Consider the following 51,918-nt stretch of genomic DNA (forward strand, 5'->3'; position numbering starts at 1 on the left):
GGCTATGTCGTCGACAAGGTCGAAGGCTTCACCATCGACGCCAATGGCGACGCCTATGTCGTCACCGACAATGACGGCGTCGACGATTCTTCGGGCGAAACCCTGTTCCTCCGCCTCGGCAACATCGCTGCCATCAACTGATCGCGCGGAAATTTAGCCGGTAAACGAAACGGCCGTGGCGAAAGCTGCGGCCGTTTTGTTTTATATTGGCTCAAAACGACAAAACCCGCCGGACAAGGTCCAGCGGGCTCGGAACCGGCGGGATGAACTATCCCAAACTAGCCGGCTCTGCTTTCAATCGACTTTAGATCGAGGTGCGGGCGATGCTTGCGATGTTGCCGCGGTTGATGCCCAGGTCGCCAAGCTGGCGATCGGTAAGACGGTTCAGTTCGCGGACGGTTTCGCTGTAGCGGCGCCAGTTACGGAAAGTGCGGATCGGGTTCATGGTAGCCTCCATTGTTTCGGTAACCTATAGATGGGAATGCCCTGATCCGACTTGAACAGACGCTTTTGCATGGCGGGAATGCATTTATTGCATTGCAACATAAATCTCTGGTAACAGGTCCCGACCCTAAACTCGGTTGCGGCCATTTTTATTTGCCTTGCACCAAAGAAAGGCCGGATTAACCATTAATCGTCACAAAGAACAGTGGTTTGGACGCTGACCGCGTCTTGAGTTTGGGTGGGTGGACGTGGCGAATAGTCTTTTGCTGCTGACTGAGGCAGTGCTTTATTTCGGTGTCATGGCCTGCCTGTTTCGCCTGCGCGCCCGCGTCGGCCTCGGTCTGTTCGTCTGCGCGCTCGGCGTCATGCATTTCCTCGAGACCTATCTCGCCAGCGTCTTTTACATCGAATTGCCCTTCGGCATGGTTTCGCCCGGCTCCACGGTGATGTTTTCCGGCAAGCTGGTGATGATCCTGCTTCTCTACATGAAGGAAGACGCCGCCACCGTCAGGCAGCCGATCTACGGCCTTCTCGTCGGCAATTTCCTGATGGTCGGCCTCGGCCTCATCCTGCGCCAGCATCAGGTGGTCGATCTCCCCAACGGGCAATCGCCCGACATCGGTTTCCTCGACGAGATGGGCTGGCTGATGGTCTGGGGCACGACGCTGCTCTATATCGACGCCATCGCCATCATCCTTCTCTACGAGCGGCTTGGGCGCAGCCTCGGCCAGCATCTGTTCGCGCGCATCGCCGCCAGCGTCTGCCTCGTGCTCACCTTCGACCAGATCGGCTTCTATTCCGTGCTGCACATCGTCACCGCCGCGCCGCCCTCGGTGCTGCTTGGCGGCTGGATCGCCAAGATGTGCGCCGGCCTCGTCTTCAGCGCCATGACGGTCGGCTATCTGCGCTGGTTCGAGCGGCCCAGCCTGCGGCCGCAGCGCGGCCTCACCGACGTCTTCGAGACGCTGACCTATCGCGAGCGCTACGAAAAGCTCGTCGAGTTCGCCGGCCGTGACAGCCTCACCGGCCTTCTTCACCGCGGCCGCTTCGAGACCATGGGCGAGCAGGCGGTGACGGTAAGCGTCAAGACCGGCACGCCTCTGACGCTGCTGATCGTCGACGTCGATCACTTCAAATCCATCAACGACCGCTTCGGCCATGCCGAGGGCGACCGCGTGCTGAAGTGGATCGCCGAGAACCTGACGGTTGCGGTGCGCGCGCAGGATCATGTCTTCCGCATCGGCGGCGAGGAGTTCGCCATACTGTGCCCGCTGCCGCATAATGTCGCCCGTCTGCTCGGCGAAAACATCCGCCAGTCGATCCGCGCTGCAAGCGAAACCGGTCCCGTCAGCCTCACCGTCAGCATCGGGGTTGCCACGGTCGATGTTGCCAGGGCGAGCCTCGCCGAACTCTTCGCCGCGGCCGACAAGCGCCTCTACATGGCCAAGGACGCCGGCCGCGACCGGGTGATGGGCGATGTTGCCGAAGAGGCAGCGCCGTCTGGGGCGGCGCGTGCGCCTTCGGCCGGGTCTGCGGCGGGGTAGGGGTGTCATTTTCGCGCTCTGCGCATATCCCCCCTCTCCGTCGCGCTTCGCGCGCCACCTCTCCCCCATTTCATGGGGGCGAGGAATCCAGGTCCTGAAGCGTCGTGGCCTAACAGAATCCAGGTTCCTCGCCCCATGAAATGGGGAGAGGTGGCTCGGCGAAGCCGAGACGGAGAGGGGGCCTTAGTCCAAACCAAAACGGCCGCGATTTTCATCGCGGCCGTTTGCATGTCTTCTGCCGATCTACGCCGACAGATTCTTGATCAGCGGCAGCTTGCGGATGGTCTTGCCGGTCGCCGCGCGCAGCGCATTGCCGACCGCCGGGCCGATCGGCGGCACGCCGGGTTCGCCGACGCCGGTCGGCGGCTCGGTCGAGGGCACGATGTGCACCTCGATGCGCGGCATCTGGTCGATGCGCAGCGGCGTGTAGGTGTCGTAGTTCTCCTGGTCGACCACGCCACCGGTCAGCGTCAGCTCTTCCTGCAGGATCGCGCCGAGCCCGAAGCCGATGCCGCCTTCCATCTGGGCGCGGATTTGGTCCGGGTTGATCGCGGTGCCGCAATCGACCGCGCAGACGACGCGGTCGACGGTGAAGTCGCTGCCGCCCTTGTAGGTGATCTCGACCACCTCGGCGACGAAGGTCGAGAAGCTTTCATGCAGCGCCACGCCACGGAAGCGGCCTTCCGGCAGCGGCTTGTCCCACTCGGCCTTCTCGGCGGCCAGTTTCAGCACGGCGGCATGGCGGGGATGATCGCCCAACATCGACAGGCGGAACTCGACCGGGTCGCGGTTGGCGGCGGCGGCGAGTTCGTCGATGAAGGTTTCCATGACATAGGCCGTGTGGGTCGAGCCGACCGAACGCCACCAGAGCACAGGGATGTTCACGTCCGTCGTCGTCAGCTCGATCTTCATGTTCGGGATCGCGTAGGGCAGGTTCGATGCGCCCTCGACCGAGGTGGCGTCGACGCCGTCCTTGATCATCGCGGCCATGGGCGAGCCACCCAGGATCGACTGGCCGACGATGTGGTCCTGCAGGGCGACGATCTTGCCGTCCTTGTCGAGCCCGGCCTTGATCGCATGGACATAGGCCGGACGGTAGCGCCCGCCGCGCATGTCGTTTTCGCGCGTCCACTGCACCTTCACCGGCTTGCCGGGGCCGAGCGCCTTTGCGGTTGCCACAGCCTCGACCACCAGGTCGGCGTCCGATACCGCGCGGCGGCCGAAGCTACCGCCGGTCTTCATCACATGCAGCTTCACCTTGTCGGGCGTCGTGCCGCCGACCTGCGCTGCGGCAGCCTGATAGATGTCGGGCATCTGGTGGCCGCCCCAGACATCGATGGTGCCGTCCTCATTGACGCGGGCGACTGCGTTGAGCGGCTCGATCGAGGCGTGGACAAGATAGGGGAACTCGTAATGCCCCTCGACCACCTTGGCCGCACTTGCCAATGCGCCTGCCGCGTCGCCGTCATTGCGGGCGGTGGCTTTTCCCGGGCCGTCGGCTGCCTTGTTGTATTCGGCCATGATCTCTGCGGTGCCGCGGTTCTCGGCCTTGGCCTCGTTCCACTTCACCTCGACCAGATCGCGGCCCTTCATCGCGGTCCACATATTGGTGCCGACCACGGCGATGCCGCGCGGCGTCTGCACCACGTCGACAACGCCGTCGAGCGCCTTGGCCTTGGCGGCGTCGAAGCTCTCGACCTCGGCGCCGAATTTCGGCGGATGGATCATCACGGCCGTCACCAGCCCGTCCATCTTCAGGTCGATCGTATAAGTCTGCGTGCCATTGGTCTTGCCGTGCGAATCGTAGCGCTTGAGGCTGTCGGAGCCGATCTGGGTCCATTTTTCGCGCGGCTTCAGTTCGACGTTGTCCGGGACGGGCAAGGCGCTTGCTGCCTGCGCCAGTTCGCCGAAGGTGGCGCGCTTGTCGGTGCCATGCGAGACGACACCGCCGGCAACCGTGATCTCACCTGCCGGCACGTTCCAGTTCTTGGCGGCGGCCGCAACCAGCATGGTCCGCGCGGCAGCGCCCGCCTTGCGGTAGCGCTCCCATGACGAGGTCATGGAGGTGGAGCCGCCGGTGCCCTGCATGAACCCGCCCCAGGCGAGGTTGCCGTAGAGCGCGGTATTGCCGGCGCCGCCGATGACATCGACCTGCGCCCAGTCGCCGTCGAGTTCTTCCATCACCAGCGTGGCGATGCCGAAATAGGAGCCTTGCCCCATCTCGAACTGCGAGGAGTGGATGATGACCTTGTTGTCGGGCGTGACCTCGACATAGGCCTGGAACGGATTGGCCGCTGCTGCGGCAGGAGCCGATTGCGCGAGTGCAGGATCGGCGGCGATCAGCCGGTAGCCGACGGCAAGCCCCGCGGCTGCCGCAGTGCCGATGAGGAACTGACGGCGTGTCGGCTGCACGGCTTCTTTCTTCATACGAAATTGCAACATGGTCATGCCTCCAGCCGGTGCGCGGCTTCGTGGATCGCGGCGCGGATGCGGTGATAGGTGGCGCAGCGGCAGAGATTGCCGCTCATCGCCGAATCGATGTCGTCGTCGGTGGGTTTCGGCGTCTCGGCCAGAAGGGCGGTTGCCGACATGATCTGGCCGGACTGGCAATAGCCGCATTGTGGCACGTCCATTTCGGCCCACACGGCCTGCACCGTCTCGCCGACCTTGCCGGAAACGCCTTCGATCGTGGTGATCGAGGCGCCTTCGATGTCGCTGACGCTGGTCTGGCACGAGCGCGTCGCCGTGCCGTCGATATGGACCGTGCAGGCGCCGCATTGGGCCATGCCGCAGCCGAATTTCGTTCCCGTCAGCCCGATGACGTCGCGGATCGCCCAGAGCAGAGGCATGTCCGGATCGACGTCGAGCGTTTTGGCCTCGCCATTGAGTGTGAAAGCGACCATGGCTTGCTCTCCTTGTGTTCTGAGCTGGCTAGCGCGTCGCACCTACGCCGGCAGAAAACCGGGCGTTATTCGAATTAGGCGCAACGCTCACATTATGACTGTGCCGGCATGGCAACAAGCGCCGAGCGCCCCAATCGCGAGATCGTGAAGCGAGGCCTCAAGTGACACGAAAAATGTGATCAGTATTGGCCGGAGCCGGTGCGCTATTGCCCGTTCACCAGGCGCAGGATGAGCTGGTGGACATTGCCGCCATCGCTCATTTCGACGCGGTCGAAATCGCGGCTGTGCTGACGCTGCGCCTGTGAAGCTGCCGCCAGCAGCTTCGTCAGCTCGACCCTGATCTTCTTGCAGCCGGGGTCGTCGGGTGCGGAAAAGCCGACGCTGAAGGCGACGATCTCCGTCACCATGTCCTTGATGCGCTGGCCATGCACCAGCTCGTGCCTGCGCAGGCCCTCGGCGAAGGCGTCCCAATGCTCCTTCATGGGGCTTGAGAGCTTTGCGGCCGGCTTGGGCAAGGTGTAGGTGATCACGAGATTGGGCTGCGCCGAGGCGAGCATGCAACTGCCGTCGCTTTGCGGGCGGTAATCCCGGCGCCAGGTCAGCTTGAAATTGGTGAGGGCAATGGTGCGTCCGACGCTGACCTTCGGGCCGTTCTGGCCGATGGATTCATAAAGCTCGGGCCCGGTCTTGCCCGTGACGGCGTAGGTCTGCACCTTTTCCAACGCCCGCCACTCCGCGTGGGCGACCACCGGCGCCGACAGGACGCAGGCCACCAACAGCCAGAACCGGACACTTGTCTTCACGCGAATCCCCGCCGCCGAACTTCGTTGGCGTCAGGCCTAACATATTGGGAATTGCGGGCAACAGCCTCATTCCGGCCGGCAAGGTCGCGATGACAGCTTCGGCCGGCTGAGACGGAAGACTATCTGAGATCGGCGGACGTCAATATGTGCCGGTTCTTGCGATCGCGGGCATAGGCCTTCTGTGCGGCCTCATAAACGGAGGTGCGGGCCTCGTCGAAAGCCGCAAGAAGCTCTCTTTCGGTCGCCGCTGCCGTTGGCGGGAAAAATGCGCCTGCTTCCATGAAGAAGGAAATCTCGGCCATGCCGTCATAGCCGCTGAAGCGGATGCGCCGGGCGGTGTCGTCATAGCTCCGGCTGCGGTTGGGGAATTGCAATGCCATGGCAATGAACCCTAAAGTAATCGGCTGTTTTCAACGAGCTGACGCATGCGGCGCAGCGTGCCGTCGCTGTCGGCTCTCTTACGTCTGGCTGCCGCGTCCTTTTCGTAACGCTTCCACTGCTCGGCCGACATTCTCTGTCCCGCCTCCGGCAGTTTCGTCAGAAACCGCGTCTTCATGACGGGCATCTTCACGACAGGTATCGCGTTCACATCAGGCATCGTTGTCTTTCTTTCGTTGAGGCGAAGCAGTCGAAGGGATCGGACTTTCGCGACGGTCACATCTTGTGCGGCTTGCGCATGAGATCGCTGGTGGCAGCCTTGACCTGTGAGCCGGGTGCCGTTTCCACCTTCGCCGTCACTTTTTCCTTCTTGGGCTTCCTGGCTTCGCGATTACTGCGTTGCTGTTTCGCCATGGCGAAAATCTCCTTTCATTGCACGGGCTCCTGCGAAACCGGAGCGGCTTCGCATGCCTCGATGCTGTCTTCCGTCGTCACGCGCTCATAACGCTCTTCGTCGTTGCGAATGCGGTATTGAGGCGAATTGTTTCTCTCCGGCAGGGTGCCGGTGATGCGGTAGACTTCCTCGGTCGTCGGTGACAGGCCAAACCTGCCCTTGAGGCGGACCAACTGGTCGACGGCGAAACGATGGTCAGACATGTCCGTGCCCGTTCTTTGTCAGCCGCATGCCAAGCGCATGCGGGGTAGCGAGCAGGTTTGTTCCTTGTCCTGGCGCAATGCAGCGTCCAATTCGCCGGGATCGATCGAAAGCCAAGCGGCCGGCCGAGGATATCGCCGGCTGACCCCGCAGCGCGAAAGGCGCCGAGAAGTGCACGATTGAATGCCTGGTGCGTGTCGAGGCCACTGGTCTGCCCTCGCAAAGAAAAACCCGCGCGGCGATCGTTATCGCCGGCTTACATCTATCGGAAATCTGGAAGAGATTGGCGCGCCGAAGATCTTTGCGCCCGCAAAAGCCAAACCTGGCCCAAAAAAACGATATAATTTTCTTAGTTGTCAATTGAGGTTTAATTGCGGCTTTACATGTTTGAATTTGATTTCGACTTTTTTGGATTTAAAAATATTTGTGAGTTTTCCATCAATATTTGACGGGAATATCACAAAACGAGCTTTTCGTCGGGTGGAAAAGTTTCCTGCGTTTCGGGGTGTTTTCGTTGATTTTTAGCCGACTGCGCCGGCCATCACTTTGAAAATGTTCCGGTTTCTTTCGAGCGTCTTGCCGGCTGGAGGAATCTTTTTCCCCACCCCAAACGACGCCCGCATAATCTTCGCGTCGCCCTCACGGGAACACGGGTCATGAACCGGATGAGCGTGGAGGGGACGGCGTCCGGGCTGGTGGCACTGCGGTGGTGCTGCTGGGTGATGAACCCCTAAGCCCGGGTCTTGAGCTACGGCTGGCCACGCGAATGTGGAGGCGACTGAGCGGGACAAGAGCGTCGGCGGGCGCATGGCAAGCGTCACATAAACATAAAAAGACAGGCGCAAGCCATGCGTCCGCTTTCCCACTTCATCCCGGCCTCGTTCGAGGTGCGGGCGTGTTCAACCATGCCTGGAGTTTCCCAACGGAGGATTTTTCGCATGACCGAATTTCCCAACATGCATCGCCGCGCCGCGCGCAAGAGGGCCGAGCCTCGTCCAGCCGTCATGATCGATGGCAAGCCAGCGCCGAAACCGCTGTCCGACGGGCTCGTGCTTGCCTGGAGCATTGCTGCTTCGCTGGAGGGTGCGCATTTCCGCTGCCAGCGGCGCGAGTGCCGCATCGCCGGGCGCTGTTGCTCGGCTTCAGGGGTGAGCAAGGGTGCGCTGTGCGATGTGCCTTTGCCGGCCAGCGCCGACAATCTGGTGATCGGCATGATCCTCTTCGCGCACAGGCTGGCGAACGGGAAGCGGTGAGGAGCGCCGGCGTCTTCTCCCCCCTCGAGGGGGAGATGGCGCAAAGCGCCAGAGGGGGTCGTTCATGCAGCACTCGGCGCAAAGGAAGGTCGAGCACTGCCGCAGCGACCCCACCCGGCCCTTCGGGCCACCCTCCCCTCAAGGGGGAGGGGACGCAGCGCTACCCCACATCCAGCACGATCTTGCCGATATGCTCGCCTTCCTCCATGCGCTCGTGAGCGCGCCAGGCGTCGGTCAGGGGGAATATCATGTCCATCACCGGGGCGACGCGGCGGCTGGCGAGAAGCGGCCAGACCTGCGCTTCCAGCCCGGCGGCGATCTGCGCCTTCACCTCGATCGGACGGGGCCGCATGGTCGAGCCGGTATGGGTAAGCCGCTTGACCATCAGCTTGGAGAAGTCGGTGCTCGCCACCGCTCCACCCTGCGTGGCGATCTGGACGATACGGCCTTCGATCGCGGCTGCGCTGTAATTGCGGGCGACGTAATCGCCGCCAACCATGTCGAGGATGACGTTTGCGCCGCGCCCTTCGGTCGCTTCCTTGACCGCCTCAACGAAATCCTCCTCGCGGTAGTTCACCGCGCGGTCGGCGCCGAGCTTCAGGCAGGCTTCGCATTTCTCGGCGCTGCCGGCGGTGGTGATGACATAGGCGCCGAAGGCCGAGGCGAGCTGGATCGCCGTCGTGCCGATGCCCGAGGAGCCGCCATGCACCAGCAGCGTCTCGCCGGCCTTCAGCCCGCCACGCTCGAACACATTGTGCCAGACGGTGAAGAAGGTTTCGGGCAGGGCGGCTGCTTCCGAGAAGGTGAAGCCGGCCGGCACCGGCAGTGTGTTGGTTTCGTGAACCTTGGCGTATTCGGCATAGCCGCCGCCGGGCGTCAGCGCGCAGACCCTGTCGCCGACGCGCCAGCGCGTCACGCCTTCGCCAAGGGCTGCCACTTCGCCCGCCACTTCGAGGCCCGGAAGATCGGAGGCGCCGGGCGGCGGCGGATAGGCGCCCTTGCGCTGCTGCACGTCGGGCCGGTTGACGCCGGCGGCCTTGACGCGGATCAGGATCTCGCCGGCTTCCGGCCTGGGTACGTCGCGCCTTTCGGCTTTCAGCACCAGCGGGCCGCCGGGCGTCGAAATCGCCACTGCCGTCATCTTGTCCGGAATTGCCGCCTTGCTTGCCATTTTTATCTCCCTTCCCACTGGTGTGGTGTCGGCCTACATTCTTGCCCGTCCTTATGGAGCGTGTCGCCACGACAGGCAAACAGCGATCGGGCGGCGAAAGGCTTCCAATTCGTCGCGACTGCCCTAAGCTCTTGTTCCGACGTCCTATCCCGCCGGCAAAATCCGGGCTTTCGGGATCGGACAACAAGGAGACGAGACCATGGCGATCTTCGAGGACGAGCCGAAAATACCCGCAAGCGCCCATGTCATCGGGCAGGATCTTTCGCTGCTGTCGGTGTCGGAACTGTCAGAGCGAATCAGTCTGCTCCAGGCCGAGATCGTGCGGCTGGAGGCCGAACTGAAGACGAAGGACGCCACCAAGAATGCAGCGGAGGCGCTGTTTCGGCTGAAATAGTCGAAAGATGTCGTAAGCGCGCCGTCGAAAAACCCGATTATCGGTATTTTCAGGCAGCGGAAACCAAAGCCGGGGAGACGCATGTTCGCAGCCTACAGACCGATTCTCTCGCTCCTGCGCGGCACGGCCTTTCTGCTGGCGGCCTCGGGACTTCACGGTCTGCTCCTGCCATTGCGCGGGCAGGAAGAAGGTTTTTCGACCGCTGCCCTCGGCCTGATGGGCACTGCCTGGGCTGGTGGTTTCGTCGCCGGCTGCTTCTTTGCGCCGCGGCTTGTGCGGCGGGCCGGGCATGTGCGGGCCTTCGGGGCGTTCGCCGCTTCGGGCGCGATCGTTGCGCTGCTCACCGGGCTGATGATCGACGAATATATCTGGATCCTGCTGCGCGCCTTCACCGGCTTCACCATGGCCGGCGCCTTCATGGTCATCGAAAGCTGGCTCAACGAAAAGGCCACCAACGAGAATCGCGGCACCGTCTTCGGCCTCTATATGATGGTCACCTACGCCTCGATCATGGCCGGCCAGATGATCGTCGCCTTCGGCGACGTCAAATCGGCCTCGCTGTTCATGGTCGCGGGCATTTTCTTCTGCCTGTCGCTGATCCCGACCGCCGTCTCGACAGCCTCGACGCCGCTGCCCTTGCAGGATGTGTCGCTCGATCTGAAGGGACTTTACGCCAATTCGCCGGTGTCCTGCGTCGGCTGTTTTCTCACCGGCGTCGCCAACGGCGCCTGGGGCACGCTGGGTGCCGTCTATGGCGCGCGCATCGGCATTTCCACGCCCGAGATCGCGCTGATGATGAGCCTTGTCGTGGTTGCCGGGGCGGCCATGCAGCTGCCGATGGGCCGCATCTCCGACAGAACCGACCGCCGTTTCGTGCTGGCGGCGGCCGCATTCATTTCGGCGATCGTCGGCGTGCTGACCTTCCTCACCGGGCCCCGCACGGGCGTGCTGGTCATCACCATGACGGCGGCCTATGGCGCGTTTGCCTACACGCTCTATTCGCTGGCGGTCGCGCATGCCAACGACCACGCCCGCCCGGAGGATTTCGTAAAAGTGTCTGGCGGGCTTCTGCTGCTCTACGGCTTCGGCACGATGATCGGCCCGATCATAGGTGCGGCGCTGATGGGCTATCTCAGCCCGGAAAGCCTGTTCCTAGCCACAGCGCTCGCGCATTTCTCGCTCGCCGGCTACACGCTGCTGCGCATCAGCCGCCGCGCGCCGGTGCCGGTGGAGGATCGCGAGGCCTTCAAGACGCTGCCGTCCGAGCGCGGCGTGACCCCGGAAGCCGGCCGGCTCGACCCGCGCACGCCGCCAGAACCGGCGGAATAACAAGGCGGTTGAGATTGGCGGCAGATTGCCGCACAAATAGGGAATGATCCTTTCCGATGCGTTCCTGGCCATTGCGGATCCCAACCGGCGCCACCTCCTGGAGGAGTTGCGGCGCGGTCCCAAGACGGTCGGCGAACTGGCGTCCGGATTGCCCGTCTCCCGCCCCGCCGTCTCCCAGCATCTGAAGGTCCTGCTCGACGCCGGCCTGGTCAACGCAACGGCCGAAGGCACAAGGCGGGTCTATGCCGTCAGCGCCGGCGGCTTCCTCCAGCTTAATGTCTGGCTCGATCAGTTCTGGGAAGCCTGACGCGGAGCCGTTGCTTCGGCCTGTGAATAACGGGTTGTGAATAGCGGGGAAATCTCAGCCCTGGATCCTCACCGGTCCAACAGCATTAAGCGTCTTTCGGAGGCTCCAAACAAACAGAGCGGCCGTGCTTCCATCTGGTCGCAGGCCGCTCCGTATTTCTGACAGGGTAAAAAAAACCTACTGACCCGGCGGCTAACCGCGCCGCCGGCGGAAGAACGCGCAGAGCGCGCGTCTATGCAAAACTGATTTTAGTGGGTGGTCGGGTTTGCCTTCAGTTTTTCAATCTCGTCCTTGAGTGCCAGCTTGCGCCGCTTCAGATTCACGATTTCGAGGTCGTCCACCGATGGATGGTTCAGCGCTGTGTCGATTTCGCGCTCGATGTCGCCGTGCTTCCGCTGCAACTCTTCAAGATGGTTGGCAAGAGACATGATTGGAGCTCCCTTTCATGGTTTCCTCGATTGCGCGCCACAGACGGTTCCTCCGCAGGTCCCGTACTGTGACGGCACGATGACAGTCTGCCACCAGATGATCTGGATGTCGAATGTGGCGTGGTAGCATTTCCTGAAAGATTGAAATGTGGTATGGGCTTCGCGCCGGGGGGAATTCCACGTCCGGCCTTGCCTCTGGGTGCTTTCGGGCACCCGAAATTTTGCAGACGGTGGACATGTCAGATCAGGAACAGACCGAGATTCGTCTCGAGTTTGCAAAGCTAAAGCAGGAGCACGCCGATTTCGACGCGGCGATCAACGCGATGATTGCGATGGCTTGTGATCCGCTGCAAATTCAGCGCATGAAAAAGAAGAAGCTGCTGCTGAAAGACCGGCTGTCGAAGCTGGAAGACAAAATGATTCCGGACATCATCGCCTAGCGGCAGCGCCGCCGCTTCTCGTCGCAAGACTTCTTGCGGGACGCCGTTCATTTCGCTAATCGGCTGGCAGCAATTTCTATCGTGCCTGTTTCCAGCAAAGCAGAGGCCAGAGATTTGAGCACAGCGCGCGCCGACGTCGCCATCATCATGGGAAGCCAGTCCGACTGGGCGACAATGCGTCACGCCGCCGAGACGCTGGAAGCGCTCGGCATTGCGCATGACACGCGCATCGTGTCGGCACACCGCACGCCGCAGCGGCTCTACGATTTCGCCAAGGGCGCCAAGGCCGAAGGCTTCAAGATCGTGATTGCAGGCGCTGGGGGTGCCGCGCATCTTCCTGGCATGACGGCAGCTTTGACATCGCTGCCGGTATTCGGCGTGCCGGTCGAATCGAAGGCGCTGTCGGGGCAGGATTCGCTTCTGTCGATCGTGCAGATGCCGGCCGGCATACCGGTCGGAACCTTGGCCATCGGCAAGTCCGGCGCAGTCAACGCAGCCTTGCTGGCTGCCGCTGTGCTTGCCCTTTTTGATGAAAAGCTCGCAGAGCGCCTGGATGCCTGGCGCGCCGAGCAGACCGCCAAGGTCGCGGACCATCCCATGGACGACGCATGAGCGAACCTCTGCCCGCCGGCTCGACGATCGGCATCATCGGCGGCGGCCAGCTCGGTCGCATGCTGGCGATGGCTGCCGCCCGCCTCGGCTATCGCACGGTGATCCTCGAACCGCAGGCCGATTGTCCGGCATCGCAGGTGGCCAACAGCCAGATCGTTGCTGCCTATGACGATAGTGCCGCCCTTGCCGAACTTGCCCGCGCAAGTGCGGTCGTGACCTATGAGTTCGAAAACGTGCCGGTGTCCGCCGCCGAGCTTCTTGCGCGTTCGGTGCCGGTCTATCCGCCGGCCCGCGCCCTCGAGGTCTCGCAGGACCGCGTGGTGGAGAAAAGCTTTCTCAACGGCATCGGCATTCCAACCGCCGACTTTCGCGCCATCGACAGTGACGAAGACCTTGGCGCGGCGCTCGAAGCCTTCGGCGGTGCCGGCGTGTTGAAGACCCGCCGCATGGGCTATGACGGCAAGGGCCAGCGCCTGTTCCGCAACACCCCGCCGGCTGGCGCCGACGGCGCTTATACCGCCATGGGCGGAGTGCCGCTGATCCTGGAAGCCTTCGTGAGTTTCGACCGCGAGATTTCCGTTATTGCGGCGCGCGGCCGTGACGGGGCGCTTTCGGCCTATGACCCCGCCGAGAACGTCCACAGCAGCGGCATCCTGCACAGCTCGACCGTGCCGGCGACGATCTCGGCGCAGACCGCCCGGAGTGCCACCGAAGCCGCCTTCGCCATTCTCGAGGCGCTCGACTATGTCGGGGTCATCGGCGTCGAATTCTTCGTGCTTCCCAATGGCTCGCTGCTCGTCAACGAGATCGCGCCGCGCGTCCACAATTCGGGCCACTGGACGGAAGCTGCCTGCGCCAACTCGCAGTTCGAGCAGCATATCCGTGCGATCGCCGGGCTGCCGCTCGGCGCGGCCACGCGACATTCGGATTGCGTGATGGAAAATCTCATCGGCGACGAGGTCGAGCGCGCTGAGAGCCTGCTCGCCGAGCCGGAAGTGGTTCTGCATCTCTACGGCAAAGCGGAAGCCCGCCCTGGCCGGAAGATGGGTCATTTCACCCGGCTGAAGCGCTAATTTGACGGACAAGTGGCTGCCGGAGGTTGACATCGGCAAACACTCTCGTCTAAGAGCCAGCTACAAATTTGAGGCGCGCTGTTGGCGCGCTTTTTGATTAGGCCTTCGGGCCGCATTCGACAGGCAAGACCATGAAGATCAAGAACTCGCTCAAGGCCCTGAAAGGCCGCCATCGCGACAACCAGCTGGTTCGCCGCAAGGGCCGCATCTACATCATCAACAAGACTGCCCCGCGCTACAAGGCTCGCCAGGGCTGAGTGACCGACCCCGAAAGCAAAGCTTTTCGGGGGTGACCGGTTCAAGGCCCAGGCCTTCACGCGAAATTCAGTTTGACGTTCCGATGCGAGGGGATAGATTCTCTCGCATGCGGAATTTTTTTGCGTTTTTTCTCACCTTTGCTTTGGCCGGCGCTTTCGTGCCGGCGGTTTACGCACAACAGACAGGACCGGCGACAAGCACGCAGGTGACCGCCAAGCCCGATCGGCTGGATGCGCTATTCGGCGATCTGAAGCGCGAGCGAAACGAGCGGGCGGCCCAGCGTATCGCGCAGCGCATCCGCGAGGAATGGAACAGGTCCGGCAGTGCCTCCATCGACCTGATGATGCAGTGGTCGCAAAAGGCGATGGGAGATCAGAAGTTCGATGTCGCGCTCGATTTCCTCGATCAGGTCGTGACGCTCGACCCCTCTTACGCCGAGGGCTGGAACCGCCGCGCGACCGTGCATTTCATGATGCAGAACTTCGGCAAGTCGATGTCGGACATCAACCAGACCCTGCGGCTGGAGCCGCGCCATTTCGGGGCGCTGGCCGGCATGGCGCAGATCATGAAGGAGAGGGGCAACAAGCAGCTGGCGCTCAATGCCTGGCAGCGCGTGCTCGATATCTATCCGATGATGCGCAGCGCCCAGAACGAAGTCTCCACGCTTTCGGAAGAGCTAGCCGGTGAAGGCATCTGATGCATCGGCCCGCCGGCGATGCTGATTTTCCGGTGCCTATTTTCCACGCCGCCCGTCGACCGTCCCTGAAATGAACCTGCTCTACGCCGCCGCTGCCTTTCTGCTTGCGCTTCTTTTGATAATGGTCGGCGTGACGCGCATGGGCTCGTGGCTGATCGAACGCCGCAACCCGCCGGTCGGAAGTTTCATCGATATCGACGGCGCGCGCATCCACTATGTCCGCGTCCCGCCGGGTGCGAATGCCGATCTTCCGCCGATCGTGTTCATCCATGGCGCCAGCGCCAATCTGAACGATCAGATGGTGCCGCTGCGGCCGCTGCTCGAAGGCCGTGCCGAGATGCTGTTCTTCGACCGGCCCGGCCATGGCTGGTCAAGCCGAGGGCCGGGAAACAACGAGAACCCTAGCGCGCAGGCTGCCACGATCGCAAAGCTGATGGACCGGCTTGGCATCAGGCAAGCGATCATCGTCGGCCATTCCTTCGGCGGTGCAGCCACCACGGCACTCGGCCTCGAACATCCTGAAAAAACGCGCGGCCTGGTATTCCTTTCGGCGGCTACCCATCCGTGGCCGGGCGGGGCGACGTCCTGGTATTACAGCCTGACGTCGGTTCCGGTGATCGGCCGGCTGTTTGCCGAAACCGTCACCACGCCCGCCGGGCTGATGCAGCTTGATGGTGCCACGGCCTGCGTCTTTGCGCCCAACAAGGTGCCGGACGATTATGCGAAGAGGGCGTCGATTCCGCTGGTGCTGCGTCCGAGCGCCTTCCGCGCCAATGCCATCGATGTCGAGGGCCTCTATCGCTACGCCCTGGCGACCGCACCGCTCTATCGCGAGATCAAAGCGCCGACTGTCGTGGTCTCGGGGGACCGCGATACGGTGGTTTACGAGGAAATCCATTCCGTCGGGCTCGCCCGCGATATTCCGAACTCGGAACTCTTATGGGTCCATAATCTCGGCCACAAGCCGGACTGGATCGCGCCGGACCTTGTCGTCGCGGCTATCGAAAAACTTGCCGGCAAGCCTGTCGATCTGCAGGCCACCGCGCGAGCCGTAGAGGCGCGCATCGCCGGTGACGCCTATGGCGCGGGCTGCATCGACGAGACGGTTATGGACGGTGAACTCGCGCCGGAATGAAAAGCTGGCTGACAACTCGCCCTGCCGATCCGAATGGCCGGCAGGGCGGAGTTAGCGGGCCTCAAGCGCCGCCGCGGCCTTCCGCGCCGATATAGGCGATGCGCAGCATGTTGGTGGCGCCCGGCGTACGCAGCGGCACGCCCGCCGTGATGATGACGCGGTCGCCCGGTCTGCCGAAATTTTCCTCGAAGGCGATGCGGCAGGCGCGATCGACCATGTCGTCGAGGTCGAAGGCATCTTCGGTGACGACGCAATGCGTGCCCCACACCAGTGATAGCCGGCGCGCGGTTTCGACGACTGGCGAGAGCGCGATGATCGGCACTTGCGGCCGTTCACGCGCGGCGCGCAGGCCGGTCGTTCCGGAAGCTGTGTAGGTGATGATTGCCGAAAGCTTCAGCGTTTCCGCGATCTGGCGCGAAGCCAGCGAAATGGCGTCGGCGCCGGTCGCTTCGGGCTCGGAACGCTGCGCATTGATGATGCCGGGATAGGTGGGGTCCTGCTCGACCCGCTCGGCGATGCGGTTCATCATCGACACGGCTTCAACCGGATATTCGCCCGCCGCAGATTCGGCCGACAGCATGATCGCATCTGCGCCTTCGAATACGGCGATCGACACGTCGGAGACTTCGGCGCGAGTTGGCACCGGGGCTGAGATCATCGATTCCAGCATCTGGGTGGCGACAACCACGGGCTTGCCGGCGCGGCGCGCGGCGCGCGTGATCTGCTTCTGGATGCCGGGCACGGATTCGAGCGGCATTTCCACACCGAGGTCGCCACGCGCCACCATCAGCGCGTCGGAGAGTTCGATGATCTCGGCGAGCCGCGCCACGGCCTGCGGCTTTTCGATCTTCGACATCAGGAGAGCGCGGCCGCGAGCAATCTTGCGCGCCTCGGCAAGATCCTCGGGCCGCTGGATAAAGGACAGCGCGACCCAGTCGACGCCGGTCGCCAGGACCGCGTCGAGATCAGCGCGGTCCTTCTCGGTCAGCGCGCCGACCGGCAATTCGGTGTCAGGCAGGCTGACGCCCTTGCGGTCCGAGATGCCTTTGCCGGCAATCACGGTGCAGACGATGGATTTTCCATCGCATTTGACTGCCTTCAGTTCCAGCTTGCCGTCGTCGATCAGCAGGCGATGTCCGGGCTGGACCGAGGCAAGGATTTCAGGATGCGGCAGGTGGACGCGCTTGGCGTCGCCCGGTGCCGGGTTGTCGTCGAGCGTGAATTCCTGGCCGAGCTCAAGCGTTTCCTTGCCGTTGGCGAATTTGCCGACACGAAGCTTCGGCCCCTGCAGGTCGGCCAGAATGCCGATCGGCCGGCCAAGTTCGGTCTCTACCGCGCGAATGCGGCGGACGAGTTCGCGCATGAGCGGGTGGTCAGTGTGGCTCATATTGATGCGGAAGACATCCGCGCCTGCCTCGAAAAGCTTTCGGATCATCTCCTCGGAAGAGGAGGCCGGTCCGATCGTTGCGAGGATTTTTACCTTGCGGCTACGTCTCATGGAGAATTCGTTCCCGTGACGGCTGCTGCGCCGCCCGTTGCGGGCTCGTCGGTCAGCTGGACCATCCAGCTTGCCTGCTCGCCCGTATCATATTCCTGGAAGCCCGCGCGCTGGAACCCGCGGGCGACGCAATCGGTCACGCCCGCAATCTTGAATTCCTTTTCAGCGACGCACATGTTGATTGGACCGTCCCAGCGCCCACCGCGCTCGGCGTCTTCTGCATAAAGATAGTAAAACCGTGATGACAAAGGACCCTCGATCAGGGTCTTGCAGGTCGAACCTTCGATATGCCACCAGCCTTCGGTGACCCATCCGGCCTTGGCGCGATAGCCGATGCCCACGCCGATCAGGCTCTGCGTGGCGTTGCAGACCCGGAAATCGGCGTGCGCATCGCTTGCGGTGGCAATTGAAAAAATAGGAATTGCGAGGAAAAGAAGCAGCGCCGTCCATGCAGAACGCATGCGCGATGCCCCGGCGAAATCCATCCTCGAACCCCTCTTGTCTGCTGTCAGCATTGTCGGATGCCCCTTTTCGGAAAAGTCCGTGCGCATGTCAACGCGCCCAAGCACGTCAATCCAATCGATTTAAGTGGCTTCATGTCGCATCCTTGATCGCTCTCGCATGATTTCTGCCAGAACATTGACCAAACAACGACATTGCACCCAGCCTAACTTCATGAAATGACGGGCCTATCCCCATCAACACCGGCAGACGGGACGTTTGCAAGCCCATGACGCGATCCGCAGTTTTTGCCCCCTATGAAATCATCGAGGGAGACCGCAAACGCGGCATCGTCCTGCTTGGCGACCATGCAAAACGTGCTTTGCCCGACGAATATGGTGATCTTGGCCTGCCGCCCGCCGAATTCCAGCGTCATATCGCCTATGACATCGGCGTCGAGCAGGTCACGCGCAAGCTGGCGACCCTTCTCGGCGCGCCGGCGGTGCTGGCAAACTTCTCGCGGCTGCTGATCGATCCCAATCGCGGCGAGGACGACCCGACACTGATTCGCCAGCTCTATGACGGCACCGTCGTGCCCGGAAACTATCCGATGACGCCGGAGGAGCGGGAACGCCGGCTCGATAATTATTATCGGCCCTATCATGACGCGGTCGGCGCCATGGTTTCCTCCGTCGCGCGGGAATCCGGCAAGGCGCCCTTCCTGTTTTCGGTGCATTCCTTCACGCCCGTGATGCAGGGCTATGTCCGGCCCTGGCATGTCGGCCTCTTGTGGGACAGCGACGACCGGGCCATTCGTCCGTTGATCGAGCTTCTTGCCGAGGACGGCACCCTGACTGTCGGCGACAACGAGCCTTATGACGGCGCGCTGCGCGGCGACACCATGTTCAAGCATGCCATCGTCAACGGCTATGCCCATGCGCTGATCGAGATCCGCCAGGACCTGATCGCGGACGATGCCACCGCCGAAGATTGGGCAATCCGGCTCGCGCCGATCGTTGACGCGGTCAATGCGCGCCCCGATATACATGAGGTCAAGCTATTCGGCTCGCGCACGGGGCCAGTATGAAGGAACCTTCCATGACCGATCTCAGCGAAGACCAGAAACGCGATTTCGAAGCCGCCGCCTTTCGCCGGCTGGTCGAGCATCTGCGCGAGCGCGGCGACGTCCAGAACATCGACCTGATGAACCTGGCCGGTTTCTGCCGCAACTGCCTGTCCAACTGGTATCGCGAGGCGGCCGAGGCGGAAGGGGTAGCCCTCTCCAAGGACGCATCGCGCGAAATCGTCTATGGCATGCCCTATGCCGAGTGGCAGGCGCTGCACCAGACCGAGGCGTCGGAAGCCAAGAAGGCCGAATTCGAAGCGCGCCGGCCGAAAGACCACTAGATCGCCGTGCGTCCATTCGGACGCACGAAGGACGATCCAGCACTTGGCGTGAGCATCGGAATATTCCGAAAACCGGATTCCGCTTTTCGGTGCGATGCTCTGACGTTCAACTTTGGCAACAGCGACGATACGCTGCTTTTTCCGCCCTTGACCCCTCAGGCTGGGTAAGGCAATCGAACGCGACCCATCCGCGGCCCGAGTCGCCGCCTTTCATTCGGAGCAGGAAAAATGGCCGACGACATCACCGAAACCAGCCAGACCGTTGCCGCGGGCCAGCTGCGCGCCTTCATCGAGCGCGTCGAGCGTCTCGAGGAAGAGAAGCAGACCATCGCAGACGACATCAAGGACGTCTTCGCCGAGATGAAGGGCACGGGTTTCGACACCAAGGCCGTGCGCACCATCATCCGCCTGCGCAAGAAGGACCAGGCCGAGCGGCAGGAAGAAGAAGCGATCCTCGACCTCTACAAGGCCGCCCTCGGCATGGAGTGAACAATCTCGCCCGCCCGGCTCAGCGGTGAAACGCAGCCGGGAGCGGGACGATGGAAGAATCAGACTTCAGCCGCCTCCGGGCGGCTGAATTTCGACATCGGGTCCGGATGCGGAACCCGCTTGATAAAACTTGAGGGCGCTCGAGCGGGAAATTGTGAAACCCGGCTTTGCTTCCATCCTGAACATGGGTAGAAAGTTGCATGCCGAAATTCAACCGCCGCAAGATACTGGTAATGGCCGCGACAAGCGCCGCGTCGACCGCGCTGGCCGCTTGCACGAGTGGTCCTCCGCGCCAAGGGGGATCGTTTGTCCAAACCACGGAACCTCTACCGCAGCCGCTGCCACAGCCCGTCGTCAGTCCCAGCTTCGGCGATCCTCGCATGATGTATGCCGCCATGTCCGACGACGGTCATGACATTCCTGCCGTGCCTTTCGAAAAGATTAACCCGAAATTCTATCGACAGGTCGTGCCGGACCCGACCGGAGAGCAGCCGGGAACCGTCGTCGTCGACACGGCAAACCATTTCCTCTTTCTCGTCGGCAATATGGGGCAAGCAATCCGATATGGTGTCGGTCTCGGCCGCCAGGGTTTTGAGTGGTCGGGCCAGGGGGTGATCCAGTGGAAGCAGAAATGGCCACGCTGGTTCCCGCCCAACGAAATGATCGACCGCCAACCCGAGCTGGAAAAATATCGAGCCCGGCAGATACCACGCACGAACGATTGGGAGGGCGGCATGGAGGGCGGCGTCAGCAACCCGCTCGGCGCCCGCGCGCTCTACATCTTCCAGGACGGCAAGGATACGCTCTATCGCCTCCACGGCTCTCCGGAATGGTCGTCGATCGGCAAGTCGGTCTCGTCGGGATGCGTACGGCTAATGCACCAGGACATCATCGATCTTTATGACCGGGTTCCCGATGGCACGCCTATTGTTGTCACCGGCGGGTTGTCGTCGGCAGTCTAGCCCAACCGTTCTGCCAGTCTCGGTCGATCACACGGGTTCGACAGATATCCTTGATCCTGTGCTTCGATCGGGCCAGCGCGCCACACCTGGCCTTGCAGGCGTTGAGGGAGCGGCGAGCGATGGAAGAATTTGACTTCGGCCCCCGCCGGGCGGCTGAGTTCCGGCATCGGGCCTTCTGGGCGCTGTTCGAGGAGCGGCACCCCGAGGAAAAGTCTCGCCGGGCGCGGCACGGACCATGGTTCTGGCAGCGCGGGCTGGCCGAGTTCGGTCTCGTCATCACGATGTATGTGGCGCCGGAGCCCAATCTCGTCGGCGTTTTCTTCGGCCGCAACGAGAAGCTTGGCGCGGTCGATGCCCAAGCACGGCTGAAGCCTTTCCAGGCCATTATCGAGAAGCGGCTGAAGATCAGGCCCGAGCAGCGTTTCGACGGCACAAGCCTGGGCTGCACATGGCGGGTGAATTGCTTTGCCGAGGACAACTGGCCGGCCATGGCCGACTGGCTGGTGACCGAGGCCTCGCGGTTCGAGCGTGTCGTGACCGAACTGCTCAGCGAGCGCTAAACCTCAACCAAGCAGCACTTCACGCAGCACAACGGCGTCATTGTGCGTTTCGTCGCGGGCGGAATAGACCAGCGTCACCACGCCGGTCGTAGCCAGTTCGCGCAGATGCTCGAGTTGTTCGCGATGCGTTTCGAGTTCCGCAATGTATCGCCGGCGGAATTCCTGCCACTTTGCCGGATCGTGCCCGAACCATTTTCGTAGCTCGGTGCTGGGTGCGATCTCCTTTATCCACTGGTCCAGCTTCGCGTCCGCCTTGCTAACGCCGCGAGGCCAGAGCCGGTCGACCAGGATGCGGATGCCGTCATCGGCGGACGGCGGCTCGTAGGCCCGCTTGAGCCTGATCCTGTCCGCCGCGATCTTGCCGGCCATGCCTCAAGCAGGCTGGAAGTTCAGCGCCACGCCGTTGATGCAATAGCGCAGGCCGGTCGGTGGCGGACCGTCCTCGAAGACATGGCCGAGATGGCTGCCGCAGCGCGCGCAATGGCATTCGGTGCGCACCATGCCGTAGCTGCGGTCGACGGTTGTTTCCACCGAACCCTCGACCGGGTCGTTGAAGCTCGGCCAGCCGGTGCCGCTCTCGAATTTCAGCTTCGATTCAAACAGGGGCTGGTCGCAGCCGGCGCAGGTAAAAGTGCCGGCTCGCTTCTCGTAAAGCAGGGCGCAGCTTCCCGGCCGCTCGGTGCCGTGGCCGCGCATGACCGCATATTGTTCCGGTGTCAGCAAAGCGCGCCATTCTGCGTCGGTGCGGGTGACGGGATAAGTGTGGGTGTCCATGAGGCCGCCTCCAGGGAAGTTTTGTTCCGGCCGAATGTAAGACCGAAAGTCGAGTTTACCAAGTGCATCCTCAATGCTTCCTCGACAGCTCCCTGGTCGCGCTTTCGAGGCCGGAGAGCGTCAGCGGATACATGCGACCGGAAAAAATGTCGCCGATCATCTTGATAGAATGGGTGTAGCTCCAGTGCTTTTCGCGCGTCGGGTTGATCCAGATGGCGTTCGGCCATTGTGCGATGACGCGCTGCAGCCAGAGCGCGCCGGGCTCGGGGTTCCAGTGCTCGACGGAACCGCCGGCATAGGCGATCTCGTAGGGGCTCATCGAGGCGTCGCCGACGAAGATGACCTTGTAGTCGTGGCCATATTTGTGGAGCACGTCGTGGGTCGGGATGACCTCGGAATGGCGGCGGCGATTGTCCTTCCAGACGCCCTCATAGAGGCAGTTGTGGAAGTAAAAATATTCGAGCTGGCGGAATTCAGCACGCGAGGCTGAAAACAGCTCCTCCACCACCTTGATGTGGTCGTCCATCGAGCCGCCTACATCGAAGAACATCAAGAGCTTGACCGCGTTGCGCCGTTCCGGCCGGGTCTGGACGTCGAGATAGCCGTGCTCGGCGGTGGCGTGGATGGTGCCGAGCAGATCGAATTCCTCCTCCGCACCTTCGCGCACCCAGCGCCGCAGGCGCTTCAGCGCGACCTTGATGTTGCGGGTACCGAGTTCGACGGAATCGTCGAAATTCTTGAACTCGCGTTTGTCCCACACCTTCACCGCGCGGCGGTGGCGGCTTTCGTTCTGGCCGATGCGCACGCCTTCGGGATTGTAGCCATAGGCGCCGAAGGGCGAGGTGCCGGCGGTGCCGATCCATTTCGAGCCGCCCTGATGCCGGCCCTTCTGCTCTTCGAGGCGCTTCTTCAGCGTCTCCATCAGCTTTTCGAAGCCACCCAGCGCCTCGACCAGCTTTTTCTCGTCGTCGCTCAGGTGCTTTTCGGCAAGCCGCCGCAGCCATTCCTCGGGCAGGTTCTCGACATCGATTGCGCCTTCGCCGGCCAGCGCCTCGACACCCCTGAAGACATGGGCAAAGACCTGGTCGAAGCGGTCGATATGGCGCTCGTCCTTCACCAGTGCGGCGCGGGCGAGGTAGTAAAAGCCTTCGACATCGTAGTCGACCAGCCCCGCTTCCAGCCCTTCGAGCAGGGACAGATATTCCCGCAGGGACACGGGGACTTTGGCGGCTTTGAGCTCTAGAAAGAAGGGAATGAACATGGCTTGCTTCATGCCTCCTTGAGGGGCGATCGGGCAAGGGTCAACATGCGGGCAGCCCATAGGCCTGCGAACATTGCGGGCAGGAATACCAGCGCTCCGGGTGCGGCCAGACCAAGTGCTGTCAGCGCCGGCCCCGGACAGAAACCTCCAAGCCCCCAGCCAATGCCGAAGATCGCAGCGCCGGAAAGCAGGCGCGCATCCACATCCTTTGCCGTGGGCAGCCGGAACGCACTCGCCAGCAGCGGGCGGTCACGCTTCAGCACGACGCGGTAGCCGAGGAAAGCGACAAGCACCGCACCTATCATCACGAAGGCGAGCGACGGGTCCCACGTGCCGGCCAGATCGAGGAAATTGAGCACCTTGGCGGGGTCGGACATGCCCGAGACGACAAGGCCGATGCCGAAGAGCAGGCCGAGAAGCAAATTGACGACGAAGGTCATGGGGCTCAGCCTCCAACCATGTGACGCACGACGAAGACCGTGACGAAGGCGGTGGCCATGAAGGTGACCGTAGCGACGATCGAGCGTGTCGAGAGACGCGATATGCCGCAGACGGCGTGCCCGCTGGTGCAGCCGCCGCCGAGGTTTGCGCCGAAGCCGACCAGCAAGCCGGCGATGGCCATGAGGGGCAGGTTCGATGAAACCGTCTGCAGGACGGGCTGGCCAGTCAAGGCCATCACGACGAAGGGAGCACAGACGAGGCCCGCCACGAAAGCGAGCGCCGACAGGGTGCCTGTGCCATCCCGATAGGGCGGCAGCAGGCGCGCGGCTATGCCGCTGATCCCGGCGATCCGGCCATCCAGAGCCATCAAGAGCACGGCGGAAAGGCCGATCAGGGCACCGCCGATCAATGAAGCGAACGGCGTGAATTCAGTCATGGATACCTCCGATGGAGCCGATGGGCTTGCGTGGCCACGCGGCGGTCGATGCTACAGCAAATCGCATCCAATGAAATCGCCGGCATGCATGCGAGCATCAGTGTCTTTCGAGTTGTCGTGGTTAACGGGAGGATTCAACCTTTCTTGGTAATTTGTCGTTAGGAATTTGCGTCAGTGGGGTTCGATGGCGTTTTCCCTGGCTGTCGACGTGTTTGTTTGCGTGCGGGTGTCTATGCGTTTCTCAGGAGTTTCAGCAATCCTCTTCGCCTGCATGGCTTTTGCCGGCTGCACATCCAGTTCGGGTGTGGGCGACATCCTGGCGCAGCCATCGCTTGAAACGACAAGTTCCGTCGTCAGGCCAAGCGGCCCGGTGCCGGCGGCAAGTGTCGGTGCGGTCATTGCCGATTCTCAGCAAACGCTGCCGCACCAGGCATTGGCAGCGGCCGCCCCGGTTCCGCCGGCAGCGGTGGCGCTTGCGGTCGAGTCCAAGTCGGCGGGAATGCCGGTGCCCGAGTTGAAGCCGGTCGCGCTGATGGTGCCTGCCAACCCATCGGCCGGTATGGTGCCGCTTGAGCGCAGCCGCATCTACAGCCGCCAGTTTCGCGACGCCAAGCCGATCAATTTCGGCAAGGCCTCGCCCAGGGCGCTGGCCGTGCACGGTGTCGATGTTTCGCGCTGGCAGGGCGAGATCGACTGGCAGAGACTGCGCAGCCAGGGCGCGAACTTCGCCTATATCAAGGCGACCGACGGCGGCGACCATCTCGACCCGATGTTCCGGAAAAACTGGCGCGGCGCCCAGGAGGCCGGGCTGAGGCGCGGGGCCTATCACTTCTTCTACTGGTGCCGCACCGCCGGTGAGCAGGCCGACTGGTTCATCCGCAACGTGCCGAAGGTGGAAGGCGCGCTGCCGCCGGTCATCGACGTCGAATACAATGGCGAGTCGAAATGCCAGCGCCGCCTGTCGCGCGCCAAGGTGCTGGAGAAGATGCAGGTCTTCATGGACAAGCTGGAACGGCACTACGGCCAGCGTCCGATCATCTACACCGCGCCGGATTTCTACCGCGACAATCTCAGGGGCGAATTCCAGGATTATCCGTTCTGGCTCCGCGCCGTCGCCCAGCACCCGTCCAAGGTCTATCCCGGCCGCAAGTGGGTGTTCTGGCAGTATTCGGGGTCCGGGCTGTCGCATGGCGTTGCCGGGAAGATCGACCTCAACGTCTTCCACGGCAGCGAGAGCGACTGGCACCGCTGGGTGTCGAACCAGACCGCGGTGCTTACAGCAGATCGTACTCAATGAAGCCGGTGCGCCGCGCGACATAGTCGTAGAGCTTGCGCGCGGTGGTGTTGGTCTCGTGCGTCATCCAGTAGACGTTCGACACGCCGATCTTGGCGGCTTCCTGCTTGACCGCCTCGATGAGGGCCGCACCGACGCCCTTGCCGCGCACGTCGGGGTCGGCGAACAGGTCCTGCAAATAGCAGTTGTTGACGACCGACCAGCATGAGCGGTGGTACATGTAGTGCGTCAGGCCGACCGCCTTGCCGTCGAGCAGCGCGATGAAACCCTTTGGCTCGTACTCGCCTTCGGTAAACAGCCGCTTCCAGGTGGTCTGGTAGACTTCCTCCGGCACGGTTGCCTTGTAGAAGATCAGATAGTCGGTCCAGAGACGGCGCCATTCGGCATGGTCGGACTGTTCAAGCGGGCGGATGGTGACTTCGGTCATTGGCTGTCGCTTTCTATCGTCGTTGCTGGCGGTGAGCCTGCCCGAGTGCGAAGCTGTTACCAACGGTCCAGAGCTGAAAAAGCGTTGTCCGCGCTTCAGCGCCCCCTCTCCATCTCGCTACGCGAGCCACCTCTCCCCCATTTCATGGGGGCGAGGAACCCAAGTTCTGTAAAGCCGCAACCTCAATGGGTGTCGGTTCCTCGCCTCGCTTGCGGGGAGAGGTAGCTCGGCGAAGCCGAGACGGAGAGGGGGACTTGCTACCCCTGCCGCCGCGCCATGAACGCCAGCCGTTCGAACAGATGCACGTCCTGCTCGTTCTTCAGAAGCGCGCCGTGCAGCTTGGGCAGGGCGTTCTTCGGGTCGGCGCGCAGGTCGGCGGGGTCGATGTCGTCGGCAACCAGCAGCCTGATCCAGTCGAGCGCCTCGGAGGTCGACGGCTTTTTCTTGAGGCCCGGCACGTCGCGGATTTCGTAGAACTGGGTGAGGGCAGCGCGCACCAGGTTCTGCTTGATGCCGGGATAATGCACCTCGACGATCTTGGTCAGCGTCTCGGCGTCGGGGAAGCGGATGTAGTGGAAGAAGCAGCGGCGCAGGAAGGCGTCGGGCAGTTCCTTCTCGTTGTTGGAGGTGATGATGACGATTGGGCGCACATCGGCGCGGATCGTCTCGCCGGTCTCGTAGACGAAGAACTCCATCTTATCGAGTTCCTGCAGCAGATCGTTGGGGAATTCGATGTCGGCCTTGTCGATCTCGTCGATCAGAAGCACGACCTTCCGGCCGGCGGCGAAGGCCTCCCACAGCTTGCCGCGCTTGATATAGTTCTTGATGTCGTTGAAGCGGTCGTCGCCGAGCTGGCTGTCGCGCAGGCGCGAGACGGCATCATACTCGTAAAGCCCCTGCTGGGCGCGGGTGGTCGACTTGATGTGCCATTCGATCAGGTCGAGGCCAAGGGCGGATGCCACCTGCTTGGCAAGCTCGGTCTTGCCGGTGCCGGGCTCGCCCTTGACCAGCAACGGCCGCTCCAGCGCGATCGCCGCATTGACCGCGACCATCAGATCCTTTTCGGCAACATAGGCCGAGGTGCCTTCAAAACGCATTCCGAACTCCAGATTGGTGTTGGCCGAGACAGTAGGGGCGGGATGGTGACGGGGCAAGGGTTGTGCCCGCGTTTCCCTACCCCTTGAGGGGAGGGTGGCGGCGAAGCCGCCGGGTGGGGTCGCTGCGGCAGTGCTCGACGTTCTTTTTGCGTTGCGCTCGGCATGAACGACCCCCTCTGGCGCTGCGCGCCATCTCCCCCTCAAGGGGGGAGAAAACGCCGGCGCTTTCATCTAAATTTTTTTCAAAGCCGGCAATTCTCTGGCGTGCACCCTCGATGCGTCCTATATTCGCCAGTGACGGTCTGTGCTTCCCGGCAGGAGAACATTTTCCCCGGGGCCTTAACGATCCTTAGGGAGCTGTCCCTGGGAAGACCCGTGGGTCTTTTCATACGGCGCCCACCTACTTTGTAGGTTCCCGGGATCGCTCTCTCCACCGGTTGTGTGGATCGTCACTTCCCCGATTTCGCTGCGTCTTGTGAAAACGTCGCTTATGCGATGGCGCGTCGCAACTGGCATTTTTTATCCTGCCCCGGCATAAGGGGCGCGATGATGGAAAAAGCACTCAAGAAACAACTGCGCCTGGAAGCGCTGGCGCGCCGCGACGCGCTGCCGGCGGTGTGGCGCATCGAGGCGTCGCTGCAGATGGCGGATATGGCAGCTGCGATCCCGGTCGAGCCGGGGCAGATCGTCTCGGCTTTCTGGCCGATGCGCTCCGAGGTCGATATCAGGCCGCTGATGTTTTCCCTGTGCGAAAAGGGTGCGCGGCTCTGCCTGCCGGCAATCCTCGACAAGACGACGATCGTCTTTCGCGAACTGGTGCGCGGCGCCGAGCTTGTCCAGATGAGTTTTGGCACCGCGGGGCCGCCCGAGGATGCGGAAGTGCTCGATCCGTCGCTGATGCTGATACCGCTGGCCGCCTTCGACGCGCGCGGCCATCGCATCGGCTATGGGGCCGGCTACTACGACCGGGCGATTTCACGCCTGCACGACAAGGGCCTGGACCCGCGCATGATCGGCATCGCCTTCGATTGCCAGGAGGTGCCGCTGGTGCCCGACGAGCCGCATGACGTGATCATCCCGGAAATCCTGACCGAAAGCGGCCTGCGCCGGTTTGGCGACGCTTGACCAGCGGACAGAACAACGGTGGTTTACACGGAGCGCGGTGAGCGAATAAGACTGATTTCCAACGCGCCGTGAACAAAGAACATATGACCAGGAACGCCAAGGCTGAAATGAAGAGCGGTTGGGACCGGCTGCGGTCCATGGGCTTTGCCGAGGTGGCGGCTGCCCTCGACGACGCAGACACTATGCTGCTGGACGAAGCGCCGTTGAACACGCCTGGCCGTGTGCCGCGCGTGAAGATCATCAGGCGCGCGCTACATCTGTCACAGGAAGAATTTGCCAGCCGCTATCTGATCCCGCTAGGGACGTTGCGGGATTGGGAGCAGGGCAGGACGGAACCGGATCAGGCCGCGCGCGCCTATCTGCGCGTTATCGCCAATGAGCCGGAAACCGTATCGCGCGCGCTCGGAACACGGGACGCTGCATGAGACTTCTTTTTCTCGGGGACATGGTGGGTAAATCCGGCCGCACGGCCGTGTGGCAAAAGCTGCCGGGGCTGATTTCCGACTTCAAGCTGGATTTCGTCATCGTCAATGGCGAGAACGCCGCCGGCGGCTTCGGCATAACCGAGGAAATCTTTCGCGAGACGCTGAATGCCGGCGCCGATGTCGTGACCACCGGCAACCATGTCTGGGACCAGCGCGAGGCGCTGACATTTGCGCCGCGCGAGGATCGCTTCCTGCGCCCGGTCAATTTTCCCAAAGGCACGCCGGGCCGGGGTTCGGGCGTCTATATCGCCAGGAACGGCGCGCGCGTCTTTGTTTCGAACATAATGGGCCGGGTTTTCATGCATCCCGAGCTGGACGACCCGTTCCAGGCGGTTGAGCGCGAGCTTGCCGCCTGCCCGCTTGGCGAGCAGGCGGATGCGGTGGTGATCGATTTCCATGCCGAGGCGACGAGCGAGAAAATGTGCTTTGCGCATTTCGTCGACGGGCGCGCCAGCCTCGTCGTCGGCACGCATACGCACCAGCCGACCGCCGACCACCAGATCCTCAACGGTGGCACCGCCTACCTGACCGACGCCGGCATGTGCGGCGATTATGATTCCTCGCTCGGCATGGACAAGGAAGAGCCGCTGAACCGGTTTCTTTCGAAAGTGCCGAAGGGACGTTTCGAGGCCGCGAACGGCCCTGCGACGATTTGCGGGCTCGGCGTCGATATATCCGACCGTACCGGGCTTGCCGAGAGGGTTGCGCCCCTGCGGCTCGGGCCGCGCCTAGAAGAAACAATGCCTTCTTTCTGGTCTTGACGTTGAAGTAAGCCTGTAGCCTACCTACTTCTGCCGGAATATTTTTCTTTCAGATTGTCAGGGGACATTCAGCAGATGCCGATCATCGACTTTCTGGCGCCGCACTTCGCCTTCGTGAACGATCCGACGGCGTGGGTCGCGCTTGTGACCCTTGTGGTCATGGAGATCGTTCTGGGCATCGACAATCTGATCTTCATCTCGATCCTGACCAACAAGCTGCCGCCCGAGCAGCAATCGCGGGCGCGTAAGCTCGGCATTGGTGCTGCGCTCATCATGCGGCTGGTACTGCTGGCGACGATCTCCTTCATCGTGCAGCTGACAACGCCGGTATTCACCGCACTTGGCCACGGCTTCTCCTGGCGCGACATCATCCTCATCGCGGGCGGCCTGTTCCTGGTGTGGAAGGCGACCAAGGAAATCCATCACACGGTCGACCCGACCGACCATAAGGACGATATCGTCGGCAAGACCGTGAACCTGACCATGGGCGCGGCGATCTTCCAGATTCTCGTTCTCGACCTGGTGTTCTCGGTGGATTCCATCATCACCGCCGTCGGCATGACCGACGAGATCGTCATCATGTACATCGCCGTCATCGCGGCGGTGACGGTGATGCTGGTGGCAGCCGATCCGCTGGCGAAATTCATTGCCAAGAACCCGACCATCGTCATGCTGGCGCTGGGCTTCCTCTTGATGATCGGCATGACGCTGATCGCCGACGGCATGGGCTACCACGTGCCCAAGGGCTACATCTACGCCGCCATGGGCTTCTCGGCGCTGGTCGAGGGGCTCAACATGCTGGCGAGGAAGCGCAAGGCGAAAAGCGGCGGCGGGCACTGAGCATTGCTCAAATCCCCTCCAGCACCACAATCGTCGGCTGGCGCGGCAGGGTTTTCAGCGAGACCGTGAACGAGGGGCTGTCGCGGAAGTCGACGGCGAAGCCTTCGCCGACGCGGCGGAGGAATTCGTCCAGCGGCGTCGCGTGACGGTGCATGGGCAGTACGACTGACGAATAAAGCCGCGTCGTGATCTCGCTGATAGAGCCGATCGACTGGGTCAGGCCGCCGTCGATCGGCACCATGACGATGTCGAGCCGGCCGATCTGGCCATATTGCTGGTCGCTGAGGCGCGTATGCAGATGGCCGAGATGGCCGATGCACAGGTCTGCCACCTCGAAGATGAAGATCGAATTGCCGTCGCGTTCGAGCTCGCCGCCCCAGCTGCGGATGTCGGTCGGGACGTTGCGGATATAGACATCGTCGACGACGATCCTGTGCTTCGCCGGCCCGCCTTCCGGGTTCCAGCCGCGCAGCACGTGCTCGATGCCGGGGTCGGGCGCGTTGGTGTAGTGCGTGCGGTGCGCCTTGTTCATGGTGACGACGCGCGGCAGCGGGTCGCTGCCATAGATGCCGCTGAAGTCGGTGGCGATGCGCACGCCGGCGGGGCTTTCGATGACATAGGTGGAATGGCCGGCATAGGTGATTTTCACCTCGCCGCTGGTCTTGGCCTGCGCCGGCGTGAAATTCGCATAGGTGACGCCGGGCAGCGCCTGCGCGATGGCGATGCAGCGGCTCGGCACCGGGTCTTCCTGCGCGAATGCGGCCAATGGCCAGAACAGGAAGGCGAGCAGAAAGGCAAGGCGAAAAGCTGGCATTCCAAGGCTCCCGTCGCAGGCGGCGATGAATGATGCGGCAATGCAATATGACCGGCGAAAGGGCATTATCGGGAGTCACGTTTTCGCGAGGGCGGCAAACGCCGGTACTTCTGGACGTTCACCGTCATTCTGGTTTATAAGCCGGCCCATTCCAGATAGCCGAGTAAAGACTAAGGGGTCCCATGGCCGGCCATTCACAATTCAAGAACATCATGCACCGCAAGGGCCGTCAGGACGCGGTGCGCTCGAAAATGTTTTCCAAGCTGGCGCGCGAAATCACCGTCGCCGCCAAGGTCGGCGTGCCCGACCCGGCGATGAACCCGCGTTTGCGGCTGGCCGTGCAGAACGCCAAGGCCGTGTCGATGCCGAAGGACAACATCCAGCGCGCCATCAACAAGGCGTCGGCGGGCGATGCGGAAAACTATGACGAAGTGCGCTACGAGGGCTACGGCCCCGGCGGCGTTGCCGTCATCGTCGAGGTGCTGACCGACAACCGCAACCGCTCTGCCTCCAATGTGCGCGCCGCCTTCACCAAGTCCGGCGGTGCGCTCGGCGAAACCGGCTCTGTGTCCTTCATGTGGGACCGCGTCGGCGAAATCGTTTATCCGGTTTCAGCGGGCAGCGCCGACAAGCTGATGGATGCAGCGATCGAGGCGGGCGCCGACGATGTGCAGTCGGACGAGGACGGCCACACCATCCTCTGCACCTTCGAGAATCTCGGTGAGGTTTCCAAGGCGCTCGAAGCCTCGCTCGGCGAAGCCGAATCGGTGAAGGCGATCTGGAAGCCGCAGAACAACATTCCGGTCGACGAGGACCGCGCCCAGTCGATCCTGAAACTCGTCGCCACCCTCGAAGACGACGACGACGTGCAGAACGTCTACGCCAATTTCGAGGTCGACGAAGAGACGATGGCCAAGCTCAGCGCGGCATGACCGAGGCCGCGCCAAAAGCCCGCGTAGCAATCACCTACTGCACCCAGTGCATGTGGCTGCTGCGGGCGGCGTGGCTGGGGCAGGAGCTTCTTTCCACCTTCGGCACGGAACTTGGCGAGGTGGCGCTGGTGCCGGGCACCGGCGGCGTCTTCGAGATCACCTGCAATGGCGCGCTGATCTGGGAGCGCAAGCGCGACGGGGGCTTTCCCGAGGCCAAGGTGCTGAAGCAGCGCGTGCGGGACATCATCGACCCCGAACGCGATCTCGGCCATTCGGACCGCAAGTAGCGGTCCGATCGATCATTTGCCGCTACGCGGACCAAGTGCTGCGCCAAGGCCGGCGCCGATGGCTATGCCCATGCCGATGCCCATCGCCAGATCATCGAAGGCGATACCCAGGGCTGTGCCCACACCAACGCCCAGGGCAATGCCGACTGCCATGTTGGAATAGGGGTCTTTCATCGCGAGTTTCCTTTCGAGTGCCTTGAAACGGCCGGCGCCGAAGCAGTCTACCATATCGGCAGCCCGTCACCTGATCCCGCACCGCCACAGAAAAGTGCATATAGGCTTTCATTCGATATGCGCCCCTGATTCTGGGGCGGCAATTCATCGTGAGGGGAACCAGGAATGACATCCAGACCACGCATCGCCGTTCTCTTTGGCGGCCGCTCGGCCGAGCATGAGGTTTCAATCCTTTCTGCGAGCAACGTGGTCAAGGCAATCGACACCGCCAGATACGAGGTCGTGCCGATCGGCATCGGCCGCGACGGCCGCTGGTTCCTGGCTTCGCTCGATGGCGACGGCGCGTTGCCTTCTTCGGTGCCCGAAACCGGCGCCGAGGTGAGCCTCCTGCCGGGCGGCAAGGGGCGGCTGGTTGCTCTTCCCGATGCCGGTGTGCCGTTTGAACTGGAAAGGATCAACGTCCTGTTCCCGGTGTTGCACGGCCCATTCGGCGAGGATGGCGCGGTGCAGGGCCTGGCCGAGACCGCGAATGTTCCTTACGTCGGTTGCGGCGTTCTGGGCTCGGCCAATGCCATGGACAAGGACGCGGCCAAGCGGCTGCTGAAGGCGGCGGGGGTGCCCGTGGCGCGCGGCGTGACCGTTCATGCCGGCGAGTGGCCTTCGTTCGAAGCGGTCAAGGCCGAACTCGGCCTGCCGGTTTTCGTCAAGCCGGCGCGCCAGGGCTCTTCGGTAGGCGTGAGCAAGGCCGAAACGGCTGCCGAGCTGGACAAGGCGCTGGACGAGGCTTTCAGGCATGACCGCAAGGTGCTGATCGAGGAATTCGTGGCGGGGCGCGAAGTCGAATTCGCAGTGCTCGAGCAGGCCGATGGGACGTTCATCGTTTCAGTGCCGGGCGAGATCGAGCCGGCCGCGAGCCATGGCTTCTACACCTATGAGGCCAAATATGTGGATGCCGATGGCGCTGCACTGCGCGTTCCCGCCGATCTGCCGGAAGCGACAACGACCGCGCTGCAGGAGATCGCCCGCAAGGCATTTTTGGCGCTCGGCTGCGAGGGCATGGCGCGCGTCGACTTCTTCGTGCGCACCGATGGCAGCGCGCTCGTCAACGAGCTCAACACCATCCCCGGCTTCACCAATATCAGCATGTATCCGAAGACGATGGCCGCCAGCGGCATTGCCTATCCCGACCTCGTCGGCCGGCTGATCGATCATGCGGTGGCGCGCTGGCAGCGGCAGGGCTGACACGGCCTGCCGCTGCCTCCTTCTACCGCAGCGCCATGATGAAGCAGGCGAGCGAGGCTATGCCGCTGACCGTGCGAACATGGTTCCACGGCAGCCATTCGGCAAGGTAACGGGTCCACAGGCTGGCGCCTTCGCTGGTTTCCGGGCCGACGGCAGCCAGCGCGTCGTTGAGCGGGACGTTGAAGATCATCGTCACCAGAAGAATGCCGACGATGTAGAGCAGGCTGCCGGCAAGCAGCCATGCTGAGCCAGGTTCGCTCCAGCTCATGAACGCTTTCACTGCAAGGATCGCGCAGATCAGCGCCGTTCCCATGAAGGCTGCAAGGAACAGCGGATTGAGGATGACGACGTTGATCGCGTTCATTGCCGCTGCGCCATCGCCTGCGGGCAGGCGCGCAAGGGCTGCCATGATGGTGGTCGAGAAGACGAAGAACAGGCCCGCCATGATGCCGCTGCCCAGCGCGGCGGCGAAGGTGAGGGCGATGAAGAGCGGCGCGATCATTTTTTCTCTTCCCAGATGCCGGTGGCGGCGGTGTCGCGAGCATAATCGGAAAAATCCTTCGGTGCGCGGCCGAGAATGCGCTGTGCGCCGTCGGAGACATGGGCGTTCCGGCCATCGAGCACTTCGGTAAACAGTTCCGTCATCAGGCCGAAGAACTCGGCCGGTATCTCGGCCTGCTGCAGCGTCGTAAAGAACGCTTCGTGCGAAATCTGCTGGTAGCGGATGTCTCGTCCGCTCGCCTTGCCGATTTCAGCGGCGGCCTCGGCGAAGGTCAGCAGGCGCGGGCCGGTCATCTCGTAGAGCTGTCCGACATGCCCGGGCTCGGTGAGGGCGACGACGGCAGCATCGGCAATGTCGTCAGCATCGATGAAGGGCTCCTTCACGTCGCCGACCGGTAGCGCGATCTCGCCGGCCAGGACAGGATCGATCAGGAAACTCTCGCTGAAATTCTGCGCGAACCAGGCGCAGCGCAGGATGGTCCAGTCGGCGCCGGAGGCCTTGAGTTCCTCTTCGGCGCGCTGTGCTTCCGGCTCGCCACGGCCGGAAAGCAGCACCAGCCGCGTCACGCCGCTTTCCACCGCCAGCCGCGCAAAGGCGCCAACAGCCTCAGTGGCACCCGGCACGGCGATGTCCGGATAATAGGTGATGTAGACGGCACCGACGCCATCAAGCACTGCCTTCCAGGTCTTGTCGTCGTTCCAGTCGAAGGGCGGCTGGCCGGAGCGCGAGCCGATGCGCACCGGCAGGCCGCGGGCGGTGAGGCGTTGGGCGACGCGGCTTCCGGTCTTACCGGTGCCGCCGAGAATGAGGGTCGGTTTGGTGGTGTCATTGATCGTGTTCATCACTTCCTCCATAATGTGAGTAATCCTCACATTTGCAAATGTGATAAACCCTCATATTATAGCTGTCAACCGGAATTGCATCGAGGACACCATGGAGCCGAGCCCAGCCCCTGCCGAAGACACGCCGACCATGCCGCGCCGAGCCCCGACGCAGCAGCGCAGCCGTGAGCGGGTGGAGCGCATATTGGAAGTCGCCTCCGCGCTGATCGCAACAACCGGCAGCGATGCCATGCGCATGAGCGAAGTTGCTGAAAATGCAGGGATTTCGATCGGCTCGCTGTATCAATACTTCCCCGACAAGGGCGCGATCCTGCGCACGCTGGCCGAGCGCTACAACGCGCAGGGGCGCGAATGCATCGAGGCCGAGCTTGCCGATGTGCGCGATATGGCGGGGCTGCGTGTGGCCTTCGGCCGGCTCATCGACATCTATTACGGGCTGTTCCTGGCCGAGCCGGTGATCCGCGACATCTGGTTCGGCACGCAGGCAGACAAGGGATTGCGCGATGTCGAACTGGAAAGCGGCCGGCTCAACGGCGCGCTGCTTTCTGCGGTGCTGAAGCGGCTGCGACCCGGTGCGGAGGAGGGAGAGCTCGATCGCTCGGCGTTTCTGATCATGTCGCTGGGGGAATCGACGATGCGGCTGGCGATCTCGGTCGAGCGTGAGGAGGGCGACGCGCTGGTGGAGAATTACAAGCGCATGGTGCTGCGGGAGATGGAGGCGGGGTGAGGGGAAAGGAGGCTTCTTCGGTTACGCCGGTGCTGCCCCTCATCCGCCTGCCGGCACCTTCTCCCCGTATAGTGACGGGGAGAAGAAGGCTGTCATTGCCGCTGGTGCAAATATTCTCAACGTTGATGATTATGCTAGCCGTAGCTGAAGTCCCCTTCTCCCCGTCACTATACGGGGAGAAGGTCGCGGCAGCGGGATGAGGGGCAGCGCCTACCTTTGCGAGTTGGTCCTTCTTGACCAGATCGCTGTTGCTGTGACCTGGGGTCCAAAACAAAAAACCCGCCTCGAAGGCGGGTTTTTCAATCTCGATCCGAAGATCCAGCTTACATGCCGAGGCCTTCGTAGCGCTTCTTGAACTTCGAGAGACGGCCGCCGCGGTCGAGCAGGGTCTGCTGGCCGCCGGTCCAGGCCGGGTGGGTCGAAGGGTCGATGTCGAGGTTCATCGTGTCGCCTTCCTTGCCCCAGGTCGACTTGGTCTGGTACTCGGTGCCGTCGGTCATGACGACCTTGATGGTGTGGTAGTCGGGATGGATATCGGTCTTCATCGGTCTGTTCCTGGCTGTCGCGCTGCGGCTCACGGCTTGCGCCTGCGGCGATGCGCCTCTTTTGAAAACTCGAAGCCGCAGCTATTGAAGAGCCACGGCTTCTAAAACGGTCGCGGTGCCTATACATCAGGCGAAAATGAATCACAAGGCCGCACTCGGCGCTTTTGCCAGATGCGGCTGCACAGGGATGGCAACATGGCTGAGACAGGGCGCAGCGCGGAGGAAGATCGCCGGCGTTCGCTTCAGCCGCTGCGACGGCTTTCCCCTTATATCATGCGTTATCGCGGCATGGTGGTTGGCGCCTGTGTTTCGCTGGCGACCGCTGCCGGTGTGACGCTGGCCCTGCCGATTGCCGTGCGCCGAATGATCGACCACGGCTTTTCGACCTCCGATTCCGGCTTCATCGCCAATTATTTCTCGATGCTGGTGGTGATGGCGGCGCTGCTCGCGCTCGCCTCGGCCTGCCGCTACTATTTCGTCATCACGCTGGGCGAGCGGGTGGTGGCGGATGTGCGCCGCGACGTTTTTTCCCATGTGACCAAGCTTTCGCCGTCCTTCTTCGACACGGCGCAGTCGGGCGAGATCATCTCGCGGCTGACGGCGGACACAACGCAGGTGAAGTCGGCAGTCGGGGCAACGGCCTCGGTGGCGCTGCGCAACGTCATTCTCGGCCTCGGCGCGGTCGGCATGATGGTGGTGACCAGCCCCAAGCTTTCCGGCCTCGTGCTGGTCGCCATTCCCGTCATCGTGCTGCCGCTGGTCGCCTTCGGGCGTTCGGTGCGGCGCAAGTCGCGCGCGGCGCAGGACACGCTTGCCGAAGCGACTGCCTATGCCAGCGAGCAGATCGGCGCCATGCGCATCCTGCAGGCTTTCACCAACGAGAAGCTGGTGACCGGGCGATTTGCCAAGGCCGTAGACACGGCCTTCGAGGCGGCGCGCTCGTCCGTCTTTGCGCGGTCGTTCCTGACCTTCTTCGCCATATTCACCATCTTCGCCTCGGTCGTGGCGGTGCTGTGGTTCGGTTCGCGTGATGTGCTTTCGGGCACGCTGTCGGCCGGCACGCTCGGCCAGTTTCTCCTCTATTCGGTGTTCGCTGCCGGCGCGCTCGGCGCGCTGTCGGAAGTCTGGGGCGAACTGGCGCAGGCGGCAGGCGCGGCTGAGCGGCTGATCGAGATCCTGGCCGAAGAACCGGCGATCGCAGCGCCTGCCAACCCGCTGCCGCTGCCCAAGCCGGCGCGGGGTCTCGTCGAATTCCGCGACGTTTCCTTCGCCTATCCGGCGCGGCCGGACCGGCCGACGCTGCACGGCGTCAGCTTCACCATCAATCCGGGCGAGACGGTTGCCATTGTCGGGCCGTCGGGAGCCGGCAAGAGCACGATCTTCGCGCTGCTGCTGCGCTTCTACGATCCCGTTTCCGGCTCCGTCCTGATCGACGGCGTCGACATCGCCAAGGCCGATCCGCAGGCCGTGCGCGACCGCACGGCGATCGTGCCGCAGGACGTCACCATCTTTGCCGCGACGGCGGGCGAGAATATCGGCTTCGGCCGGCCCGGTGCCGCGCAGGCCGAGATCGAGGCGGCGGCCAAGGATGCGCTGGCCGACGAGTTCATCGAAAAGCTGGCACAAGGCTACGACACGCAGGTGGGGGAGCGCGGGGTCATGCTGTCGGGCGGGCAGCGCCAGCGCGTGGCGATCGCCCGCGCCATCCTGCGCGATGCGCCGATCCTGCTGCTCGACGAGGCAACCTCGGCGCTCGACGCACAGAGCGAGACGCTGGTGCAGACCGCGCTCGAGCGGCTGATGAAAGGCCGCACGACCATCGTCGTCGCGCACCGGCTGGCGACCGTGCTGAAGGCCGACCGCATCCTGGTGATGGATGGCGGGCGCATCGTTGAGGAAGGCACCCATCGCAGCCTGGTGCGCAAGGGCGGCGTCTATGCCGGTCTTGCCAAGCTGCAGTTCGAGACGGGGGCGACTGCGTTTCAGGCGGCCGAGTAGGGTATTTTCGCTTGGTCCCGACCTGGATCTCAACACATCCTAGATCATTTCAGGTCTGAGCAGCCCCTCACCCTTACCCTCTCCCCGTAAGGACGGGGAGAGGGGGTCGTCAGCGCTGGAGCTTCTCCTTCTCCCGTCATTCACGGGGAGAAGGTCGCGGCAGCGGGATGAGGGGCGGCTCCATCTGAGCCGGAAAGGCTTTGGACGACCAGAACCTACGCCTTCAAGACGACCCTGCGTCGATCGTGGCGATTGCCTTTTCCATGGCCGGTATGCTTCATTCCCGGGAAAAATTGGCATGGCTTTGCATCTCAGGGAAGTTTCGTGGAAAATAATCCTCTTGTTGCGGCGTTTTTCGATGAGCGCACGTTTTCGGTCCAGTATGTCGTGGCCGATCCAGAAACGCGTAAATGCGCGATCATCGACCCGGTGCTGGATTTCGACGAGAAGTCCGGTGCGACCAGCACCCGCAATGCCGACCGGCTGCTCGACCATATCGCTGCGGAAAAGCTGGAACTGGAGTGGATCCTCGACACCCACCCCCATGCCGACCATTTTTCCGCCGCCAGCTATCTGAAGCAAAAGACCGGCGCGCCGATGGCGATCGGGGAGCGGATTGTTGAGGTCCAAAAACTCTGGCGCGATATCTATAACTGGCCGGAACTTCCGGTCGACGGCTCACAATGGGACCGGCTTTTTGCCGATGGCGAGCGGTTCAGGATCGGCAATCTCGACGTTTCCGTCATGCATTCGCCGGGGCACACGCTGGCCTCGATCACCTATGTCGTCGGCAATGCCGCCTTCATCCACGACACGCTGTTCATGCCCGACAGCGGTTCGGCGCGGGCGGATTTTCCGGGCGGCAGCGCGAGCCGGCTGTGGCGGTCGATCCAGGCCATTCTGGCGCTGCCGGAGGATACGCGGCTGTTCACCGGCCATGACTATCAGCCCGGCGGGCGCGAGCCGCGCTGGGAAAGCACGGTGGCGGAGCAGAAGCGGGAGAACGCGCACCTGACGCAGAATAGGACCGAGGCCGAGTTCGTCGCCGTGCGCGAGGCGCGCGACAGGACGCTGCCGATGCCCAAGCTCATTCTTCATGCGCTGCAGGTCAACATCAACGGTGCGCGCCTGCCGGAGCCGGAAGCGAACGGCAAGCGCTATCTGAAGTTTCCACTGGATGCGCTGGATGGGGCGGTTTGGTGAGGGATTGAATGGGGGCTGGCGGGGTAGCGTCTAGGTTCCCCCTCTCCGTCTCGGCTTCGCCGAGCCACCTCTCCCCCATTTCATGGGGGCGAGGAACCCAAGTCCTGAAATGTTGCTGCCTCGCAGAACCTAGGTTCCTCGCCCCGCTTGCGGGGAGAGGTGGCTCGGCGAAGCCGAGACGGAGAGGGGCCTTTATGCGCCGCTACCTTGCCGCATGCCTCCCGGCATTCCTGCCCGAAAATATGCAGCCGCCCAGAAAAGTCCCCTCCAGCGCGTTGTAGCCGTGGTAGCCGCCGCCGCCGAAGCCGGCGACTTCGCCGGCCGCGTAGAGGCCCGGGATCGGCTCGCCGTTCTTGTCCAGCACCTGTGAGTCGAGATTGGTGTGCAGGCCGCCCAGCGTCTTGCGGGTCAGCACATTGAGCCGCACGGCGATGAGCGGGCCGTTGGCCGGGTCGAGGATCTTGTGCGGCTTGGCCGTGCGGATCAGCTTGTCGCCGAGATAGTTGCGCGCGCCGTTAATGGCGGTGATCTGCGCGTCCTTGGCGAAAGGGTTGTCGATCTCGCGGTCACGCGCTTCGATCTGCATCAGCAGGTGGTCGTGGTCGATCAGTTTTTCGCAGGTCAGCGCGTTCATGGCTTCGACCAGATCGCTGAGATTGTCCCTGACGATGAAGTCCTCGCCATGCTGTTTGAAGGCTTCGACCGGCGGCGGCGCGCCCTTGGCCCGGCGGCTTTTCAGCACAGCCCGCCAGCTTTTCGAAGTGAAATCCGGGTTCTGCTCGGAGCCGGAAAGGGCGAATTCCTTCTTGATTATCTTCTGCGTCAGCACGAACCAGGAATAGTCGTAGCCGGTCGAAAGGATGTGCTTCAGCGTGCCCAGCGTGTCGAAGCCGGGCAGGTAGGGCGCAGGCAGGCGATTGCCGGTGGCATCGAACCACAGCGAGGATGGCCCGGGCAGGATGCGGATGCCGTGGTTCGACCAGATCGGCGCCCAGTTCTTGACGCCCTCGGTGTAGTGCCACATGCGATCGCCATTGATGACCGCGCCGCCGGCCTTTTGCGTGATCGCCACCATGCGGCCGTCGACATGATGCGGCACCCCGGCAATCATGTTTTTCGGCGGTGGGCCAAGGCGATCCTTCGGCCAGTTTTTTCTGACCAGATCGAAATTGCCGCCGATGCCGCCAGAGGTAACGATGACGGCATTGGCGTTGAATTCGAAATCGCCGATCACGCTGCGCCCGGACTGCTGGCCGCGCTCGACGGTCGAAGGCTCGAGGATTTCGCCCGCGACACCGGTGACCGCGCCCCTAGTCTTGATCAGCCGGCTTGCCTGGTGGCGGAATTTGAGTTCGATGCGGCCAGTGGAAACATGCTCGCGTACGCGGCGGACGAAAGGCTCCAGAACGCCGGGCCCGGTGCCCCAGGTGATGTGGAAGCGCGGCACGGAATTGCCGTGGCCATGCGCCAGCGCGCCGCCGCGCTCGGCCCAGCCGACGACCGGAAACCAGCGCATGCCTTGCGCATGAAGCCTTGGACGCATCTCGCCGGCGGCGAAATCGACAAAGGCTTCCGCGACTTTTCGGGGCCAGAAATCCTCGGCGCGGTCGAATTGCGCCGAGCCGAGCCAGTCCTGCAGCGCAAGGTCGCGGCTGTCCTTGATGCGCAACCGCCGCTGCTCGGGACTGTCTACGAAGAACAATCCGCCGAGCGACCAGAAGGCCTGCCCGCCAAGAGAGTTCTCGCCTTCCTGCTCGAGGATGATGACGCGCTTGCCGGCATCGGCAAGCTCAGCCGCCGCCACCAACCCTGCCAGCCCGCTGCCGACAATGATCGCATCTGCCTGTTCTGCCATCTTGCTCCCCTCCCAAGGCGGCTTGGTGCCGCGAGCAGTTTGGGGGAATGGGTTTTGAGATCAAGCGGGAAATTCTGGGAGAGGGGGTGACGATGGGGAAGGGGCGTGCAGAAAGAAAGGCCCCCTCTCCGTCGCGCTTCGCGCGCCACCTCTCCCCGCAAGCGGGGCGAGGAACCCAAGTTCTGAAATGACTCGGCCCCGCAGAATCTAGGTTCCTCGCCCCATGAAATGGGGAGAGGTGGCTCGGCGAAGCCGAGACGGAGAGGGGCAACTCCAGCGAGACGCCCGCGCCCGCCGTCTATCTCACCTCCCATACCGCTCCTTCAAATGGCTCGTGAAATACGCCGCATTCAGCTTTTCGCCAGTGGCGCGCTCCATGATTTCCGGCGTCGAAAAGCGCGATGCCTGCGACCAGATGTTTTGCCGCCGCCAGTCGGTAACGGCGTCGAACTTGCCCTTGGCGACATCGTCGTTGATGGAGGGATGCTGCTTTTCAAGTGCAGCCCATTGCTGCGCGGCCATCATGGCGCCGAGCGTGTAGGAGGGGAAATAGCCGAAGGCGCCGCCCGGCCAGTGCACGTCCTGCATCGGCCCGTCCTGCGGCGTGTCGATGGTGGACAGGCCGAGATAGTCGCGCATCTTGGCGTCCCAGGCTTCGGGAAGGTCGACGGCGTTGAGCTTGCCGGTAACAAGATCCTGCTCCAGTTCGAAGCGCAGGATGACATGCAGGGGATAGGTCACCTCGTCGGCGTCGACGCGGATCAGGCCGGGCTTGACCAGATGGACATGGGGAAGGATGTCGGCCTTGCTCCAGTGTTCGCCGAGGTGCTGCTCGACCAGCGGCAGCGCCCAGTCCCAGAAGGCCGGGTTGCGGCCGAGCTGCTTTTCGACGAACAGGCTCTGGCTTTCATGCATGGCCATGCCGCGCGCCTTGCCCAGCGGCCAGTGCGACCATTGCTTGGGCAGGTTCTGCTCATACATGGCGTGGCCGGTCTCGTGCAGCACGCCCATCAGCGACGACAGGAACTCGGTCGTCTTGTAGCGCGTGGTGATGCGCACATCGCTCGGCACGCCGCCGCAGAAGGGGTGATGCGAGACGGAAAGGCTGCCATGGGTGAGGTCGAAGCCGACCGCCGCCATCATGGCAAGGCCAAGCTCGCGCTGGCGCTCGATGGCATAGACGCCGGACAGTGGGCGAAGGGGTGTCTTGGCCAGCCGCTCTTCCTGGACGGCAAGGGCTTCGGGCACGAAGCCCTTCAGGAAGGTCTTGAGCTCGGAAAACACCGGCGTGATGTCGCCGGCGCGATGGCCGGGATCGTATTGCTCCATCAGGGCGTCATAGGGGGCGAGGCCGAGCGCTTCGGCACGCATGGCGGCCTCTTCGCGCACCAGCGCGATGACGCCTTCCAGTGCGGGCAGGAAGCCCGCCCAATCATTCTTGGCGCGCAGGTCGCGCCAGAGCTGCTCGCAGCGCATGCGCGCGGTGGTCTGGCGCTCGACGAACTCGGTCGGCAGGCAGGTCATGTTGGTGTATTGCCGCCGGAATTCGCGCAACGCCGTCTGCTGTTCCTCGCTGAGCGTTTCGTTGCTGGCCGCTTCGATCCAGTCGGCTATTTCCGGCGCTGTGGCCTGGCGGTGATGCATGCCGGCAAGGGCTGCCATCGCCTCGGCTCGCTTCTCGCCGCCGCCGACGGCCATGTGGGTGGCCTCGTCCGCACCAAGAATGGCAAGCGCATGCTCCAGCGCTTCGAGCTTGTGGCCGAGTTGGTCGAGTTTGGCGAAAGACATGGCTGCTCCGGATTTTTTGGAAGGCCGGAGAGGACACCAAGTCGGGCGCGATCGCAAGCAGCAAGCTTTCTCGTGTGATGCGCCAGCTCTCCGTTGGGTCTTGCCGAACCGCTATCCTGCGTGATCATGATGGTGCTGGCGGGACTTGCCGCATGTCGCGAGGGGGAGACAAACGAATGATCGCCAATATTCTGATCGCGCTGGTGGCGGCGCTGCATCTTTATTTTATGTATCTGGAGATGGTTGCGTGGGACACGCCGGCGGGGCGCAAGGCGTTCAACCTGACGCCGGAGTTTGCCACCGCATCGAAAGTGCTGGCGGCCAATCAGGGGCTTTATAACGGGTTTCTCGCAGCCGGGCTGATCTGGGGGCTGTGGCTTGGGGAAGCCGGCTTTGCGGTCAAGACGTTCTTTCTGATCTGCGTCGTCGTTGCCGGCCTGTTCGGAGCGGCGACCGTCAGCCGCAAGATCCTTTTCATTCAGGCGGCACCGGCGGCGCTTGCGCTGGTGGCGTTGTTTGCCGGCTGGTGATTTGCGGCCGGCATTGCAGGCCGCTCCCCGCCAACTGGGAGCGGCCCGCCGTTTTGTATTTGCGCAATTCCGGACGGAAAACCGCTGCACACTTTTCCTGGAATTGCTTTAGCCGTCAGGCGTTGGCGACATCCCGGTGGATGGTGCGGTTAAGGTTTGCGATGCGGGTCTGCAGCCTGTCGAAGCGGGCTTCAGGCAGGGCGCCGCGATGGTTTTCGGCAACCATCTGTGCGTCGGTGCGGATCATCCTCGAGCGGTTTTCCAGGTTACGCGCCTCGGCGTTGTTCAGATATCCATCCCGCCGATCGAGCATGATGCGGTGGTTGACCCTGCTGATCTCGCGATCGATCCTGGCGAGCCGATCGTGATGGACCGCAGCCGTGGCTTGCGGGGCAGGCATGACCTGCGTTCCCAGGGCAGCGTCGGTTTGTGAGGCGATCGAATCCGGAGTGGATGGGTCGTCACCGCTGCTGAATCGATCACCATCGAAGTTGTGTTCATGTCCATGGCCGCCGGAGTGATCTGCTGCGTAGGCGCCGGCGAAGGAGGTTGAAGCGAGGGCTGCGGCGAGTGCCGCCTTGATGAGAAAAGAGCGCATGATTTGCGTCCTCTGTTCTGCGCGGGCGGGCAATGTCGCCCGCAAGTCAGGCCGTCCGGTTCTGTCGCGTCGCGAATGGGAGTATCGCCGGCAGTTCCCGACCTGTGCGGCGAAGCTACGCCCGGCCTCCCATCACGCGCAAATTACAAAAAGATAATTCGCGTTTGATGGGAAATGCCGCATTCGCGAACATATTTGAGCGAATATGGCATGAATTCGGCGTTGTTTTCCTGCTTTAGCGCTCTGTCAGCTTCAGCTCGATGCGGCGGTTCTTGTTGCGCGCATCGTCGGTATCAGCGGTGTCGAGGGGCTGAAATTCGCCGAAGCCAGCGGCCACCAGCCGGTTGGCCGGCACGCCGTTTTCGATCAGGAATTTCACCACCGAGGTGGCGCGGGCCGAAGAAAGCTCCCAGTTGTCGCGATAGCGGCCGGTGCCGGAAAGCGGGCGGTTGTCGGTGTGGCCGTCGACGCGCAGCACCCAGTTGATCTCCGGCGGAATTTCCTTCTGCAGTTCGATGATGGCGTCGGCGAGCTTCTTCATCTCGCCGCGGCCGGCATCGTTGATGACCTCGGAGCCGACCGGGAACAGCACTTCCGACTGGAAGACGAAGCGGTCGCCGACGATGCGGATGTTTTCGCGGTCGGACAGGATTTCGCGCAGGCGGCCGAAGAAGTCGGAGCGGTAGCGGTTCAGTTCCTGCACGCGCTGGGCAAGCGCGACGTTCAGCCGTTTGCCGAGATCGGCGATCTTGACGTTGGATTCGCGATCCTTGGCTTCGGAAGCGCCGAGTGCGTCTTCCAGCGCGCCGATCTGCTTGCGCAGGGCTGCGATCTGCTGGTTGAGGAGCTCGACCTGGCTCAGCGCGCGCTGGCTGACCTGGCGCTCATTGTCGAGCTGGCCCGACAAGGTGCCGATCTGGGCGGTGGCGGCAGCACCTGCACCCGCGCCTTGTGAAAGCAGTTGTTCGAGCCGGCTCTTCTCGGCTTCGGCTGCTGACAGGGAAGCTTGCAGATTGGCAAGCGAATCCTGCGCGTCCTGGGTGCTGGATTTCTCCAGCGCCAGAAGCTGCGTCAGCTCGTTGATCTGCGAGTTGAGGCGGTTCAGCACGGCGTCCTTGCCGGTGATTTCGCGACTGAGCAGGAACTGCGCCAGCACGAACACCGATAGCAGGAACATGATGGCCAGAAGCAGCGTCGACAGTGCGTCGACGAAGCCCGGCCAGTAGTCGATGCGGCGGTCGGTGCGCCTACGACCAAGCGCCATCAGTTATGTTCCCGCTTCTTGAGCGCGTCGGCGATTTTCTCGAGCGTGTTGCGCATCGCCTTTTGTTCCTGCGACTGCGCCTCGACCCAGTCGCGCATGATCTGCTGCTCGGAACGCATGTTCTTGACCAGGCCGGAAATGCCGTCGGCGAGATTTGCCATTGCGGTGGCGACGCGCGGGCTGGAGCCGCCGGTTTCCTGCATGTTGCGCAGCTTCTCCGACAAAGCCCGGATTTCATCCGCCGAGCCGCTGCCGGTGGGCGCGACCGCCTGGATGTCGGAGGAAAGGTCGGTGACGGAGGAGAGCCAGTTTTCCAGCTCGGTGTAGAAACGCGTTTGAGCCCGGCCGGCCTGCAGGTCGAGGAAGCCGAGCACCAGCGAGCCGGCAAGACCGAAGAGTGAGGAGGAGAACGCCGTGCCCATGCCGGCCAGGGGTGCGGAGAGACCGGCCTTCAGGGAGTCCAGCACGGCGGCGGTGTCCCCTGTGCCGGGATCGAGCGACTGGATCGTTTCGCCGATCGAGCCGATCGTCTGCAGCAGGCCCCAGAAGGTGCCGAGCAGGCCGAGGAAGACCAGAAGGCCGATGAGATAGCGCGAGATATCGCGCGTCTCGTCGAGGCGGGTGGCGATGGAGTCCAGCATGGTGCGCATCGAACTGGTCGAGAAGGCCATCGACGACGAGCGGCTGAGCAGCGCCTTCATCGGCGCCAGCAGCACCGGTTCGGCCTCCTCGGAGCCGGCGCGGAAGGTGTTTACCCAGCGCACTTCGCGGAACAGCCGCGTCACCTGCAGGAAGGCGAGCAGGATGCCGATGAGAAGCACGCCGAGGATGAGGCCGTTGAGACCGGGATTGGTGGTGAAGGCCGACGAAATCTGCCGCGTCAGGATCGCCGCGATGAAGGCGACGATGGCCAAAAACACCACCATGGAGAGAAGGAAGACCTGCGGGCTCGACAGCTTGTAGGGATCGTAGCCTTCGGCATCGGAGGCTTCGCCTATCCCGAAAATTCTCATGAATGCCATTGCCGCTCCGATTCCGTGCCCGCAATCAACTTGCCCGCGACTCTAAACGGAAATGTGACGAAATTGAAAGACGCAAGGCGCAGCTTGTCGCAAGCGAAGCGCTATATCAGAGCCGATTGACGACCAGAACATCCAATACGGCGGCGAAATGCAGCCCGGCGCCGGTCACCACGAAGCCGTGCCAGACGGCGTTCTGGAAACGCAGGCCCCGCCACGCGAAGAAGACCACGCCGCAGGAATAGACGATGCCGCCTGCCAGCAGCAGCATGAGCGTTGCCGGCGGCAGCGTATGCAGCAGCGGCTGAAGCACCACGACGCCGCTCCAGCCGATGGCGAGATAGAAGCCGACGGCGATACGGTCGAAGCGGCCGGGGAAAAGCATCTTGAGGGCAATGCCGAGGGCCGCTGCCGACCAGACGAGAATGAGCATCCGGCGCGTCAGCGCGGGGTCGTTCAACTGGGCCAGGAACGGCGTGTAGGTCGCGGCGATGAGAAGATAGATGGCTGCGTGGTCGAAGCGCCGGAGGATCCACTTCGCCGGCGATATCGGCCAGAGATTGTAGGCGAGCGAGATCGACAGGACCGTGAGCAGCGACACGACGTAGAAGACCGCGGCGATATATTCGCCCGGACCGGCGTGGAAGGCAGAGATTGCGAGAAGTGCGGAGCCGGCAGCGATGGCGAGCACGATACCGACCGCATGGACGATGCCGTCGGCGATCAGTTCGGCGCGCGAATAATGAAAGCGCCCGGGGAGAGGGAGGGCGCTTTCTGCATTCCGATCAGTGTTCGGTTGCGCGGCTTTCGTCATACCCGACGATATGAACGACCGAGGCAGGCTTTTTCAAGACGCCAATTGGGAGAAGACGGGGCGAGGCTTTGCGCCTTCCGGCGGAGACATGCCGACGTTTCAGCGCGCCGCTACCGGCTTCTTCAGCGTCTTGAGGAGGGCACGATGGATCGTTTCGTTGCCGGCGACGATCGCGCCGGTGTCGAACATGTCGTTGCCGCCATTCTTGTCGGAGACGAAGCCACCGGCCTCGCGCACCATCAGGATGCCGGCTGCGACGTCCCAGGGCGACAGCGATTCTTCCCAGAAGCCGTCCATGCGGCCCGCGGCGACATAGGCGAGATCGAGCGCTGCCGAGCCAAGGCGGCGGATGCCGGAGACTTCGCCCATGACGTTGCGCAGTTCCACCAGGAAATTGCCGTGGTGGCCGCGGCCGAGATGCGGCACGCCGGTGCCGATAACGCAGTCGGTGAGCTTGGTGCGACCGGCGACCCGCAGGCGGCGATCGTTCATGAAGGCGCCGCCACCGCGCTCGGCGGTGTAGAGCTCGTCCATTGCCGGGTTGTAGATGACGCCGGCGACGATCTGGCCCTGACGCTCCAGCGCGATCGAGATCGAGAAGATCGGGATGCCGTGCAGGAAGTTGGTGGTGCCGTCGAGCGGATCGACGATCCAGCGGTGCTGGTCATCCTCGCCTGCCACCACGCCGCGCTCTTCCATCAGGAAAGCGTAACCCGGCCGGCCCTTGGCAAGCTCGGCGTGGATAATCTCTTCGGCCTTGCGATCGGCCTGCGAGACATAGTCGCCGGGGCCTTTCATCGAGACCTGAAGGTTCTGGACTTCGCCGAAGTCGCGCGACAGCGAGCGGCCGGCCTTCATAGCGGCCTGGACCATGACATTGAGGATCGCCGAACGCGCCATCTGCAGGACTCCGAACGCTGCGCTTAGTCGGCGCGGCGGATGTAGGTGATTTCGTTGGTGTCGACGACGATGCGTTCGCCCGAACCGATGAAGGGCGGAACCAGAACGCGCACGCCGTTTTCCAGCACTGCCGGCTTGTAGGACGATGCTGCCGTCTGGCCTTTCACGACCGGGTCGGCTTCGGTGATCGTCAGCGTCACCTGGTCGGGCAGTGCGATGCCGATCGGGCGCTCTTCGTAGAGCTCGACGGTGACCATCATGCCGTCCTGCAGGAAGGCAGCGCGATCGCCGACGAAGTCCTTCAGGAGCTCGAGCTGCTCGTAGCTCTGGGTGTCCATGAACACCAGGGATTCACCCTGCTCGTAGAGGAACGAAAAATCCTTCTGCTCGAGCCGCACCTTTTCGACGGTCTCAGCCGAGCGGAAGCGCTCGTTGAGCTTGGTGCCGTTGATGAGGTTCTTCAGCTCGACCTGGTTGTATGCGCCGCCCTTGCCGGGCTTGACGTGATTGGTCCTGACCGCCACCCAGAGGCCGCCATCGTGCTCGATGACGTTGCCGGGACGGATTTCGTTGCCGTTGATCTTGGCCATTGTTGTAAAGTTCCGGAGAGGTTTATCCGTCTGATCGACGGTTTCGGCGCTTCCAAGACCACAATTTGCGTGGAGAGGCAAGAGAGAGGCCTGAAAACGCGGTGTTTACGGCCTGAAACCACCCATGTCAGCGCAAACGGTTGGCCCGCTGCAGCGCCGTTTTCATCTCCTCGTCGGTCAGGCCGTCGAGAAAATCGTCCATCGCCGCATCCTTCAGCCCGGCCCGGCGGGCGAGCATGTACCATGCGGCGGCGCTGATTGAATCGGGATCGGTGCCAAGGCCCTGCATGTAGAATTTGGCAAGCCGGTTCTGTGCGGCGACGTTGCCGTCGAGCGCGGCGATCCGCATCCAGTTGAAACCGGCCTTGCGGTCGCGGTCGCCGCCGCGCCCGTCCATAAGCCATGTGCCGAGGTCGAGCTGGGCGGTGTCGTAGCCCTGGATGGCGGCGCGCAGCAGCCAGCGCCGTGCTTCGACGTCATCGTGTTTCTTGCCGCCGACGCCGTTGGCGAAGATCTGCGACATGGCATATTGCGCATCGGCCAGTCCGGCGTCCGCGGCACGCTGGTAATAGATGACGGCGTCGTCCATCCCCTTGCCTTCGGATTCGCGCCCGACCAGCATCTGCGCGAAGTTGAACTGGGCAAGCCGGTTTCCGGCCTCGGCGGCCGATTGCATCAGCGCGTAGGCGGCCTGAGCATCCTTTTTGACGAAATCGCCGTCGAGCAGCATCAGGGCATATTGGAACTGCGCTTCGGGAATGCCCTGCTCGGCAGCCAGCGCATACCATTTGGCCGCTTCCTTGTCGTTGCGCGGGACGCCGAGCCCGCGCGACAGGATTTCGGCGACCAGCGTCTGCGCGGCGGCATCACCTGCCGTGGCGCGCGGCAAAGCGAGATTGTAAGCCGTCATGTAGAGGCCGCGCTGGAACGCGCCATAGGCCGGGTCGGTTTTCGCGCCGCCGAAGCGATCCAGATCAGGCTCGCTGCCATTGCCCTTGCCGCCGCCGAAACGCTGCGGGTCGACCATATCGGTGGGCGCCGGCAGGCGCTTCATCTCGGCGGGGGCCGGCGTCGTCGTCGGCAAGGGCTTCGACTCGGTCGGCGTCGTTTTCGGGTCGTCCACGGCAAGTGCTGCCGCCGGCGCAAGGCATAAAGCCAGCGTCAGGCAAAGGATTGCGCGGGAAGTCTTCTGGCCCCTCACGGTTCGCCCACTCCTCAATTACCCGCCGACAAGAAACTCGGCGCGGTTTCGTCGAGAATGGCATTGGCGCGGGCGATCGCATCCCTGGGGTCCACGCCTTCGCCGAATACCGCGCTCGACAATGCGACGAATTCGGCCCCGGTGGCGGCGACCGCCTTGACGGAAGCGACGTCGGAGCCGGCCATGACGATGCAGGGGATCTCGATCACCTCCGCCCACCATTGGCCGAGCGACAGGTTGCGATGATGCGGTTCGGGTTTGTTGTCGTAGCCGAAGCGGCCGAAGAAGATGTAGTCGGGGCGCAACTCGCCGAGTTCCAGCGCGTCGTCGCGCGTCTTGGCACCGCCGGCGCCGACCATCATCTTCTGCTGATAGTGCTCGATCGCTTCCTCGAGCTCTGCCTTCTTCGTTTCCAGATGGAGGCCGTCCGCCCCGACACGGCCGGCGGCGCGCGTGTCATCGGCGATGATGGCCGCGATGCCGGCTTCCTGGGCGATCGGCACGACCTTTTCGGCAAAGGCCTGGAACGAGGCTTCGTCGAGATCATAGGGCGGCAGGATGATCGAGGCGATGTCGCCCCCGGCAATCGCCTGGCGCAGCCGCTCGACGAAATGGTCCGGCTTCTCACCCGACGGGGCGATCAGCACGATGCGGCAGCGATTGGGTGAGGATGCTTCGGTCATTGTCGTCTTTCCAGAATGCCAGACCCCATGCAGGGTGATCGTGGTTGCATTTGGGCATAGAGGAAGACGGGCTGCTTGAACAGTCGCGAGGCTGGAGCGAGATGAAGCATGATCTCGTCCGAAAAGTCTGCAACTTTTCGGCATCTTGCTTTGATCGATCTCGCCAAGACGAAGGAACCGGGTTATTTCATCCGGCGAAAGGCATCCCTCCCATGAATGCGCTGCTTCTCGATCCGTGGTTCTACGCGGCTGCTCTTCCCGCTGTGATTCTCGTCGGCCTGTCCAAGGGCGGTTTCGGCGGTGCTGTCGGCTTCATCGGGGTGCCGCTGATGGCGCTGGTGATCTCGCCGGTGCAGGCGGCAGCCATCCTGCTGCCGATCCTGGTGCTGATGGACATCGTCTCGTTATGGGCGTGGCGCGGCGTGTTCGACAAGCAGACGCTTTTCGACATGATGCCGGGCGCGCTTGTCGGCATCGGCGTCGGCTGGCTGACAGCCGCGGCAGTGACGGTCGACATGGTGCGCTTCATCGTCGGGGCGGTTGCGATCGTCTTCGTCCTGCGTTGGGCCTGGCAGCAATTTCGCCACGGGGCCGAGTATTCGGCAGCATCCAATCGCGTGGCAGGTGCCTTGTGGGGTGCGATTTCCGGCTTCACCAGCTTCGTCGCCCATGTCGGCGGGCCGCCCTTCCAGATTTATACCTTGCCGCTGAGGCTCGACCCGAAAGTGCTGTCGGGGACAGCAGCGATTTTCTTTGCCATCACCAATGCGCTGAAGCTTGTTCCCTACTTCGCGCTCGGGCAGTTCGACACGACGAACCTGACCGCCTCGGCAGTGCTGATGCCGCTGGCGCCGCTATCAACTCTTGCCGGCGCCTGGCTGGTGAGGCGGATGCGGCCGGAGGTCTTCTATCCCTTTACCTACGCGACGGTGGCGCTGATCGCGGTAAAACTGATCTGGGATGGCGGGGCGCAATTGTTGCAGCCTTAAAACATTTTTTGACGGGAACCCGTCGAACCTTGCCTTCATTTGTGCATTTCCACGTCATAGCAACAGGTTCGAACTGGCATGCGTTGCGCTATGGGCGCCAGGCTGTCGCAAACCTGTAATACGCAACGAGTTTTATGGCAGCCATGACGAATATCGCATCAAATCAACGGGATACCCGTATAGACGTGTTTCGGGCTCTGGCCCTGCTCACGATCTTTATCAACCATGTGCCGGGCACCATCTATGAGTTCGCCACCCACAAGAACTTCGGCTTTTCGGATTCGGCCGAAGCCTTCGTG

At 62.9% G+C, this 51,918-nt stretch carries 65 protein-coding genes and 1 other RNA gene (2 of these 66 running past the window's edge); 32 read left to right on the forward strand and 34 right to left on the reverse strand.

Annotated elements, in window-relative coordinates:
* Nucleotides 1-141, forward strand: the final stretch of a protein-coding gene (locus tag BM413_RS01365) for an esterase-like activity of phytase family protein (protein WP_091910248.1). Its footprint begins 2,061 nt before the window's first position; only the last 141 of its 2,202 coding nucleotides appear in the window; its start codon lies off the left edge, out of view; the stop codon is at nt 139-141.
* A gap of 163 nt (nt 142-304) precedes the next feature.
* Here the strand turns inward: BM413_RS01365 and BM413_RS01370 are convergent, their stop codons facing one another.
* Nucleotides 305-445: a DUF1127 domain-containing protein gene (locus BM413_RS01370; protein ID WP_091909351.1), complete on the reverse strand. Its 141-nt coding sequence runs from the start codon at nt 443-445 to the stop codon at nt 305-307.
* 247 nt (nt 446-692) lie between these two features.
* Between BM413_RS01370 and BM413_RS01375 the strand changes: the two genes are divergently transcribed.
* On the forward strand, nt 693-1,988 hold the full coding sequence (locus BM413_RS01375; protein WP_244537708.1) for a GGDEF domain-containing protein: 1,296 nt from the start codon (nt 693-695) through the stop codon (nt 1,986-1,988).
* Between the two features lie 243 nt (nt 1,989-2,231).
* On the opposite strand, the gene BM413_RS01380 is transcribed toward BM413_RS01375, so the two are convergent.
* The 7 genes from BM413_RS01380 to BM413_RS01405 all read right to left on the reverse strand — a co-directional run bounded on the left by BM413_RS01380 (nt 2,232) and on the right by BM413_RS01405 (nt 6,729).
* The gene (locus BM413_RS01380; RefSeq protein ID WP_091909355.1) at nt 2,232-4,430 is read right to left on the reverse strand and encodes a xanthine dehydrogenase family protein molybdopterin-binding subunit; all 2,199 of its coding nucleotides are present in this window, start codon (nt 4,428-4,430) and stop codon (nt 2,232-2,234) included.
* A gap of 2 nt (nt 4,431-4,432) precedes the next feature.
* Nucleotides 4,433-4,891 (reverse strand): (2Fe-2S)-binding protein, encoded by a 459-nt coding sequence (locus tag BM413_RS01385; protein WP_091909358.1) that lies wholly within the window; start codon nt 4,889-4,891, stop codon nt 4,433-4,435.
* A gap of 203 nt (nt 4,892-5,094) precedes the next feature.
* Nucleotides 5,095-5,694: a DUF922 domain-containing Zn-dependent protease gene (locus tag BM413_RS01390; RefSeq protein ID WP_091909361.1), complete on the reverse strand. Its 600-nt coding sequence runs from the start codon at nt 5,692-5,694 to the stop codon at nt 5,095-5,097.
* A gap of 119 nt (nt 5,695-5,813) precedes the next feature.
* Nucleotides 5,814-6,074, reverse strand: a complete 261-nt coding sequence (locus tag BM413_RS01395) for a DUF1488 family protein (protein WP_091909364.1) — start codon at nt 6,072-6,074, stop codon at nt 5,814-5,816.
* An 11-nt stretch (nt 6,075-6,085) separates the two neighbouring features.
* Nucleotides 6,086-6,292 (reverse strand): hypothetical protein, encoded by a 207-nt coding sequence (locus BM413_RS01400; protein WP_091909367.1) that lies wholly within the window; start codon nt 6,290-6,292, stop codon nt 6,086-6,088.
* A gap of 56 nt (nt 6,293-6,348) precedes the next feature.
* Nucleotides 6,349-6,486, reverse strand: a complete 138-nt coding sequence (locus BM413_RS32975) for a hypothetical protein (protein ID WP_162931549.1) — start codon at nt 6,484-6,486, stop codon at nt 6,349-6,351.
* 15 nt (nt 6,487-6,501) lie between these two features.
* Nucleotides 6,502-6,729 (reverse strand): hypothetical protein, encoded by a 228-nt coding sequence (locus BM413_RS01405; protein WP_162931550.1) that lies wholly within the window; start codon nt 6,727-6,729, stop codon nt 6,502-6,504.
* Nucleotides 6,730-7,665: 936 nt separating this feature from the next.
* Here BM413_RS01405 and BM413_RS01410 point away from each other — a divergent pair.
* Entirely contained in the window at nt 7,666-7,980 is a 315-nt protein-coding gene (locus tag BM413_RS01410) for a hypothetical protein (protein WP_091909370.1), read from the forward strand.
* Between the two features lie 160 nt (nt 7,981-8,140).
* Here the strand turns inward: BM413_RS01410 and BM413_RS01415 are convergent, their stop codons facing one another.
* Nucleotides 8,141-9,151 carry an NAD(P)H-quinone oxidoreductase gene (locus tag BM413_RS01415; protein ID WP_091909373.1) on the reverse strand — a complete coding sequence of 337 codons (1,011 nt, stop codon included), beginning with the start codon at nt 9,149-9,151 and terminating at the stop codon, nt 8,141-8,143.
* A gap of 199 nt (nt 9,152-9,350) precedes the next feature.
* Here BM413_RS01415 and BM413_RS01420 point away from each other — a divergent pair, with 199 nt between their 5' ends.
* The 3 genes from BM413_RS01420 to BM413_RS01430 all read left to right on the forward strand — a co-directional run bounded on the left by BM413_RS01420 (nt 9,351) and on the right by BM413_RS01430 (nt 11,181).
* Nucleotides 9,351-9,545 (forward strand): DUF1192 domain-containing protein, encoded by a 195-nt coding sequence (locus BM413_RS01420; RefSeq protein ID WP_091909376.1) that lies wholly within the window; start codon nt 9,351-9,353, stop codon nt 9,543-9,545.
* A gap of 81 nt (nt 9,546-9,626) precedes the next feature.
* Nucleotides 9,627-10,874, forward strand: a complete 1,248-nt coding sequence (locus BM413_RS01425; RefSeq protein ID WP_091909379.1) for an MFS transporter — start codon at nt 9,627-9,629, stop codon at nt 10,872-10,874.
* Between the two features lie 43 nt (nt 10,875-10,917).
* Nucleotides 10,918-11,181 carry an ArsR/SmtB family transcription factor gene (locus BM413_RS01430; protein WP_091909381.1) on the forward strand — a complete coding sequence of 88 codons (264 nt, stop codon included), beginning with the start codon at nt 10,918-10,920 and terminating at the stop codon, nt 11,179-11,181.
* Between the two features lie 248 nt (nt 11,182-11,429).
* On the opposite strand, the gene BM413_RS01435 is transcribed toward BM413_RS01430, so the two are convergent.
* The gene (locus BM413_RS01435; protein ID WP_091909384.1) at nt 11,430-11,609 is read right to left on the reverse strand and encodes a YdcH family protein; all 180 of its coding nucleotides are present in this window, start codon (nt 11,607-11,609) and stop codon (nt 11,430-11,432) included.
* Nucleotides 11,610-11,845: 236 nt separating this feature from the next.
* Between BM413_RS01435 and BM413_RS01440 the strand changes: the two genes are divergently transcribed.
* The 6 genes from BM413_RS01440 to BM413_RS01465 all read left to right on the forward strand — a co-directional run bounded on the left by BM413_RS01440 (nt 11,846) and on the right by BM413_RS01465 (nt 15,824).
* On the forward strand, nt 11,846-12,049 hold the full coding sequence (locus BM413_RS01440; RefSeq protein ID WP_091909387.1) for a DUF465 domain-containing protein: 204 nt from the start codon (nt 11,846-11,848) through the stop codon (nt 12,047-12,049).
* A gap of 114 nt (nt 12,050-12,163) precedes the next feature.
* Entirely contained in the window at nt 12,164-12,661 is a 498-nt protein-coding gene (gene purE / locus BM413_RS01445) for a 5-(carboxyamino)imidazole ribonucleotide mutase (protein WP_091909390.1), read from the forward strand.
* Complete coding sequence (locus tag BM413_RS01450; protein ID WP_091909392.1) at nt 12,658-13,734, forward strand: 5-(carboxyamino)imidazole ribonucleotide synthase; 1,077 nt, start codon at nt 12,658-12,660, stop codon at nt 13,732-13,734. The genes purE and BM413_RS01450 overlap by 4 nt, the downstream gene beginning before the upstream one ends.
* A 131-nt stretch (nt 13,735-13,865) precedes the next feature.
* Nucleotides 13,866-13,991: a type B 50S ribosomal protein L36 gene (gene ykgO / locus BM413_RS01455; protein WP_008834857.1), complete on the forward strand. Its 126-nt coding sequence runs from the start codon at nt 13,866-13,868 to the stop codon at nt 13,989-13,991.
* A gap of 107 nt (nt 13,992-14,098) precedes the next feature.
* The gene (locus tag BM413_RS01460) at nt 14,099-14,689 is read left to right on the forward strand and encodes a tetratricopeptide repeat protein (protein ID WP_091909395.1); all 591 of its coding nucleotides are present in this window, start codon (nt 14,099-14,101) and stop codon (nt 14,687-14,689) included.
* A 70-nt stretch (nt 14,690-14,759) separates the two neighbouring features.
* On the forward strand, nt 14,760-15,824 hold the full coding sequence (locus tag BM413_RS01465) for an alpha/beta fold hydrolase (RefSeq protein ID WP_091909398.1): 1,065 nt from the start codon (nt 14,760-14,762) through the stop codon (nt 15,822-15,824).
* Nucleotides 15,825-15,885: 61 nt separating this feature from the next.
* On the opposite strand, the gene pyk is transcribed toward BM413_RS01465, so the two are convergent.
* Both pyk and BM413_RS01475 read right to left on the reverse strand, forming a co-directional pair.
* On the reverse strand, nt 15,886-17,322 hold the full coding sequence (gene pyk / locus BM413_RS01470; protein WP_091909401.1) for a pyruvate kinase: 1,437 nt from the start codon (nt 17,320-17,322) through the stop codon (nt 15,886-15,888).
* Nucleotides 17,319-17,783, reverse strand: a complete 465-nt coding sequence (locus BM413_RS01475; RefSeq protein ID WP_244537709.1) for a DUF1036 domain-containing protein — start codon at nt 17,781-17,783, stop codon at nt 17,319-17,321. Before BM413_RS01475 ends, pyk begins: the two co-directional genes overlap by 4 nt.
* A 269-nt stretch (nt 17,784-18,052) precedes the next feature.
* Between BM413_RS01475 and BM413_RS01480 the strand changes: the two genes are divergently transcribed.
* From BM413_RS01480 to BM413_RS01500, 5 genes are all read left to right on the forward strand, one after another.
* Nucleotides 18,053-18,850, forward strand: a complete 798-nt coding sequence (locus BM413_RS01480) for an N-formylglutamate amidohydrolase (protein WP_091909404.1) — start codon at nt 18,053-18,055, stop codon at nt 18,848-18,850.
* Nucleotides 18,851-18,861: 11 nt separating this feature from the next.
* On the forward strand, nt 18,862-19,170 hold the full coding sequence (locus tag BM413_RS01485; protein ID WP_091910257.1) for a DUF1244 domain-containing protein: 309 nt from the start codon (nt 18,862-18,864) through the stop codon (nt 19,168-19,170).
* Between the two features lie 228 nt (nt 19,171-19,398).
* On the forward strand, nt 19,399-19,659 hold the full coding sequence (locus tag BM413_RS01490; protein WP_091909407.1) for a DUF2312 domain-containing protein: 261 nt from the start codon (nt 19,399-19,401) through the stop codon (nt 19,657-19,659).
* 380 nt (nt 19,660-20,039) lie between these two features.
* Nucleotides 20,040-20,621, forward strand: a complete 582-nt coding sequence (locus BM413_RS01495) for a L,D-transpeptidase (RefSeq protein WP_348272866.1) — start codon at nt 20,040-20,042, stop codon at nt 20,619-20,621.
* Between the two features lie 119 nt (nt 20,622-20,740).
* On the forward strand, nt 20,741-21,181 hold the full coding sequence (locus tag BM413_RS01500) for a hypothetical protein (protein WP_091909413.1): 441 nt from the start codon (nt 20,741-20,743) through the stop codon (nt 21,179-21,181).
* 3 nt (nt 21,182-21,184) lie between these two features.
* On the opposite strand, the gene BM413_RS01505 is transcribed toward BM413_RS01500, so the two are convergent.
* From BM413_RS01505 to BM413_RS01525, 5 genes are all read right to left on the reverse strand, one after another.
* Nucleotides 21,185-21,550: a DUF488 domain-containing protein gene (locus BM413_RS01505; protein ID WP_091909417.1), complete on the reverse strand. Its 366-nt coding sequence runs from the start codon at nt 21,548-21,550 to the stop codon at nt 21,185-21,187.
* A gap of 3 nt (nt 21,551-21,553) precedes the next feature.
* A complete protein-coding gene (gene msrB, locus BM413_RS01510) occupies nt 21,554-21,955 on the reverse strand; it encodes a peptide-methionine (R)-S-oxide reductase MsrB (RefSeq protein ID WP_091909420.1) in 402 nt (133 codons plus the stop codon).
* Between the two features lie 70 nt (nt 21,956-22,025).
* Complete coding sequence (locus tag BM413_RS01515) at nt 22,026-23,216, reverse strand: vWA domain-containing protein (RefSeq protein WP_091910260.1); 1,191 nt, start codon at nt 23,214-23,216, stop codon at nt 22,026-22,028.
* A gap of 8 nt (nt 23,217-23,224) precedes the next feature.
* Nucleotides 23,225-23,656 carry a DUF6691 family protein gene (locus tag BM413_RS01520; RefSeq protein ID WP_091909423.1) on the reverse strand — a complete coding sequence of 144 codons (432 nt, stop codon included), beginning with the start codon at nt 23,654-23,656 and terminating at the stop codon, nt 23,225-23,227.
* A gap of 5 nt (nt 23,657-23,661) precedes the next feature.
* Complete coding sequence (locus BM413_RS01525; protein ID WP_091909426.1) at nt 23,662-24,093, reverse strand: YeeE/YedE family protein; 432 nt, start codon at nt 24,091-24,093, stop codon at nt 23,662-23,664.
* A 232-nt stretch (nt 24,094-24,325) separates the two neighbouring features.
* Between BM413_RS01525 and BM413_RS01530 the strand changes: the two genes are divergently transcribed.
* A complete protein-coding gene (locus BM413_RS01530; protein ID WP_091910262.1) occupies nt 24,326-25,390 on the forward strand; it encodes a glycoside hydrolase family 25 protein in 1,065 nt (354 codons plus the stop codon).
* Here BM413_RS01530 and BM413_RS01535 read toward each other — a convergent pair.
* A complete protein-coding gene (locus BM413_RS01535; RefSeq protein ID WP_091909429.1) occupies nt 25,368-25,814 on the reverse strand; it encodes a GNAT family N-acetyltransferase in 447 nt (148 codons plus the stop codon). The two genes, BM413_RS01530 and BM413_RS01535, sit on opposite strands and share 23 nt — an antisense overlap.
* Before the next feature lie 257 nt (nt 25,815-26,071).
* The gene (locus tag BM413_RS01540; RefSeq protein ID WP_091909432.1) at nt 26,072-26,911 is read right to left on the reverse strand and encodes an AAA family ATPase; all 840 of its coding nucleotides are present in this window, start codon (nt 26,909-26,911) and stop codon (nt 26,072-26,074) included.
* Between the two features lie 296 nt (nt 26,912-27,207).
* Between BM413_RS01540 and ssrS the strand changes: the two genes are divergently transcribed.
* The 5 genes from ssrS (at nt 27,208) to BM413_RS01565 (ending at nt 30,122) form a co-directional block, all read left to right on the forward strand.
* Nucleotides 27,208-27,363: non-coding RNA, 6S RNA (gene ssrS, locus BM413_RS01545), on the forward strand.
* Between the two features lie 94 nt (nt 27,364-27,457).
* Nucleotides 27,458-28,036: a 5-formyltetrahydrofolate cyclo-ligase gene (locus tag BM413_RS01550; RefSeq protein ID WP_091909435.1), complete on the forward strand. Its 579-nt coding sequence runs from the start codon at nt 27,458-27,460 to the stop codon at nt 28,034-28,036.
* 182 nt (nt 28,037-28,218) lie between these two features.
* On the forward strand, nt 28,219-28,461 hold the full coding sequence (locus tag BM413_RS01555; protein WP_244537728.1) for a helix-turn-helix domain-containing protein: 243 nt from the start codon (nt 28,219-28,221) through the stop codon (nt 28,459-28,461).
* Entirely contained in the window at nt 28,458-29,282 is an 825-nt protein-coding gene (locus BM413_RS01560) for a TIGR00282 family metallophosphoesterase (RefSeq protein ID WP_091909438.1), read from the forward strand. Before BM413_RS01555 ends, BM413_RS01560 begins: the two co-directional genes overlap by 4 nt.
* A gap of 75 nt (nt 29,283-29,357) precedes the next feature.
* Entirely contained in the window at nt 29,358-30,122 is a 765-nt protein-coding gene (locus BM413_RS01565; protein ID WP_091909441.1) for a TerC family protein, read from the forward strand.
* A gap of 7 nt (nt 30,123-30,129) precedes the next feature.
* Here the strand turns inward: BM413_RS01565 and BM413_RS01570 are convergent, their stop codons facing one another.
* Entirely contained in the window at nt 30,130-30,936 is an 807-nt protein-coding gene (locus tag BM413_RS01570) for an MBL fold metallo-hydrolase (protein WP_091910265.1), read from the reverse strand.
* 182 nt (nt 30,937-31,118) lie between these two features.
* Here BM413_RS01570 and BM413_RS01575 point away from each other — a divergent pair, with 182 nt between their 5' ends.
* The gene (locus BM413_RS01575) at nt 31,119-31,868 is read left to right on the forward strand and encodes a YebC/PmpR family DNA-binding transcriptional regulator (protein ID WP_091909444.1); all 750 of its coding nucleotides are present in this window, start codon (nt 31,119-31,121) and stop codon (nt 31,866-31,868) included.
* On the forward strand, nt 31,865-32,155 hold the full coding sequence (locus BM413_RS01580) for an Rdx family protein (RefSeq protein ID WP_091909447.1): 291 nt from the start codon (nt 31,865-31,867) through the stop codon (nt 32,153-32,155). Before BM413_RS01575 ends, BM413_RS01580 begins: the two co-directional genes overlap by 4 nt.
* A gap of 12 nt (nt 32,156-32,167) precedes the next feature.
* On the opposite strand, the gene BM413_RS32980 is transcribed toward BM413_RS01580, so the two are convergent.
* Nucleotides 32,168-32,329, reverse strand: a complete 162-nt coding sequence (locus BM413_RS32980; RefSeq protein ID WP_091910269.1) for a glycine zipper domain-containing protein — start codon at nt 32,327-32,329, stop codon at nt 32,168-32,170.
* Between the two features lie 165 nt (nt 32,330-32,494).
* Between BM413_RS32980 and BM413_RS01590 the strand changes: the two genes are divergently transcribed.
* The gene (locus tag BM413_RS01590; RefSeq protein ID WP_091909450.1) at nt 32,495-33,571 is read left to right on the forward strand and encodes a D-alanine--D-alanine ligase family protein; all 1,077 of its coding nucleotides are present in this window, start codon (nt 32,495-32,497) and stop codon (nt 33,569-33,571) included.
* Nucleotides 33,572-33,593: 22 nt separating this feature from the next.
* Here BM413_RS01590 and BM413_RS01595 read toward each other — a convergent pair whose 3' ends face one another.
* Complete coding sequence (locus BM413_RS01595) at nt 33,594-34,073, reverse strand: anthrone oxygenase family protein (RefSeq protein ID WP_091909453.1); 480 nt, start codon at nt 34,071-34,073, stop codon at nt 33,594-33,596.
* Nucleotides 34,070-34,915, reverse strand: a complete 846-nt coding sequence (locus BM413_RS01600) for an NmrA family NAD(P)-binding protein (protein ID WP_091910271.1) — start codon at nt 34,913-34,915, stop codon at nt 34,070-34,072. The genes BM413_RS01595 and BM413_RS01600 overlap by 4 nt, the downstream gene beginning before the upstream one ends.
* A 91-nt stretch (nt 34,916-35,006) precedes the next feature.
* Here BM413_RS01600 and BM413_RS01605 point away from each other — a divergent pair, with 91 nt between their 5' ends.
* The gene (locus BM413_RS01605; protein WP_091909456.1) at nt 35,007-35,642 is read left to right on the forward strand and encodes a TetR/AcrR family transcriptional regulator; all 636 of its coding nucleotides are present in this window, start codon (nt 35,007-35,009) and stop codon (nt 35,640-35,642) included.
* Nucleotides 35,643-35,965: 323 nt separating this feature from the next.
* Here BM413_RS01605 and rpmE read toward each other — a convergent pair whose 3' ends face one another.
* Nucleotides 35,966-36,187, reverse strand: a complete 222-nt coding sequence (rpmE, locus tag BM413_RS01615) for a 50S ribosomal protein L31 (protein WP_091909459.1) — start codon at nt 36,185-36,187, stop codon at nt 35,966-35,968.
* Nucleotides 36,188-36,382: 195 nt separating this feature from the next.
* Here rpmE and BM413_RS01620 point away from each other — a divergent pair, with 195 nt between their 5' ends.
* Both BM413_RS01620 and BM413_RS01625 read left to right on the forward strand, forming a co-directional pair.
* Nucleotides 36,383-38,185, forward strand: a complete 1,803-nt coding sequence (locus BM413_RS01620) for an ABC transporter transmembrane domain-containing protein (protein ID WP_091910274.1) — start codon at nt 36,383-36,385, stop codon at nt 38,183-38,185.
* 324 nt (nt 38,186-38,509) lie between these two features.
* On the forward strand, nt 38,510-39,388 hold the full coding sequence (locus BM413_RS01625; RefSeq protein ID WP_091909462.1) for an MBL fold metallo-hydrolase: 879 nt from the start codon (nt 38,510-38,512) through the stop codon (nt 39,386-39,388).
* A gap of 202 nt (nt 39,389-39,590) precedes the next feature.
* On the opposite strand, the gene BM413_RS01630 is transcribed toward BM413_RS01625, so the two are convergent.
* Together BM413_RS01630 and BM413_RS01635 are read right to left on the reverse strand one after the other, a co-directional pair.
* The gene (locus BM413_RS01630) at nt 39,591-41,243 is read right to left on the reverse strand and encodes an FAD-binding dehydrogenase (RefSeq protein ID WP_091909465.1); all 1,653 of its coding nucleotides are present in this window, start codon (nt 41,241-41,243) and stop codon (nt 39,591-39,593) included.
* Nucleotides 41,244-41,546: 303 nt separating this feature from the next.
* Nucleotides 41,547-43,031: a carboxypeptidase M32 gene (locus BM413_RS01635; RefSeq protein ID WP_091909468.1), complete on the reverse strand. Its 1,485-nt coding sequence runs from the start codon at nt 43,029-43,031 to the stop codon at nt 41,547-41,549.
* 176 nt (nt 43,032-43,207) lie between these two features.
* Between BM413_RS01635 and BM413_RS01640 the strand changes: the two genes are divergently transcribed.
* The gene (locus BM413_RS01640; protein ID WP_091909471.1) at nt 43,208-43,561 is read left to right on the forward strand and encodes a DUF1304 domain-containing protein; all 354 of its coding nucleotides are present in this window, start codon (nt 43,208-43,210) and stop codon (nt 43,559-43,561) included.
* 115 nt (nt 43,562-43,676) lie between these two features.
* Here the strand turns inward: BM413_RS01640 and BM413_RS01645 are convergent, their stop codons facing one another.
* From BM413_RS01645 to BM413_RS01680, 8 genes are all read right to left on the reverse strand, one after another.
* Complete coding sequence (locus tag BM413_RS01645) at nt 43,677-44,159, reverse strand: hypothetical protein (protein ID WP_091909474.1); 483 nt, start codon at nt 44,157-44,159, stop codon at nt 43,677-43,679.
* A 235-nt stretch (nt 44,160-44,394) separates the two neighbouring features.
* Nucleotides 44,395-45,423 (reverse strand): peptidoglycan -binding protein, encoded by a 1,029-nt coding sequence (locus BM413_RS01650; RefSeq protein ID WP_091909477.1) that lies wholly within the window; start codon nt 45,421-45,423, stop codon nt 44,395-44,397.
* A complete protein-coding gene (locus BM413_RS01655) occupies nt 45,423-46,445 on the reverse strand; it encodes a MotA/TolQ/ExbB proton channel family protein (RefSeq protein WP_091909480.1) in 1,023 nt (340 codons plus the stop codon). The genes BM413_RS01650 and BM413_RS01655 overlap by 1 nt, the downstream gene beginning before the upstream one ends.
* A gap of 106 nt (nt 46,446-46,551) precedes the next feature.
* Nucleotides 46,552-47,256 (reverse strand): PAQR family membrane homeostasis protein TrhA, encoded by a 705-nt coding sequence (locus BM413_RS01660; protein ID WP_091909483.1) that lies wholly within the window; start codon nt 47,254-47,256, stop codon nt 46,552-46,554.
* Between the two features lie 99 nt (nt 47,257-47,355).
* A complete protein-coding gene (locus BM413_RS01665) occupies nt 47,356-48,156 on the reverse strand; it encodes an inositol monophosphatase family protein (protein ID WP_091909486.1) in 801 nt (266 codons plus the stop codon).
* Nucleotides 48,157-48,179: 23 nt separating this feature from the next.
* Nucleotides 48,180-48,746, reverse strand: a complete 567-nt coding sequence (efp, locus tag BM413_RS01670; protein ID WP_091909489.1) for an elongation factor P — start codon at nt 48,744-48,746, stop codon at nt 48,180-48,182.
* Nucleotides 48,747-48,873: 127 nt separating this feature from the next.
* On the reverse strand, nt 48,874-49,947 hold the full coding sequence (locus tag BM413_RS01675; RefSeq protein ID WP_244537710.1) for a tetratricopeptide repeat protein: 1,074 nt from the start codon (nt 49,945-49,947) through the stop codon (nt 48,874-48,876).
* Between the two features lie 14 nt (nt 49,948-49,961).
* The gene (locus BM413_RS01680) at nt 49,962-50,630 is read right to left on the reverse strand and encodes a thiamine phosphate synthase (protein WP_091909492.1); all 669 of its coding nucleotides are present in this window, start codon (nt 50,628-50,630) and stop codon (nt 49,962-49,964) included.
* A 212-nt stretch (nt 50,631-50,842) separates the two neighbouring features.
* Between BM413_RS01680 and BM413_RS01685 the strand changes: the two genes are divergently transcribed.
* Complete coding sequence (locus BM413_RS01685) at nt 50,843-51,619, forward strand: sulfite exporter TauE/SafE family protein (protein ID WP_091909496.1); 777 nt, start codon at nt 50,843-50,845, stop codon at nt 51,617-51,619.
* A 134-nt stretch (nt 51,620-51,753) separates the two neighbouring features.
* A protein-coding gene (gene opgC, locus BM413_RS01690) for an OpgC family protein (protein WP_091909500.1) crosses the window boundary here: on the forward strand, nt 51,754-51,918 show its 5' end (the start). 1,041 nt of this gene lie beyond the right edge of the window; only the first 165 of its 1,206 coding nucleotides appear in the window; the start codon lies at nt 51,754-51,756; its stop codon lies off the right edge, out of view.

Origin of the sequence: Mesorhizobium sp. YR577 (genome assembly GCF_900116595.1) — a bacterium.
GTDB lineage: Bacteria > Pseudomonadota > Alphaproteobacteria > Rhizobiales > Rhizobiaceae > Mesorhizobium_M.

What these genes read in the sequence shown, in the direction of transcription:
- BM413_RS01370 (WP_091909351.1), bottom strand. Translation starts at nt 445, where the DNA reads ATGAACCCGATCCGCACTTTCCGTAACTGGCGCCGCTACAGCGAAACC.
- BM413_RS01380 (WP_091909355.1), bottom strand. Translation starts at nt 4,430, where the DNA reads ATGTTGCAATTTCGTATGAAGAAAGAAGCCGTGCAGCCGACACGCCGT.
- BM413_RS01385 (WP_091909358.1), bottom strand. Translation starts at nt 4,891, where the DNA reads ATGGTCGCTTTCACACTCAATGGCGAGGCCAAAACGCTCGACGTCGAT.
- BM413_RS01395 (WP_091909364.1), bottom strand. Translation starts at nt 6,074, where the DNA reads ATGGCATTGCAATTCCCCAACCGCAGCCGGAGCTATGACGACACCGCC.
- BM413_RS01400 (WP_091909367.1), bottom strand. Translation starts at nt 6,292, where the DNA reads ATGCCTGATGTGAACGCGATACCTGTCGTGAAGATGCCCGTCATGAAG.
- BM413_RS32975 (WP_162931549.1), bottom strand. Translation starts at nt 6,486, where the DNA reads ATGGCGAAACAGCAACGCAGTAATCGCGAAGCCAGGAAGCCCAAGAAG.
- BM413_RS01405 (WP_162931550.1), bottom strand. Translation starts at nt 6,729, where the DNA reads ATGTCTGACCATCGTTTCGCCGTCGACCAGTTGGTCCGCCTCAAGGGC.
- BM413_RS01410 (WP_091909370.1), top strand. Translation starts at nt 7,666, where the DNA reads ATGACCGAATTTCCCAACATGCATCGCCGCGCCGCGCGCAAGAGGGCC.
- BM413_RS01415 (WP_091909373.1), bottom strand. Translation starts at nt 9,151, where the DNA reads ATGGCAAGCAAGGCGGCAATTCCGGACAAGATGACGGCAGTGGCGATT.
- BM413_RS01420 (WP_091909376.1), top strand. Translation starts at nt 9,351, where the DNA reads ATGGCGATCTTCGAGGACGAGCCGAAAATACCCGCAAGCGCCCATGTC.
- BM413_RS01425 (WP_091909379.1), top strand. Translation starts at nt 9,627, where the DNA reads ATGTTCGCAGCCTACAGACCGATTCTCTCGCTCCTGCGCGGCACGGCC.
- BM413_RS01430 (WP_091909381.1), top strand. Translation starts at nt 10,918, where the DNA reads ATGATCCTTTCCGATGCGTTCCTGGCCATTGCGGATCCCAACCGGCGC.
- BM413_RS01435 (WP_091909384.1), bottom strand. Translation starts at nt 11,609, where the DNA reads ATGTCTCTTGCCAACCATCTTGAAGAGTTGCAGCGGAAGCACGGCGAC.
- BM413_RS01440 (WP_091909387.1), top strand. Translation starts at nt 11,846, where the DNA reads ATGTCAGATCAGGAACAGACCGAGATTCGTCTCGAGTTTGCAAAGCTA.
- BM413_RS01450 (WP_091909392.1), top strand. Translation starts at nt 12,658, where the DNA reads ATGAGCGAACCTCTGCCCGCCGGCTCGACGATCGGCATCATCGGCGGC.
- ykgO (WP_008834857.1), top strand. Translation starts at nt 13,866, where the DNA reads ATGAAGATCAAGAACTCGCTCAAGGCCCTGAAAGGCCGCCATCGCGAC.
- BM413_RS01460 (WP_091909395.1), top strand. Translation starts at nt 14,099, where the DNA reads ATGCGGAATTTTTTTGCGTTTTTTCTCACCTTTGCTTTGGCCGGCGCT.
- BM413_RS01465 (WP_091909398.1), top strand. Translation starts at nt 14,760, where the DNA reads ATGAACCTGCTCTACGCCGCCGCTGCCTTTCTGCTTGCGCTTCTTTTG.
- pyk (WP_091909401.1), bottom strand. Translation starts at nt 17,322, where the DNA reads ATGAGACGTAGCCGCAAGGTAAAAATCCTCGCAACGATCGGACCGGCC.
- BM413_RS01475 (WP_244537709.1), bottom strand. Translation starts at nt 17,783, where the DNA reads ATGCGTTCTGCATGGACGGCGCTGCTTCTTTTCCTCGCAATTCCTATT.
- BM413_RS01480 (WP_091909404.1), top strand. Translation starts at nt 18,053, where the DNA reads ATGACGCGATCCGCAGTTTTTGCCCCCTATGAAATCATCGAGGGAGAC.
- BM413_RS01485 (WP_091910257.1), top strand. Translation starts at nt 18,862, where the DNA reads ATGACCGATCTCAGCGAAGACCAGAAACGCGATTTCGAAGCCGCCGCC.
- BM413_RS01490 (WP_091909407.1), top strand. Translation starts at nt 19,399, where the DNA reads ATGGCCGACGACATCACCGAAACCAGCCAGACCGTTGCCGCGGGCCAG.
- BM413_RS01495 (WP_348272866.1), top strand. Translation starts at nt 20,040, where the DNA reads ATGATGTATGCCGCCATGTCCGACGACGGTCATGACATTCCTGCCGTG.
- BM413_RS01500 (WP_091909413.1), top strand. Translation starts at nt 20,741, where the DNA reads ATGGAAGAATTTGACTTCGGCCCCCGCCGGGCGGCTGAGTTCCGGCAT.
- BM413_RS01505 (WP_091909417.1), bottom strand. Translation starts at nt 21,550, where the DNA reads ATGGCCGGCAAGATCGCGGCGGACAGGATCAGGCTCAAGCGGGCCTAC.
- msrB (WP_091909420.1), bottom strand. Translation starts at nt 21,955, where the DNA reads ATGGACACCCACACTTATCCCGTCACCCGCACCGACGCAGAATGGCGC.
- BM413_RS01515 (WP_091910260.1), bottom strand. Translation starts at nt 23,216, where the DNA reads ATGTTCATTCCCTTCTTTCTAGAGCTCAAAGCCGCCAAAGTCCCCGTG.
- BM413_RS01520 (WP_091909423.1), bottom strand. Translation starts at nt 23,656, where the DNA reads ATGACCTTCGTCGTCAATTTGCTTCTCGGCCTGCTCTTCGGCATCGGC.
- BM413_RS01525 (WP_091909426.1), bottom strand. Translation starts at nt 24,093, where the DNA reads ATGACTGAATTCACGCCGTTCGCTTCATTGATCGGCGGTGCCCTGATC.
- BM413_RS01530 (WP_091910262.1), top strand. Translation starts at nt 24,326, where the DNA reads ATGCGTTTCTCAGGAGTTTCAGCAATCCTCTTCGCCTGCATGGCTTTT.
- BM413_RS01535 (WP_091909429.1), bottom strand. Translation starts at nt 25,814, where the DNA reads ATGACCGAAGTCACCATCCGCCCGCTTGAACAGTCCGACCATGCCGAA.
- BM413_RS01540 (WP_091909432.1), bottom strand. Translation starts at nt 26,911, where the DNA reads ATGCGTTTTGAAGGCACCTCGGCCTATGTTGCCGAAAAGGATCTGATG.
- BM413_RS01550 (WP_091909435.1), top strand. Translation starts at nt 27,458, where the DNA reads ATGATGGAAAAAGCACTCAAGAAACAACTGCGCCTGGAAGCGCTGGCG.
- BM413_RS01555 (WP_244537728.1), top strand. Translation starts at nt 28,219, where the DNA reads ATGCTGCTGGACGAAGCGCCGTTGAACACGCCTGGCCGTGTGCCGCGC.
- BM413_RS01560 (WP_091909438.1), top strand. Translation starts at nt 28,458, where the DNA reads ATGAGACTTCTTTTTCTCGGGGACATGGTGGGTAAATCCGGCCGCACG.
- BM413_RS01565 (WP_091909441.1), top strand. Translation starts at nt 29,358, where the DNA reads ATGCCGATCATCGACTTTCTGGCGCCGCACTTCGCCTTCGTGAACGAT.
- BM413_RS01570 (WP_091910265.1), bottom strand. Translation starts at nt 30,936, where the DNA reads ATGCCAGCTTTTCGCCTTGCCTTTCTGCTCGCCTTCCTGTTCTGGCCA.
- BM413_RS01575 (WP_091909444.1), top strand. Translation starts at nt 31,119, where the DNA reads ATGGCCGGCCATTCACAATTCAAGAACATCATGCACCGCAAGGGCCGT.
- BM413_RS01580 (WP_091909447.1), top strand. Translation starts at nt 31,865, where the DNA reads ATGACCGAGGCCGCGCCAAAAGCCCGCGTAGCAATCACCTACTGCACC.
- BM413_RS32980 (WP_091910269.1), bottom strand. Translation starts at nt 32,329, where the DNA reads ATGAAAGACCCCTATTCCAACATGGCAGTCGGCATTGCCCTGGGCGTT.
- BM413_RS01590 (WP_091909450.1), top strand. Translation starts at nt 32,495, where the DNA reads ATGACATCCAGACCACGCATCGCCGTTCTCTTTGGCGGCCGCTCGGCC.
- BM413_RS01595 (WP_091909453.1), bottom strand. Translation starts at nt 34,073, where the DNA reads ATGATCGCGCCGCTCTTCATCGCCCTCACCTTCGCCGCCGCGCTGGGC.
- BM413_RS01600 (WP_091910271.1), bottom strand. Translation starts at nt 34,915, where the DNA reads ATGAACACGATCAATGACACCACCAAACCGACCCTCATTCTCGGCGGC.
- BM413_RS01605 (WP_091909456.1), top strand. Translation starts at nt 35,007, where the DNA reads ATGGAGCCGAGCCCAGCCCCTGCCGAAGACACGCCGACCATGCCGCGC.
- rpmE (WP_091909459.1), bottom strand. Translation starts at nt 36,187, where the DNA reads ATGAAGACCGATATCCATCCCGACTACCACACCATCAAGGTCGTCATG.
- BM413_RS01620 (WP_091910274.1), top strand. Translation starts at nt 36,383, where the DNA reads ATGGCTGAGACAGGGCGCAGCGCGGAGGAAGATCGCCGGCGTTCGCTT.
- BM413_RS01630 (WP_091909465.1), bottom strand. Translation starts at nt 41,243, where the DNA reads ATGGCAGAACAGGCAGATGCGATCATTGTCGGCAGCGGGCTGGCAGGG.
- BM413_RS01635 (WP_091909468.1), bottom strand. Translation starts at nt 43,031, where the DNA reads ATGTCTTTCGCCAAACTCGACCAACTCGGCCACAAGCTCGAAGCGCTG.
- BM413_RS01640 (WP_091909471.1), top strand. Translation starts at nt 43,208, where the DNA reads ATGATCGCCAATATTCTGATCGCGCTGGTGGCGGCGCTGCATCTTTAT.
- BM413_RS01645 (WP_091909474.1), bottom strand. Translation starts at nt 44,159, where the DNA reads ATGCGCTCTTTTCTCATCAAGGCGGCACTCGCCGCAGCCCTCGCTTCA.
- BM413_RS01650 (WP_091909477.1), bottom strand. Translation starts at nt 45,423, where the DNA reads ATGGCGCTTGGTCGTAGGCGCACCGACCGCCGCATCGACTACTGGCCG.
- BM413_RS01655 (WP_091909480.1), bottom strand. Translation starts at nt 46,445, where the DNA reads ATGGCATTCATGAGAATTTTCGGGATAGGCGAAGCCTCCGATGCCGAA.
- BM413_RS01660 (WP_091909483.1), bottom strand. Translation starts at nt 47,256, where the DNA reads ATGACGAAAGCCGCGCAACCGAACACTGATCGGAATGCAGAAAGCGCC.
- BM413_RS01665 (WP_091909486.1), bottom strand. Translation starts at nt 48,156, where the DNA reads ATGGCGCGTTCGGCGATCCTCAATGTCATGGTCCAGGCCGCTATGAAG.
- efp (WP_091909489.1), bottom strand. Translation starts at nt 48,746, where the DNA reads ATGGCCAAGATCAACGGCAACGAAATCCGTCCCGGCAACGTCATCGAG.
- BM413_RS01680 (WP_091909492.1), bottom strand. Translation starts at nt 50,630, where the DNA reads ATGACCGAAGCATCCTCACCCAATCGCTGCCGCATCGTGCTGATCGCC.
- BM413_RS01685 (WP_091909496.1), top strand. Translation starts at nt 50,843, where the DNA reads ATGAATGCGCTGCTTCTCGATCCGTGGTTCTACGCGGCTGCTCTTCCC.